Raw genomic sequence first — 57,671 nt, 5'->3', positions numbered from 1 at the left:
TCGGGAGTTCGTTTACTTTTTGCAACATAGGAGAGACCACTAGCTTGTGCCATTTCGATGATTGCAGTTTGTCCATCACCTGAGATGCCATAATAAGCTGATACTTTTTGATTAAGCGGACCGGTAACATTTATTTGGTATTTTCGACCGTTTGTAGCATCAACGAGTGAATCAGTTGTACCTTCGCCCCCATCGGCCATTGGTACCGCAATTATTTGTGCATTGGGAATAACTTTTTGAATACCATTTTTCATTGCAATGCAGACTTCTTTTGCTGTCATGCTTTCTTTAAATGAATCAGGTGCAAGAACGAATTTCATTTTAATTACCTCGCTTTTTAGTTCATTGTAAAATATTTTGCATTTTTTCACAAAATTATATTGACACCGCTTACAATGTTGGCTATTATAATAACTGTAAGTGAGCGGATTACTGATACGATCAGGTCTTAGCTATTACAAATAATGTTGCGTTGGTATATCATTATTTGTGATAGCTTTTTCTTTTTTGCTAAGGTGGTGAATTATTATGAAATTTCTTAAAACATTTAATAATAGTGCTGCCTTAATTGAAAATAACCAAGGTCAAGAAGAAATAGTCCTAGGCAAGGGCGTAGGATTTGGTCTAAAAAAAGGTGATCCTGTTGATGAAAGCAAAATTGAACGTCGCTTCGTTACTAAAGACGAAGTGGATCAAGTTAAGGGCTTTGACCCTAAAACAATTGAAGTAACTAATAAGGTACTTCAGCTGGTCGAACCTCTGCTTCAGATTAAGTTCAATGACTTTCAGTATCTTGCTTTAGCAGATCACATTGATTTTGCAGTTACGCGAATTAAAGATCATATTGATATAGCTCCCGCTAACAATAGTTGGGAAGTTCAAAATCTTTTTCCAAAAGAATTTGCGGCAGCTAAAAAAGTGGTCAATCTAATTAATCAGGAGATGCAGATTAAATTGCCGCAGAGTGAGTCGGTTTTGATGACCTATCACCTGGTTAATGCTAAGAGTGATGTTTCTCAAGTACAAGAAACAATTCAGATTACAAATTTGATTCGTGGGATAATCGATATTATTCAATTGCAATATTCAATGCAACTTGATACGAGCTCCTTTAACTATAGTAGGTTTGTTTCGCATTTGCGCATTTTGTTAGTTAGATTTTTACGAAATAAGCAAAAGGAGGAGGCTTCACTTGATCCTGCAATGCTAGGTTTTATGAAAATCAAATATAGCAAAGCGTATGAGACGGCGGAGCGGATTACCACTTACTTACATGCAAAAATGGGATGGGATTTAGATTCAGATGATGAATTTTATCTTGTTTTACATATTTGGCGCGTAACTAGTCGTCAAGATAATTAAATATCTAAGTTACTTAGGTATGTTACTAAGAAGATTAGGCATGAACCCGAGTTACTGAAAGACGTTGAACATTTATGTTCTTTAGTTTTTGAGTAGCTTGGGTTTTTATTTTAAGGAGGAAAGGCAAATGGCTAAGAACTATGATGAATTAGCCAAGACCATCATTCAAAATGTTGGTGGCAAAGATAATGTGACCAGTGTTGTTCACTGTGCAACTCGTTTGCGTTTTAAATTAAAGGATGAAAAAAAGGCTAACGATGATGTTTTAAAAGATACAGATGGTGTTGTAACTGTTGTTAAAGCTGGTGGTCAGTATCAAGTGGTCATTGGTAATGAAGTTGCTGATGTTTACGATGCTGTTGTCAAAGAAGGCGGATTTAACGGCGGTGGACAAGTTCCTGATGATGACGTTGAAGATAATTCTAGCTTTGTGGATAAAGCCGTTGCTTTGATTTCAGGCATTTTTACAGATATTCTAGCTCCACTTAGTGCTGGCGGTATTATTAAAGGTCTAGTAGTTTTAGCAGGTGCAATGGGATGGCTATCTACTAAATCAGGTACTTACCAAATTCTATATGCAATTGGTGATAGTATTTTCTACTTCTTACCAGTATTCTTAGGGGTAACTGCAGCACGTAGATTTCACATGAATCAATTTATCGGATTAGCAATTGGTGCAACCTTAACTTATCCAACTATGGTTCAATTAGCTGCAAGTAAGACTGTTCTAGGTACATTGTTTAAAGGAACGGCTTTTGCCTCAGAGATTCACACGACTTTCTTTGGCATTCCGGTTATCACGATGAATTATACTTCTACAGTTTTACCAGTATTATTTACCGTTTGGTTTGCTTCAATTATTGAGCACTGGGCTAAAAAGTGGATTCCATCAGTTGTGCAAATGTTCTTGGTTCCAGTTGTCACTATGATTATTGCTTTACCAGTTGCATTTATAGTAATTGGTCCTGTAATGACTTGGGTTGGGGACGCAATTGGTGCAGTGATGTCAGGTGTTTACAACTTTAGTCCAATTATTGCTGGTTTATTAATGGGTGCTCTTTGGCAAGTACTTGTTATTTTCGGTGTTCACTGGGGAATCGTTGCCGTAACTACTGCAGATTTAGCCGCATTAGGTTATGACCCAATTCTAGGTTTATCCTGCATGGTTTGTTATGCGCAAATTGGTGTTGTTTTAGCTATTATCCGTCAAACTAAGGACAAAAAACTTAAAGAAACTGCTACTGGTGCATTTTTCTCAGGACTGTTCGGTGTTACTGAACCAGCAATTTATGGTATTACATTACCAAGAAAAACGCCGTTTGTTTTAAGCTGTATTGCTGGTGCAGTCTCAGGTGCAATCATTGGTGCCTTTCATTCAGTATTGTACATTATGCCATCAATGGGATTCTTTGCAATTCCGGCCTACATTAATCCTAAGGGAGGATCAATGACAACAATTGTCGGCGTAATTATTGCCGGTATTGTAGCATTTATAGCTGGTTTTGCACTTCAAATGCTCTTTGGTAAAAAATCAGTTGATGCTGAATATAATAAAAAACAAGCACAAAAAGTTGCTGACGCCGCTAATGAAGCAGCTAATATTACTAAGAGTGCTCCTGTACAAGCAATTTTAAGTGAAGAAAAGGAAAATCCTTCAACCAAATTAGTTTCACCATTAGACGGTGAAGTAAAACCATTGTCAGAAATTAAAGATGAAGTATTCTCAAGCGGTGCAATGGGGGAAGGCGTTGCTATTGAACCAAGCGAAGGTGTGCTTCATGCCCCAGCTGATGGTAAGATTGCTTTAGTTTTCCCAACAGGACACGCTGTCGGACTTAACACTACAGATGGCGCAGAAGTGTTAATGCACATTGGAATGGATACCGTTAATCTGCAAGGTAAGGGCTTCAAGACTTTAGTAGAAAAAGGTCAAGAGGTTAAAGCAGGTGATCCATTGGTTAAATTTAATATTAAAGAAATTAAGGCTGCTGGCTATGAAGTGACTACTCCAGTTGTTGTTACGAATTCTAAGAAATATGAATCTGTACAGCAAGTAGCTCAAGGTGAAGTTAAAGTTGGTCAAGAAATTTTGTCTTTGCAAGGCAGTAACGCAGAAGTTAAAACAACTGGTCAAGTTCAAACCAATTAGTCTATAATTAATGTAAATGCTTTCAAAAAAGGAGAATCATAATGTCATTTCCAAAGAACTTTTTATGGGGCGGAGCAACTGCCGCTAACCAAATCGAAGGTGCATATGATGAAGATGGTAAAGGCCTATCAGTAACAGATATTACTACTGCAGGTAGCTTAGATGCACCTAGAATGTTGACTTACAAGTTAAATGGTAAGTTAGAAAAAACACCAGGAGTTCCAGGTGCGGGACTTCCTGAAGGGGCAGTTGGTGCAATTGATCCTAATGAATATTATCCTAACCATGTAGCGATTGATTTTTATCACCATTACAAAGATGATATTAAGATGTTTGCGGACATGGGTTTCAAAACCTTCCGTTTATCAATTGCTTGGACTCGGATCTTCCCTAAGGGTGATGAGGAAAAGCCAAATCAAGCTGGACTTGACTTTTATCGCAGAGTATTTGAAGAATGTAAAAAATATGATATTGAACCTTTAGTTACTATTTCTCACTATGAAGATCCACTTTACCTCAGTGAAAAATATCATGACTGGCAAGATCGTAAAATGATCGATATGTATGTGAAATATGCTAAGACTTTGTTTGAAGAATACAAGGGATTAGTTAAGTACTGGCTTACTTTTAACGAAATCAATTCAACCCTGTTGATGCTTAGTGCTTTTGGCAATAATGTGACTGATGATAAGGCATACCAACATGCATATCAGAAATTGCACTATCAATTCGTAGCTAGTGCTCGGGCAGTTAAGTTGGCTCATGAAATTGATCCTGATTATGTGGTAGGGAATATGATTTGTGGGATCGTTGATTACCCATTAACCCCAGATCCAAAGGATATTTTGGCTAACCGCCATATGTGGGAACAAAATATTTTCTACTGTGGGGATGCACAATGCAAGGGTAAATATCCAACATTTGCTAAGCGTCTTTGGAAAGAACACAATGTTCACTTAGACATTACTGAGCAAGATAAGAAGGATATGTTGGAAGGTAAAGTTGATATGTACACCTTTTCTTACTACATGAGCAACGTTATCACAACTCATGAAGTAAAAGATAAGGTTGGCGGTAACTTCGCCGCTGGTGCTAAGAATCCATACCTTAAGTATTCAGAATGGGGTTGGGCAACTGATCCAGATGGCTTGCAATACTACCTTGAAGTTATGTATGACCGTTACGAAATCCCAATGATGGTAGTTGAAAATGGTCTAGGTGCCGTTGATAAGATTAGTGATGATGGTAAGATTCATGACGATTACCGCATTGATTACCTTAGAATGCACATTAAGGCAATGAATCGTGCGATCGAAGATGGCGTTGATGTCCGTGCCTACACTACTTGGGGCTGTATTGATGAAGTATCAGCTGGTACCGGTCAAATGTCTAAGCGTTACGGTTTTATCTATGTTGATCGTGATGATGAAGGTAAAGGTACTTTAGATAGAATGCCAAAGGATTCTTACTACTGGTACAAGAAAGTTATTGCTTCAAATGGTGAAGATTTAGACTAAAGCTATACTAGTTAAAAAGATGATGAGACAGCAGATCTCATCATCTTTTTATTCTAAAATTAGAAGTTTTGTGTACAGGGCTGAGCAATATTTTGATAAAAATGTCAATATACCATATAAAATTTAAAAGCGTATAATTAATTCTATCTGTTTTATATAGGAGTTGACATTTTGAATAGAAAACACAGAAAGAGATTTTGGGTGACGATTGGAATTATCGTTGCTGTATTAGTTGCGTTCATTGGAGTAGGAGAAGCATATTTTTTCAATGTGGCCTTTGTGCCTGGTAAAAAAGCTGTTTTGAATAAATACTCGAGTAAAAATAAAAAAGATCCGTTAGCGGAGAAGAAGCGCTGGTATGAAGATGCTAAAAAACAGAGATGGTATATTAAGTCTAATACTGGTGATTATCGGCTAGATGCAAATTATATTCCGAAGAAAAATTCTGATAAGACGGTTGTTTTGTTGCACGGCTTTACCAATAACAAGGATACGATGGGACCATATGCAGCAATGTTCCATCAAATGGGTTATAACGTGTTGATGCCAGACGCGCGTGCACATGGGCAAAGTCAGGGAAAATATATTGGCTATGGTTGGCCTGAAAAGTATGATGTGCGTAAATGGGTGAGAAAGTTGATTGCTGAGGAAGGCAAAAAGCAGAAGATTGTCATCTTCGGTGTCAGCATGGGTGGAGCCACGACGATGATGGCAAGTGGTATTAAGATGCCGAGCCAGGTTAAGGCTTATATTGAAGATTGTGGCTATACTAGTGTTAAGGATGAATTTTTGCATGAAGCTAAGGATATTTATCATTTGCCCGGTCCAGTTGGTCCATTTTTTGTGAATGGATTGAGTGTTATTGCTAAAGCAAATCTAGGCTTTTATTTAGGGGATGCTTCGGCGGTTAATTCTGTCGAGAAAAACAATAAGCCAATGTTGTTTATTCATGGTGGGAAAGATCCGTTTGTGCCGACGAAAATGGTTTATGCAAACTACAAGGCAGCTAAAGGACCAAAACAGTTGTGGATTGCTAAAAAGGCAAAACATGCTCGTTCTTTTGAGACATACCCTAGAGAATATCAACGTCGTGTAAGTGAATTTTTGAAAAAATATGTATAAGAAAAAGGAAGGTGCGTGCCTTCCTTTTTGAATAGAATAATTTATTATTTCGTAGCATTAGCTGGCTTTCTTCGACCAACTAACCAAGTCAAAATCAAAGCAACAACTGCTTCAATAACAATCAATGCAATTCTCATCGGTAATTTTGTACTACCTAGCCAAATGTCTAAAATGATAGATCCAATAATCAAGATTCCCATCCAAATCCATTGAGCTTTATCAAAAGCAACACCGTATTCAACTTCACGACGTCTAATGCCTGGTAAGATAGCACCCAAACCAATTAAGACAACTACGGCAACGATGTTAATGATCAATTCATACCACCATAGGCCAGTTCCTTGCTTAACATCTTGTGGTGCAAAGCCAAGGATAGTTGCAGCAGCAGTGACTAATAGTAATAGTAAACCGACAAGCCAAGCTAACTTATCGTTTTTAATATAAACATATTGTGATGGAAACTTCTTGGAATTCTTTCTAATTCTCATAAATGAGTAGAAGATCCAGCAAGTAACACCTGGTGAAATGATTGAGTTAAGGTTTAATAACCAATTGAAAATATCATTCATATCAGGTAAGAAAATACCTAAGATCATAATGAATGATGAAAGAGCAACGGTTAGGATATAACCGTTAACTGGTAAGCCGTTCTTGTCTTTTTTGCGCAAGAATTTAGGCATGTACTTGTCGCCAGTATCTGAAATCAACATTCTGGTCATTGCGTCAAGTAAGACGGCAACCAAAGCACAGTTGAAGAACAATGATGTCCAAGCCCAGAAGTAAAGCAAGAAGTGGCCCATGCCGAATTGTTTACCTAACATATCGAAGAGGTAGTAAGCACCATTCATCTTCAAGTCATTAGGAATATGGTTGGCATCGAAGTAGATACCTAGGGCAAATGAACCTAAGATTGTTAAAAACGCGGTCATTAATGCTAAAGCAATCATGGCTTTAGGAAAATCAGTTTTAGGTTTTTTCATCTTGGTTACGTAAGGTGCAACCAATTCACAACCATTCATGGCGTAAATCAACATACCAACTGTTGACCAGTAGTGCAAGTTGAAGTTAGGAATGATCGAATGCAAACCGAAATTCTTAGTTGCCATGTGACCGCCTGATTTAATTAAACCAAAGAATGCCAAGACAACGAACAAGACAACCATGATGATCATCAAACCACCACCAATCGTGGAAAGAAATTCCATTGAGTTAGAAAAGTGGTGTTCGACAATGATAAAGACAATAAACACTACAAAGGTTAAAATTGCAAACAATGAAGTTGGGATCTTATCTTGGAAGTCTTTAGTTCCAGTTACAGCCCAACCCAAGTCAACGATAATTTCATTGGCAGAGTCAACTGCATAAGGAATGGAAGCAGCCCAATAAGTCCAAGCCGTGAAGTAACCTAAGAATTCACCGTCAGTACCACGTACCCATGAAGAAAGTCCGCCGCCTTCTTTATCAAAAGTAGAACCTAGTTGCCCTACCATTAGTGAATAAGGTGTGACATAAAGTAAACACATGATAATCCAAGAGGTGATAACAGGCATCCCTTGGTTTTGAAAGTTGTACATGATATCGTCTAAACCGATAACTGTACATAAAGCCATTAGGGTCAAAACAGGCCAAGTGATGGTCTTCATTTTATTTGTTGAAGTTAAATCGTCCAATTAATTCTCATCCTTCTCTTTAAAAACTTTTACTCTCTTAAAAGAATAAGAAGGCTGGCGATTTGTTTTTACACTTTTCGTTCATTTTTTCTCCTCATTGTGAAAGTATCTAAATAGATTCTAACTATTATATGTGTTGATGACTAGTGTTAAACGCTTTCTATTTTTTTGATAAAAATGCTTCACTTATTAAATGTAAGTGGTATAATAACTACTGACGAAAAGTAAGAGACTAATAAAGCAAATTGAAAGGAAGAAAAACGTATGACTGGACAAGTAATGGCAATTGGAATTATTATTTTGGCGTTGGGATTATTAACTAGAGATAAGAAGCCGGCACCTCAAAGAATAGAAAGACGTAGATAGAGGTTTAATATGGCAAAAACATCACAAATTATTCGTAATAAGCAAAAAGCAAAATATTCAACTAGAGAGTACACCCGTTGTGAACGCTGCGGGCGACCACATTCAGTTTATCGGAAGTTTGGTTTATGCAGAGAATGCATGAGAGAATTGGCTCATCAAGGTCAACTTCCAGGTGTTAAGAAGGCTAGTTGGTAAACTTCACAATGAATAGGAGAAATTGATTATGCAAGTACTTGTAGCAGGTGCAACAGGTCGTGTTGGTAAGGCTGTCATTAAAAGATTAGTTGATGAAGGATACGATGTAATTGCTGCAGCTAGACGTGAAAATGCTGTAGAAGTCGTCGATCCAGAACATGTGACTGTTCAACATTTAGATTTTCATGATTCATTGGCAAAGATTGAGGATGAAATTGGTCACCCAGATGCAGTGATTTTTGTAGCAGGTTCTCGTGGAAAGGACTTATTGCAAACTGACTTAAATGGCGCAGTTAAGCTGATGAAGGCTGCTGAAGCTAATGGCGTTAAGCGTTACGTTCAACTAAGCTCCGCCTTTGCGCTTGACCAAGACAAGTGGGCAGAAATTCCTTCTCTTGCAAGCATTATTGATTATGATATTGCTAAGTACTTTTCCGATGAATGGTTAATTCATAATACTAATTTGGATTATACGATCATTCAACCAGGTAACTTAATGGAGAAGCCAGCAACGGGTAAGACATCATTTACTCCAGAAGGTGGAGAAAATTCGATTGATGATGTTGCTCAGGTATTGGTTGATAGCCTAAAGTATGATAATACGATTCATCAAGTAATTATTATGCATGATGGGGACACACCAATTGATGAAGCATTAAGCAAAGTTAAATAATTTATAAAACGGGTCAAGTTTAACCCTTTTTTTTGTTAAAGTAAGAAGTAAAAAAGAGAGAAGAAATAGCAATGGATAAATTTCATTTTACTAAACGAGAAAAAATCTTTTTACTGCTTGCTTTATTGGTGCTAGTTGCATTGTTCATTTCTAGTTCAATGACTTATCAACAGCAGGAAATTCATGACAATAAAATTAACCGTTATTTTGGCTGGTTAGAGAATATCGTTGCTGGCTGGGATTTTACTTACGGTGGTCGTATTCACAATGTGCAAGTTGATGGTCGAGCAGGGCTGGCCCAATTTGTTTTACGTAAAATGGCTCACTTTGGTTCTTATTTTTTACTAGGTGGTTTTGGCTATTTAGGATTAAGAAGAATTTTCAAAATCAAATGGGTAGCACCAGTTTTAACTTGGTTTATGGCAATTGCATTTGCTGCGTTTGATGAATATCATCAATTTTTAACAGGTGATAGAACACCGAGCGTGCACGATGTAATGCTTGATGGAGCAGGGGCATTAACGGCAATTTTGCTGATAATGCTAGTATTGTTTATTAAACACAGATTTTTTGACCAGAAAAAACAAGTTTAAATGGTTGACACCATTGAATTTTAAAGTACTGTGAGTTAAGATAATAACGTTAATTAATATTAGAAAAAAGAAAGAAGGATCCTTATGTCAGGACATTCAAAATGGCACAATATTCAAGGCCGCAAGAATGCGCAAGACGCAAAGAGAGGTAAAATTTTCCAAAAGTTATCTCGTGAAATTTATATGGCTGCAAAGAGTGGTGGTCCTGATCCTGATGGGAATCCTACATTACGTATGGTAATTGATAAGGCACGTTCAAACAACATGCCTAAGGATAACATCAAGCGTGCCATCAAGAAGGCCGAAGGTGGTTCAGAAGAACACTACGACGAAATCACTTACGAAGGTTACGCTCCAGGTGGTGTTGCAGTCTTTGTTGAAGCTTTGACTGATAACAAGAATCGTACAGCTTCAGACGTTCGTGTTGCTTTCACTCGTAACGGTGGTTCACTTGGTGCTACTGGTTCAGTTGCTTACATGTTTGACCGTAAAGGCTACATTGTAATTGATCGTTCAACTACTGATGCTGATGAAGATCAAGTATTACTTGATGTTATGGATGCTGGTGGTGACGATCTTCAAACTAGTGATGATGCATACGAAATCTACACTGATCCAAAGCAATTTGCAGGTGTACGTGACGCCTTAATTAAGGATGGTTACAAACTAGCAGATGCTGAATTAACTATGATTCCACAAAACACCACTCCAGTTCCAGCAGATAAGAAGGAACAATTTGAACATTTAGTTGATGCTCTTGAAGATAGTGACGATGTTCAAAATGTTTATACTGCAGCGGCTGATGAAGATTAATTAGTTAATGATGAAATAGCTTAGCCAATGGCTAAGCTATTTTTTTGTGTGTACTTTTTTAATGATTTTTTAATCTTGAAATGCTGTTAGATCAACGTTTTTTAGAGTTGAGAAAATTTTTTGTGTTTTTTTCAATTTCTCACAAAAAAATCGACTTTTTTTGCGTAATAAATAATGTGAGGCAAAAAAGGAGGATTTTTATGAAGATCAAAGAAATTGTCAGTAAATTATTGATTGAGGCAATTAAAGTTAAAGCAAGTGATATTTTCTTTTTCCCGAAAAAAGAAAACTTGATGGTTAAATTTCGGACCGGTAAGGGTCTAATTGAATATGCAGGTTTTACTTTGGAGACGGGAAAGGAAATTATCAATTTTTTTAAGTACAGTGCTCAGATGGATATTGCAGAACATCGTCGCCCGCAGGTTGGCGCAATGACATATGAGAATGAAGGACATGAATATTTCTTGCGTTTATCTAGCTTAGGAGATTTTTCCGATCAAGAGTCACTGGTTATTCGAGTCATCTATGGGATTGACCATAGTCAATATTTTATTCCAGAGCAGCTGGGAACAATTGAAGAGCTGGCTAAGAGTCGCGGATTGATTATTACTAGTGGTCCAACTGGCTCGGGCAAGACAACGACAATGTATGAAATTGCTAAGAAAATGAGCCAAAACAAAGTAGTAATGACAATCGAGGATCCTGTTGAAATTCATGAGTCTTCTTTTTTGCAAGCACAAGTCAATAACGAAGCGGGAATTGATTACCAAAACCTGTTAAAGGCGGCATTACGGCATCGTCCAGATATTTTAATTATTGGAGAAATTCGTGATCAAGGAACAGCACGTTTAGCAGTTGATGCAGCTTTAAGTGGACACCTGGTTTTTGCGACAGTTCATGCTAAAAGTACTTTGCAGACTATTTCTCGACTAGAGGGATTAGGTATTAGGTGTGACGAACTGACAAATTGTCTAACTGCAGTGTCGTATCAGCGATTATTAGTCAGTCAAGGAAAATTAAAGTGCTTGATGGATATTGCGGCAGATTCTTTGCTAAAAAAAGAGCTAGGCAAATCGGTTCGTGGTGAATTCGTTAATTGGCAGGAAAATCTAGAGCGTTTGTGGAAAGGAGGAGAAATTAATCATGAAGTATATTGGCAATTCCAAAAAGGATAAGTTAAATGGCGAAGAACAATTGGCCTTTTTGGATTATTTAAAACATAGTTTAGATAATGGTTTTTCTTTGCTCAATTCAATTGAATTAATGCCGGCATTGTGGCCAAAAAGGCGTCAGTTGATGGAAAGAATGGCTAGTCGCATGAAAGAAGGAGCAAGTTTTAGTACTGAACTGCTTAAACTAGGCTTTTCTAAAACGACAGTAACTCAGGTTAATTTGGCTTTACAGCAAGGAAACCTAGTTGAATGTTTGCAGCATTTAGCAACGTTGAATCGACTAAAACAGGAGCAGATGAAAAAACTGCGGGCTGAATTATCTTATCCGTTGGTTTTAGCGATAATGATGGTGATTTTACTGGTCTTTATGCAATCGTTTATTTCGACACAATTCAGCGATAGCAGTGATCATTCAGGAGATATGGTCATGATTGGTCTGATCATTATTGTATTGCTGGGCTTATATTTTTTTGCTAAGATCGTTACTTTGCTCAATAAACAGGATTATTCATCAATGAAAAAACTGAGTAAATATCCGTTAATTGGGCAGGTAGTTATGCTGTATATTCATTATTTGTTGGTTTATGACATTGGACTGCTGCTAGCTAGTGGCTTTTCATTGCAGCGAATGTGCGAATATGCGGCAGATCAAGAGAAAGGTTCATTGCAGCAAGCACTGGGACAAAAGATAGGGCACGATTTAGCTGAAGGAAAAAATTTAGAAGAAATTATTAATGCAGAGGATTTTTTGCCTAATAGTTTATTAGTTTTATTGCAGACTGGCTCTGAGCGAAAGAGCTTGAGTAAGCGCTGTTTGTTATTAGGACGTAGCCTATTTTTGGATTTAACTGAAAAAATTGAGAAATTAGTCGTCAATGTTCAACCAGCTTGTTTTATTTTAATTGGCTTATGCATTATTGGAATGTATTTGAAGCTGTTATTACCAATGTATTCAATGATGCAAGGACTATAGAAAAAGTGACGTTAAAGATAAAAGTAAAAAAATAGAGTGAAGAAGAGGATTAAGTTAAAAATGAAAGAGAAGATGAAGAAGTATTTAGCAAACATTATGGCTAAGCGCCGCAAGCAAGAGGGTTTTACTTTGATTGAAATGGTTGTGGTAATTGCCATTATCGTGATTTTGATTTTGCTAATTGTGCCTAATTTGATTAATCAAAAGAAGAATGCTGAAACTAAAACTGCGGATGCATTTAGGACTACTGTGCAAACGCAAGTTGAGTTATATAAGGATAAATATGGTGAACCTAAAGATTTTGAAGATCTAAAAAAGGACGATTACTTAACTGGTGATCAAATTACTAAAGCTAAAAAGAATTTCACGTTAGACAGTGGCGAAGTTGTTGAAAAGAAATAAATTAGCCGGCTTTTCCCTACTAGAAGTAATAATTACACTTGGTGTTTGCTGTGGCATTTTGTTGATTGGTAGTTTGCAGTTAAAAAGATATCAAGAAAAACTGATTTTTGATAATACTGTTAAAAGAGTTACGACGGCACTTGATCAAACTTCGAGGTACAGTACGATCAAGGAGGTTACTATTGGCGTATCATATCTAGCTAGATCCAATCAAATTTTATTCTCTGGCGGAAAATATCACAAAAGTATTCCAGTTGATCAAAATATCAAAATTACTGGCTTGGATCATTTTAAATTCAACCTGACTGGTTATTCTAAACCAGGTACGGTGACTTTTAGTGGCTACGGAATGGAAAAAAGCCTGAAATATCAAATGCTGTGGGGGAGAGTAGCGGAATGATAAAAGTTAAAGGATTTCTAGTAATTGAGAGCTTTATAGCAATTATAATTGCTGTGATTGCTGTTAGTTGCTTTTATATAACTGTAGCTGAAAATCAGAAAAATGGTCGTGAGATGGAATTAAAAACAGATCGTGCTTATGCTTACCATATACTGACTAAAACTGACCTGGAGCAAGTAACAGTTCACGATCGAATTTATCAAAAGGCAGGACGTAATCATGTTTGGGATGCAACGACTAAACAAACTTTTGCGGTCAAAGAGTAAAGGTTTTATGTTAGCTGAAGCAATGTTTTCGCTTTTTATTACTATGATGGTGCTACTAATTTTACAAAATTTATTGTTGAGTGTTAAAAAAGCAAACTTGAATCAAAATCAGCATGTCAATGAAGTAGCCTATGCTTATGTACAGCTAGAAAATTTTATGCGGGCTGACAAAATTAAGGCAGTGTATCCAGTAACTAAATTAGCTATAAGTAATAGTGCTTCCTTTAAGTGCATCGATCAAAAAGGCGATGCAACTACTTACCGAATTGAATACTATAAAAAGAACGTACTTAAAGTATCTGGTGCAGGGAAAGGCTATATGCCGTTATTATTTAACGTTGAAAAGGCTGCTTTTAAAACCACTAAAGATAGCATCATTATTAGGGTAACAGAGAAAAATAAGGGTGCATCAGATTTAGTTTTTCAGCTTGATGAGGAACAGGAAAAGAAAAATGCTAAAACCAAAGAAAAAGACGCATAACGTAAAAGGCAGTGCCTTACTAAGTAGTGTATTAGTTTTAATGACCACGCTTTTGTTTATCAAAATGTATCAAGATATTTATCATGCTAGCATGGAGAACAATCTCCTAATTATCGAATGCTTAACGGATGATTGACTTTCCTTGCACCTCTTTATCCCTTTCTATAAAATAATTAAGGTATGGAGGGACCGCTATGGAAAATTTTGAAAAACTTTTTAATCAGTTTTTAGACTGTGTGCAAACTTTGCAAACTGCATTAAATGTTTCATTTACAGAAGCCTTAGTAGAGACTTTTGATAACTTAGAAAGTGGCAAGATTAAGGTTGAAAATGGTGCACCGGATGAAAAAACAGTGGCTGAATTAAGTCAAAAGTATCAAGCAATAGATTATGACGAAATTAGCCAAAAAGAAAAGGCTCAAGTCTTTACTTTTCTAACTTTAAAGGCAGTTAATGATGATGGCTTTGATGTTAACCAAATGCCTACTCCACCTGCAATTGCTACAGTAGTAGCAATGTTGATGCATAAATTATTAAAAGATCAAAAGATGGAAATCGTTGATCCTGCTGTGGGTACAGGGAATTTGTTGTTTTCAATTATTTCTCAACTTAAGGCACTCAATCATTCTAAGGATAATTATCAATTGGTAGGGATTGATAACGATGAAGATATGTTAAGTTTGACAGATGTGGCTGCGCATCTGAATAATATTGACATTGAGTTATATCATCAAGACGCTTTAATGCCTTGGATGTGTCCTAACGCTGATGCAATTGTAAGTGATTTACCTGTAGGCTATTATCCAGTTGATGAGAATGCCAAGAATTTTGAAAATCAGGCTAAGAAAGGTCATTCTTTTGCTCATTTGTTGTTAATCGAACAAATTATTAATAATTTAAAGCCTAATGGCTATGCCTTTTTGGTAGTTCCTAAGTCTATTTTGTCAGGCAAGATTGGCGCTGATTTTATGCCATGGTTAACTAAGAAAGTTTACTTGAAGGCAATTGTAGAATTGCCAGATGATATGTTTAAGAACAAGTTTAATCAAAAATCGGTTTTAGTTTTCCAAAATCACGGTGATGAGGCTAAAGCAAGCGAAGTTTTACTTACCAAACTCGGTTCCTTGAAAAAAGAAGAGGCTTTAATTCAATTTAATGTTAAACTTAACGAGTGGTATGCAAAGATTAACCATTAATTGATAAAGCACTTATTTTTTTGAAAGAAGAGGAATTAATTTTTATGAAAAAAGTTTTGGCAATTAACTCTGGTAGTTCATCTTTTAAGTACAAATTATTCTCATTACCAGATGAAAAGGTTCTTGCCAAAGGAATGGCTGATCGTGTAGGTCTTGAAAATTCATCATTTGAGATTAAGTTAGCTGATGGTACTAAGCACGTTGAAAAAACTGAAATCCCAGATCAAGAAGCTGCAGTTAGCTTATTGATCAAGTTTTTAAAAGGATACCATGTTGTTGAAGAACTAACTGAAATTGTCGGTGTAGGACATCGTGTTGTTAATGGTGGAGAGTACTTTAAGGATTCTACTATTATTACTAAGGAAAATCTGCCTAAGATCTACGAATTGTCAGATTATGCTCCGCTTCACAATCCTGCTGAGGCTCGCGGAATTGAAGCTTTTATGAATGTTTTACCAAATGTGCCAGAAGTTGCGGTTTATGATACTACTTATCACCGTAATCTTGATCCAGTACATTATTTGTATTCACTTCCTTATGAATATTATGAAAAATATGGTGTACGTAAATATGGTGCTCATGGTACTTCAATTCGCTATACAGCACCGCGTGCTGCTAAATTATTAGGTAAAGATTTAAAAGACTTAAAGTTAGTCATCTGTCACTTGGGATCAGGCGCATCAATTACTGCAGTTAAGGATGGCAAGTCTTACGATACCTCAATGGGCTTTAGTCCAATTGCCGGAATTACAATGGCTACTAGAACCGGTGATATCGATCCTTCACTCGTGCAACATCTAATGAAGGTAGAGCATAAGTCGATGGATGAAATGATTTATATCATGAATAATAAGTCTGGTTTGTTGGGCTTGTCAGGAATTTCACCAGATATGCGCGATGTGCGTGAAAGTGATAGCGAACGGGCTAAGTTAGCAAGAAAAATTTTCATTAATCGTATTATTCGCTACGTTGGTGCTTATATTGCCGAAATGGGCGGCGTTGATGCAATTATCTTTACTGCTGGTATTGGTGAACATGATACTGGTGTGAGAAAAGCGGTTCTTGACGCTTTCGCATATATGGGTGTTGTTGTAGATAATGAAGCTAATGAAAGTGTTAGTGAAGGACTAATCACAAAAACAGATTCCAAAGTTGCAGGAATGGTTATACCAACTAATGAAGAATTGATGATTGAACGTGATGTGGTACGTTTGACTAATATTGATTAAGCATTTTTATCGCATGTAATGTGTGTCTATGCTATAATGAATAAGTATCTCAAGGGGATGTTTTGGGATTCGACAGGCGTAGACCCGCATTGACTGCGGTTCGTAGGTTACGACTACGTAAAAACGTTACAGTTAAATATAACTGCAAATAACAAAAATTCTTACGCATTAGCTGCTTAATTTAAGCGCATGTGTTGCTCCTTGTCGGTTTACTCGTGGCTGACACCGAGTATCAACTTTAGCGAGTTACGTTTAACTACCTCACCTGAATAGTTAAAAAGAGTCTTAACAGGTTAGCTAGCCCATCTTAGCCCTGTTATATGGCGTTTTGAGCTAGTGAAGTTCAAGTAATATAACTATGATCGTAGAGGTCAGTGACGAGATGCGTTTGGACAGGGGTTCAATTCCCCTCATCTCCATAGATAACCGTTCTAGATGTTGTTCTAGAGCGGTTTTTTGTTTTGTTAAGATATCCGTTTGACCGAAGTTTAACCGAAATCTCGATTCGCATTATAAATTTATGTTATGCATTACCCATAAAAATAAGTATTAAACATTATAGGAAGGAAATCATATAATAAATACTAACTTAAAACTTACTTTAGATAATCAGCGAAAAGGTGAAGCATAATGATTGAATATAAGAATAAATATTTTGCAGGTGAAAGAATTCTTTATGGATTAACTGATGCAATCCTTGATGGTATTACATTTGGCAGTGGTGAATCTCCCTTAAAAGAAGCTAAAAATATCAGATTAAAGAATTCAATTTTTAAATGGAAATATCCACTTTGGTATGATGAAAATGTGAAAGTTGAAAATACCACGTTTGAAACTATGTCACGGTCTGGAATTTGGTATACCAAGAATATTTCAATTAAAAATAGTGCTTTACAGGCACCTAAATTATTCAGAAGGACAAGTCATATTATTTTAGATAATGTTCATTTTGCTAACGCAGAAGAAACAATGTGGACTTGTAATGATATTAAGATTACCAATTCTCAAATTAATGGTGATTATTTTGGTAAAGATAGCCAGAATATTTATCTTGATCACGTTTCCGTTGTGGGAAATTATGTTTTTGATGGTGCAGAAAACATTGAAGTTCATAATTCAACTTTTATCTCTAAAGATGCTTTTTGGAATTGCAATAATGTCACTATTTACGATTCAATTATTGATGGTGAATATTTAGCTTGGAATACTAACAACATTACGTTAATTAATTGTAAAATTGAAAGTGATCAGGGCTTGAACTACATTGATCACCTGGAGATTAAGAATGGTTCCTTGATTCATACAGATTTAGCTTTTGAATATGTTTCTAATTTAGATGTGGAGCTTAATACAAAGATTGATAGTATTAAAAACCCAATTTCTGGTAAAATTACGGTACCTGAGATTGGTACTTTGATTATCGATCCAGATAAGGTAGATCCATCTAAAACCGAGCTTGATTGTCCGAAAATAGGTACAAAAATTGTTCATTCTGATACGAACCAAACACCAAAGGATTAGTGAGATATATGCAATATGATTTTGAAAATGCACCAGATAGGTCAAAGACTGATTCAGTAAAGTGGGATGTGAAGTCTGGTGAATTACCAATGTGGATTGCCGATATGGACTTTAAGACGGCACCTGAAATTATCGAGGCAATGCAACAAAAATTGACATTAGGTGCATTTGGTTATGAGTTCCCACAAGCAGATTATTTTAATGCTGTCGCTGATTGGTATGAAACAGAACATAATCATCGGCCACAAACAAATTGGATGATTTTTACTACTGGAGTAGTCCCTGCTATTTCATCAATTGTACGCCGCATTTCACATATTGGTGATAATGTTTTAGTACAAGAGCCAGTTTATAATATTTTTTATAATTCCATTTTGAATAATGGGCGCCATGTTTTGTCGAGTGATTTAGCTTTCGATGGTAAAAGTTATTCAATTGACTGGGCTGACTTGGAACAAAAATTAGCTGAGCCGCTAACGACTTTGATGATTTTTTGTAACCCACATAATCCAGTAGGAAAAGTTTGGACTACTGAAGAAGTACAAAAAATTGCGGATCTTTGTCACCAATACCATGTAACATTGCTATCGGATGAGATCCATGGTGATTTGGTTAGACAAGGTCCAGATTACACGCCAGCCTTTTCTGTAACAGGTGAAGCACAAAATAGTGTGATTTCACTAGTGTCTCCAAGTAAAACCTTTAATGTTGCTGCTCTTCATGCTGCTACGGCGATTGTTCCTGATGAGAACTTACGGAATATGGTTAGTCGCGGTTTAAATAGTGATGAAGTAGCCGAGCCTAATTTATTGGCGATTCCAGCAACGATTGCGGCTTATGAGCAAGGCCATGATTGGCTTAATGCTTTGAAAAAACAGTTAAAGCAAAATTTTGCGTATGTGCAGAATTTTATTGAAAAAAACATTCCTGAAGTACAAATCATTTCGGGCAATGCGACATATTTGATGTGGATCGATGTGCAAAAGATCAGTACTGATTCACAGGAATTAGCAGAGTTCATTCGCCAAGAAACTGGGCTGATTATTTCAGCTGGTAGTGTTTATCGTGGAAATGGCCATGATTTTATTCGAATTAATCTAGCTTGTCCTTTGACGATGGTCAAGGATGGGATGCAAAGATTAGCTACAGGTATTCGTAAGTATAACAAGTAGCTTTACATGTAAAACAAATAGTATACATATATCTAAGAAAAGGGTTTCATTTATTCTACCTTAAAGTTTATACTTTAATTGAGGTGATTTAAATGGAACCATTATTTTTAACCCCATACTTTAGACCAAAAATTTGGGGTGGACGTAAATTAGATGATATTTTTCACTATGATATTCCAGAAGGAAAAGTTGGAGAAGCTTGGATTATTTCAGGTTACAAGGATGACGCGTCAACTGTAACAGATGGGCCACTTAAGGGAATGTCATTGCGGGATGTTTACTTGAAGCATCTGGAATTGTTTGGCAACCCTAAGGCCAAGGAATTTCCATTATTGGTAAAATTCTTAGATGCTAATGATAATTTATCAGTTCAAGTACACCCGGATGATGATTATGCTCGCAAAGTAGAAAATGATTCTGGTAAGACTGAGTCTTGGTATGTAATGCAAGCTGATCCAGGTGCTTATATTATTTATGGTCATCATGCGAAAAGCCGTGAAGAATTAGCTGATATGATCCACAAAGGCGAATGGGATAAGTTGCTCAGAAAAGTTCCGGTTAAAGCAGGCGATTTCTTCTATGTGCCAGCAGGTACAATTCATGCTTTAACTAAGGGATGCTTAGTAATTGAAACTCAACAGTCAAGTGATGTAACTTACCGCTTGTATGACTACGATCGTGTGGGCAAGGATGGTAAAAAGCGTGAGCTTCATACTCAAAAGTCAATTGATGTGACCACTGTTCCCCATGTTGATCCTAAGTTAGATGTTAAGACTAGCCAAGATCAAGATGCAGAAATTAAGACATTGGTTGAACCACCACTTTCACCACACTTTTATTTGTGGCAAATTGACCTTGATGGTACTTGGAAGACCGGCTTAAAGGATCATCCATACCTGTTAGTTTCCGTTATCAAAGGCGAAGGAAAATTAGAAGCTGATGGCAAGTCATATGATTTGAAGATGGGAACTAATTTAATTATTCCAAATGAGATGAAGAATTTCACTTTCACTGGTAAAATGAGAATAGTTATGTCTGCACCAGGTGAGGAATAACCGTTTAAATTTATCAGAATTAGGAGTGAGAAATCGTGATCTATGTCGCTTGTGGCTCAGTTATGATGGTGGTAGGAATAATTTGGTTGATTAACCCAGCCAAAAAGCCTAACCGAATTTATGGCTATTTATCTTATCTTGCGCAAGTTAACCAGGATAGTTTTAAGTTTGCTCAGAAGAGGGCAAGTTGGTATTGTATCCTGTTTGGGTTTATTCAAGCACTGTTAGGAGTAATCATTCACTATTTGAATTGGGATCGCTATTTTCTCATTTGGCTGTTAACATTTTATTTATTTATCTTATTGCCAATTGTTTATACCGAAAAAAGTTTGAAAACATTTTTGTCTAAACGACATGAATTGCCACATGACTATGTCGATCCTGATCAAGTGAAGCATAAGAGAACAAAAGGATTTAGGGATTGATAATGAGTTTGAGAATATTAATGGTTGAAGATGACACTTCCGTAGCTGAAATGATGGGAATGTTTTTCAAAAAAGAAGGTTGGCAACAAGACATTGCTGTCGATGGTGTCGAAGCCGTCGATATGTTTAAAAAGAACGCGGATAAGTATGATCTGATTACGTTAGATTTGAATTTGCCAAAAAAAGATGGGATTCAAGTAGCTAAAGAGGTACGGGCAATTTCGCCGACAGTGCCAATTATTATGCTTACTGCTCGTGGCAGTGAATCAGATCAAGTGTTGGGGCTAGGTATCGGAGCTGATGAGTATGTCACTAAACCATTTAGCCCAATTGCTTTGATTGCCCGCATTAAGGCTTTGCATCGCCGCGTGATGATGGAAGAAGAACCAGCTCATACTCAAGAAGATAATGAAGACTATGAGATTACGACCGATCATTTGAAGATTTCAAAAAATAGACGAGAAGTTTTATTTGATAATCAGCCGGTAATGGGTTTGACACCAAAAGAATTTGATTTGCTGTATACAATGGCACAAAAGCCTAGACAAGTCTTTTCTCGTGACCAATTACTAGAACTAGTTTGGGGCTATGAGTATTATGGTGAAGAAAGAACTGTTGATGCTCATATTAAAAAGCTTCGACAGAAATTAGAGAAGGTTGGTGCCAAGGTGATCCAAACTGTCTGGGGCGTCGGTTACAAGTTTGATGATTCGCAGGTCAAATAATGAAATTAATTTACCAAAATATGTTGAGTTTCTTACTCATTATTGTGACAACTATCTCGATTATTGGTTACTCAGAGATTGGTTATGCGCGTAATCAAGCTTATACGCAAAACTACCAGCGGATGGAAAGCTACGCTAACTCTTTGGGAAACTTGGCGGAAGCTGATAGCCAAAATGGAACTGCATTACTTAGCAATAACTTCTTGAATCAATTAGAATATGTTCTTCGTGGTGATGATGCTCATTTACGTATTTTTAATGATAAAAATGAGCAGATTTATCCCAAAATAAAGGCTAGAATTCAGCTTTCGCAAGAAGTTTTTACTACTTTAAAAAATGGGCAAGAGATTAGAATTCAAAATAATCATAATGAAAATTCACCGATTAGTTCAACTAAGGATGCCTACACGGGGGTTTTGGTTCCATGGATGAATGGCAAAAATCTTGTTGGCATTGTTTGGATAGGATCGAGAGTAAAGCATGTTGAGCGACCGATTTTAATGGCTAAACGCAATTTGTTGCGTGCATTGTTAATTACTGTAGCGGTTGGATTGTTGCTGAGCTTTATTATTTCTTATTATTCAACTAAACGAATTAAGCGATTATCACGTGCTACGCAAAAAGTTGCATCAGGTAACTTTAATGTGCAAATTGAGCATAAGGATAGCGATGAAATTGATCAATTGGCTGAGAATTTCAACAAAATGGTGCAGGCTTTGAAGCAGTCGAACGAAGAGGTTAAGGCCCAAGAAGAGCGACGAGACCAATTCATGGCTGATGCTGCTCATGAAATGCGGACGCCATTGACAACAATTAATGGCATTCTAGAGGGCTTGCAATACGATGCTATCCCAGAGGATTCTAAACCGAAGTCAATCGCGTTAATGCAGCGCGAAACTAAACGATTAATTCGGTTAGTCAATGAAAATTTGGACTATGAAAAGATTCGAAATAATCAAATTATGCTGGTTAAGACTAACTTTAATGCCACAATTATTCTGCATGATTTGAAGTCGCAATTAAAACAAAATGCAACTAAAGCCAACGATGAGCTGGTTGTAGAGGCACCTGATCAGTTGCCTATTTATGCAGATCGTGACCGTTTTACCCAGGTAATGGTTAACTTAGTTCAAAATGCGATTCAATTCACTCATGATGGCAAAATTATTATTTCGGGTAAACGGATAGAGCATGGAACACAATTATCGGTTAAGGATAATGGTATTGGCATGAGCAAGAATCAGACTAAGTATATTTTTGAACGCTTTTTCAAGGCTGATCCATCGCGTGCTCGAATGGGAACTGGCGAATCAGGCTTGGGACTTGCGATTGTTTCTTCTTTGATTAAGCAACATGGTGGCAAAGTAGAAGTATTTTCCACACCAGGTAAAGGTTCCACATTCACCGTGACCTTTTATGACAAGGGCTATGAACAGTTTGTAGCTAAAAACTAAAAAAAGAACGCACAGTTTTTCTTGAAAGGTCTGTGCGTTCTTTTTAGTTATTGGTATTTTCTGAACTGTTTTTGTTTTTCTTATTCTTATTCTCTTTAATATTTTTAACGCTGTCAGGAACTTGGGTAATTTCTTGTTTTCTATCCTTTAGTTCAGCGGCATCAGTACGGTAAAGATTAGTAGTTGTACTGCGATGTCTGCTATAAAGCGAGGTGGAATTGCCAGCTAATTCATTTCTGATAGCGATCATTTTTTGATAATTGACGGAATAATCAAATTGGGTTGGATCAGTTGGAACAAAGTCAGTTGGGGTGTAGAAGCGTAACAAATTGTGGTTGTTTAATAAATCAGAATAGTGTAATGATGCCTTGGCCTTTTGTGCTAGCTCAGAGATTTCTTTTTTCTCTTGAGGAGTAAAATTAATGATTTGTTTACCGCTAACTCGGTCATAAACGGTACCTTTGATTCCTTTAGCACCAACTATGATATATCTGGAGCTGACAATGGTCCCATTACGAAAGACGATCCAATTTTGTCTTTTAGGCGAAAGCATGTCGCTACCGAATTGGACATAGTTTTTATTGTTAATACCGAGCAAATGCATCAGTGTTGGCAAGACATCAATTTCACCAGCAATTTCATGGTTAATTTTTCCTTTCAAATTATTGGCATGAATCATGAATGGAACACGCTGCATTTGAACATTATTGTAAGTATTCCACGTGTCAGAGCTTTCACCAATAATTGGTGCTAAGGTTTCATTTTCAGAATTACTTAACCCATAGTGATCACCATAAATGACTACCATTGAGTTTTTGTAAAGACCAGAAGACTTTAAGTAGCGGAAAAATTCACGCAATGCCTCATCTAGGTAGTGGGCAGTTTCAAAGTAATTGTTGATAGTTTGGTCGGCAGTGTTTGTAGTCTTAAAGTTAGGGTCCTTGTCTTCTTTATCTAAGTTAAACGGAATGTGGTTGGTTACCGTAATGAACTTAGCATAGAAAGGCTGCTGCATCTGCTCTAAATATTTAACGCTTTCGGCAAAAAGCAGCTTATCTTTTAACCCATAGCCGCTTGCATCTTTACTTTGGGAGCTATAGTAATTTTTATCAAAGAAATAATTATAGCCCATATTTTTATAAACATCATTTCGATTCCAAAAACTACCGACGTTGCCGTGAAAGACAGCGGAAGTATAGCCATCTTGACGCAAAATTTGCGGTGCAGCTTGAAAGGTGTTTTCCGAACCTAAAGAAGTGAATAAAGATCCGTCGGGAATACCGTAAGTACTAGTTTCTAGCATGTTTTCCGCGTCACTGGTTCTACCTAGACCAACTTGGTGGTAGAAGTTGTTAAAACTGAGCGTATGTTTATTTTGATAAAGTGAATTTAGAAACGGCGTCACTTCTTTGCCATTAACCTTAAGATTAATTAAAAATTGCTGGAAACTTTCTAAGTGGATGATAATCACATTGCGGTTTTTCTCAATACCAAAATATGAGGAAGATGGAGCAGCATTTTGTTTTTTGGTGAAAGTTAAAATCTGGTTCAAGTCTGCAGCGTTGGCATTTTTAGTGACTTGAACATTTTGCGCACTCTTGAAGCAATCATAAGCGGTAAAGGTGTCAATACCAAGGTATTTAACGACATAGGAGCGATCAAAAGTGTTGCGCAATAAGCGCGGACGAGAAGTTTCTGCCAAAAAAATGTTAAGGGTTAGGATAAATGCGCCTACTGAGGTAATCGCAAAGGGAGTGGATAAACCATAAGATCTTTGATCAATTTTGATTTTATGAATGATCAGTAAAGTAACAATAACGATCAAATCAATCCAGATAATAATGTCTGTTGGATGCAGAAGAGCAACGGTACTTTTACCTAGACCCTGCGAAACTTTACCAACGTTAGACATCGTTTTAATTGTTAAAAAGTCCGAAAATTGACGATAGTAGATAATATTTGCAAAAAGCAATGCCGTATTGGCAAAATCTAAAATTAACATTGTGATGTAAGAGATCAGCGGTTTAGGAATATAAAAACCGAAGCTGATTAAAATGATGGCGGACCCTACGGGGCTGAGCCACATAATGAAATGTTGATACGGGTCGCTCAAGCCTAAATTGAAATCAAAATAAGCTGCAAAAATATATTTCAGCCAGAAACAAACAACTAAAAGGGTTAAAAAGCCCGTTCGTGTTTGAATAAAACTGATAATTTTCTTTTTTTCCATATAATGCTCCTTTAACATCTTTTAATTTTAATGGTTCACCTCTTTTAAAACAATAATTTGCTAAGAGTTATCTTTTTTTTAAGATTTTCCAGCCGTGAAAATAGGTATAATCTATAATGAATATTTTGGAAAGAGGCAAAGTATGCTATTTTTGGGCCCACTTTATAGTTTTTTAGCTAAACAGTATGCAACTAATATTAACCACTTTGCATTAGTTAAATTAACCTTATTAGCGCTGGATAAAACAATATTTTATTTTTTAATTTTTGCTGTATTGCGTTTAATTTGGCTTCTTTTGGTGCGCCGCAGAAGATCAATTAGGTCTGAAGCTAGCGTTTGGGTCTTTTCTTTTTACATAATCTTAGTTTTGATGCTGACAACTTTTAGAAATACCTACTTTCCGTGGCAGCTTGATTTTAATTTCTCTAGGCCATTGAGTGATATTAACTTGGTATTCATGAAGGAAACTTGGAAATTAGTCTATGCTCCCAGTCATTTGGATTTCTTTTATAATTCTTTTGGCAATGTCTTGTGCTTTGTGCCGTTTGGCATTTTTTTCCCCATTGTTTTTTCAAAAAGAGCAACGTTTTTAAGGACGGTACTGATGGGGATGCTGTTTTCAGTGGGAATTGAGACTCTGCAGTTTTTGCTGGTGACGGGGGTTAGCGATATTGATGATGTTTTCTTCAATACTTGTGGAGCAATTTTGGGTTATGTGATTTTTAAAATTGTCAAAAAAGCCTGAATGCGCTTATAATGTACTGGTATTTATAAATCAAGATTGTTAAAATAGGTTTGTGAAAAATATTTTATTTAGTTAGGAAGCAGATTTATGAGTTTAATTAAATTTGATAGTAGTAAATTAACTCCATTTGTTCACGAAAATGAATTAAGTGAAATGCAAGCTATGGTAAATGCTGCTAACACTGAACTCCGTGAAGGTACCGGTGCTGGTAACGATTTCCGTGGTTGGCTTGACTTGCCAGTAGATTATGACAAGGATGAATTCGCTCGTATTAAGAAGGCTGCCAAGAAGATTCAAAACGATTCAGATGTTTTAATTTGTATCGGTATTGGTGGTTCATACCTTGGTGCACAAGCTGCAATTGAATTCTTGAACAGTAACTTCTATGGTAAGGCTGACAGCGATATGCCAACTGTTGTCTTCTGTGGTAACTCACTTTCAGGCTCATACCTTTATGACTTGATTGAATGGTTAGGCGACAAGGACTTCAGTGTTAACGTAATTTCTAAGTCAGGTACTACTACTGAACCATCAGTAGCCTTCAGAATCTTCAAGGACAAGTTAATCAAGAAGTATGGTAAGGAAGAAGCTGCTAAGAGAATTTACGCAACTACTGACCGTCAAAAGGGTGCTTTAAAGACTGAAGCTGATGCAGAAGGTTACGAAGAATTTGTAGTTCCTGATGATGTTGGTGGTCGTTACAGTGTTCTTTCAGCTGTTGGTTTACTTCCAATCGCTGCTTCAGGTGCTGACATTGACGAATTGATGAAGGGTGCTGCAGACGCACGTGCTGACTACACTGATACTGATTTGTCAAAGGCAACTCCATACCAATACGCAGCACTTCGTAACATCCTTTACCGTAAGGGTTACACTACTGAAATTGTTGAAAACTATGAACCAAGTTTAAGAATGTTCGGTGAATGGTGCAAGCAATTAATGGGTGAATCAGAAGGTAAGGATCAAAAAGGTATTTACCCATCAAGCGCTAACTTCACTACTGACCTTCACTCACTTGGTCAATACATCCAAGAAGGTTTACGTAATTTATTTGAAACTGTTATCCGTGTTGAAAATCCACGTCATGATGTTAAGATCCCAGGCGATGAAAAGAACCTTGACCAACTTAACTTCTTGGAAGGTAAGAGCTTGAACTACGTAAACGATCGTGCTTATGAAGGTGTTGTTTTGGCTCACACTGATGGTGGTGTTCCAGTTATGACTGTTAACATTCCAGACCAAAGTGTACATACTTTAGGTTACATGATTTACTTCTTCGAATTAGCAATTGCTATTTCAGGTTACTTGAACGGTATTAACCCATTCAACCAACCAGGTGTTGAAGCTTACAAGCGTAACATGTTTGGTTTACTTAACAAGCCAGGTTACGAAAACTTACACGACGACTTAGCTAAGCGTCTTTAATATTAGATATACTCAGCATATTTGATAGTATGCGTATTAATATAATTAGCTGTGCTAATTAAAGAAAGAGTAGGAAACAAAGGTTTTTTGCTCTTTCTTTTTTTGTGGAAAGGATTTTTGTGTGAAAGAGAATACAAAAAATGTTTTAGCAGTATTATCAGCTGCGTTTATGTCATTTGTCGGAATTTTGACGGAAACTAGTTTAAACGTCACTTTTCCTACGATGATGAAGCAATTTGGTGTCGGTTTGGATATAATTCAATGGACGACAACAGGATATTTATTGGCGATTGCGATTATTATGATTTGTTCTTCATATTTGAATGAACGTTTTACTGCGCGGCAATTGTTTATTGTTGCTTGCGTTGGTTTTATGATTGGAAGCGTAATTAGTGCTGTAGCACCTAATTTTCCTATTTTACTGTTAGGTCGGCTGATTTCAGCTCTAGGTGCAGGATTAAGTACACCGTTGATGTTTAACTTAGTAACCGAAGTTATGCCTCGCAAAAAATGGGGCGTTTACATGGGAATCGCCGGCTTAGTAGTAGCTATGGCACCGACTTTAGGACCAGCATTTGGCGGTATCACTACTTTTTATCTTAACTGGCGCTGGATTTTTGGTTTTGTTACAATTTTTGCGATCATTGTTTTTGTTGCCGGGCTATTTGTAGTCGGTAAGTATCATGAACAAACTAAAAATAGTTTTGATTGGCTATCATTTATCGTTTTAGCTATAGCATTTATTACTTTGACATTAGGCGTAAATCAAATTAGTAATGGATTTGTTAATCCTTTAATGTGGATTTTATTAATTGTGACTGCAATTTTAATTTGGCTATTTGTTAGATTATCTAAAAAATCATCCAGGAAATTGTTAGATCTAGCCGTATTTAAGCAAAAAGCGTTTGTTTATGGTGCGTTAGCTTACTTTTTATTGCAATTTAATAATATTGGTATCAGTTTTGTATTGCCTAACTACATCCAAATTGTCGGAAAGCAAACATCTTTAGTTGGTGGTTTGATTTTGCTACCAGGTAGTATTATTGCAGGGCTACTCAATCCATATTTTGGTAGCCTATATGATAAAAAAGGAGCTAAATTGCCACTTTATTTAGGTGGCTTCTTAATGGCGATCAGCTGCTTGTTATTTGCTATTTTTGGCTTAAATTTGACTGTGATGATGATCATTATTATTTATGGCATCATGATGTTAGGACACAGAATGTCATTTTCTAACACGCTAGCTGAAGCTTTGAAGGTAGAAAAAGGAGCATTGCGCGCCGATGCAACCGCAGTTTGTCAGACTAGCCAGCAATTAGCCGGTTCTGTAGGAACAACTATCTTAGCAGCAATTATGTCGATTTGGCAGAAAAAGGGTGCAGCGTCCTATGCACTGGCGACAGCTCAAGGTAGTCAGGCAGCCTTTTATTTTACTTTATTAATGGCATTAATCATTTTAATTAGCTACTGGAAAATGTTTAAAGCAGAAAAATAATATTTGACTAGTACATTAGCGTTAAAATAAGTTATAATACTAGACGGATGATGAAATTTAGTGAGAGATAAAAAGACGACTGACACACAGCCGTCTTTTTTCTATAAATTATATTTTGGCGTTTTCGTTGATAAAACTACGGATAATTTTTTCGCGCATAGCTAAGAAAACAGTGTTGTGTCCAGTCGGATGAACTCGATTGGTCAATAAAATTAGACCAGAGCGTTTGATGCGATCAAGAATAATTAAAGTACCAGTAAAACCCGTGTGCAAAATGATCGGATAATTTTGCTTTGGATCAAACCGAAGGTCCCATCCCCAAGAGCGTGGTTTTATGCCTTGGGGATTTTTATTATCAAATAGCTGGCTGACAGTCTTTTGACTATAAGGTAAAACATCCTTTAGTCCTAAATAACCTTGGGCGAAGGTAACTAAGTCTTGAAGATTGGAAAATAAGCCAGCAGAACCGCAATCTATTCCAAGTTGTCTAGCTTTAGGATCATGTGGAATACCTTGCAAGACATGGCCATCAACTAGGGCAGTAGGCACGCAATCATCCTTTTGTGGTGAAAAAGTAGTATTTTCAAGCGGCATTTGATTGAGGACTTGCTCTGTGACTACTTCTTGGACAGGTTTACCAAAAATCTTTTTAATAACTAATCCAAGTAAGATAAAGTTTGTATCGGCATACCGCATCTTGTGTTCAAATTCGTCAGTTACTGGCAGATTGATAATTGCTTGTAGTAAGGCATCATGATCTAGTTTGTCGCGGTGGGGGATCCAGCCACGAATGCCACTAGTATGGGTTAGCAAGTGATAAAGGCGTACACGCGGGTCTTTAAATTCAGGAATAAATTGCTGCAAGGGCTCAGTAAAGTTAAGTTTGCCTTGGTCATAAAGCTTAAGCAAGACATTTTCTGTTGCTAAAACCTTAGTCAAACTAGCTAGGTCGTATTCTGCAAAAGGGCTCAGCTGAGTAACTTCTGGGTAGATACTAGCAAAACCAGTAGTTGATGTAAAAATTTGCTTATTTTTGATAAAAGTGTAATTGACGCCTGGAACAACGCGTTCAAAAACCATTGATTCAATTAAATGCTGTGTTTTATTAAAGTCGATCATGTTTCACCATCCATTAGCATTATTATAGTCAAAATTACTTGACAAGCATAGAAGAAAAAAGCATAATTATAAATGTTGATTCGCCCGTTGGTCAAATGGTTAAGACGCTACCCTCTCAAGGTGGAGTTATGAGTTCAATTCTCGTACGGGTGATTTACTGGGATATAGCCAAATTGGTAAGGCACAGGATTCTGGTTCCTGGATGTTTGGGTTCGAGCCCCAATATCCCAATAATTAGAAAGGCTGTAGCATTAGAGCTACAGCTTTTTTTGTACACAAAAAAGGATTCCCGCGGGAATCCTTTCTATTTACATACCAGCCTTAATGATTTTCTTTTCGGCCATCTTCTTTCTAAGTGCAAGCATTGCAGTATAAGTTGAAAGAATATAGACCTTCTTAGTTGGCAGTTTTTTAATTTCTTCAATTAGGCTATCATCATCTGGATTAGTACTCATTTGTCCTGGATCAAAGCCAGCAATTTCAAGTCTAAAGCCCATATCATGCCAGCGTTGACCACCGACGAGGATCTTTTTAATCTTTTCTTTGTCTAATCCTTCAAAATCAGCATCCCAAATCCAAGAAGTATCAATTCCATCAGCGTGGTTGGCATTAAGCAAGGCAACTAGTGAATAATCATCTTTTTCTGTATTAAGCATGTGCAAGACTTCATCCAAACCAACTGGGTTTTTAACTAGAATTAAATCGATATCCTTATCGCCATAGTGAATTAATTCTTGACGACCAAAGATCCGTTTATTTTCTGCAAAAGCTTGAGCAACTTCAGCTTCAGTTAATCCAAAGTGGCGTGCAACAGAATAGGCGGCTAAGGCATTATAAATGTTATAAGTACCACCAATATTAATGGAATATTGCTTGTTGCCCATTTGGAACGTTGAGCTATTAGGTGTTTGATCAATAATCTTGTTAACTGTAAAAGTTAAATCAGGACGGTGGTAGCCACAGTTAGGACAGAAGAAGTCACCTAAGTTGGCATAAATACGTTCATGATAATGTAAAATGTGGTCGCATTTTGGACAAAGAACACCATCGGTATTGACTGGAGCCTTGAAGTCGTTTTCAGGTTTGTCATCAGGAAGTTTAAAGCCATAAAAAATTTTCTTATTAGGCAATTCAACTGATGAAAAAATGCTTGCATCTCCGTTAGCGATAATTGTAGCGTCAGGTGCTAATTTAATACCATTAACGATCTTGTCATAAGTGGTATAGATTTCACCATAACGGTCCATCTGATCACGGAAAATGTTGGTTAATACAAAGACGCTAGGATGAAGTAATTTGGTCACCATTTTAACATTTGCTTCATCAACTTCTAGAACAGCGATTTTTCTTTTAACTCTCTTGTGCTTGTGAGCCAAAAAAGCGGTCACGATTCCTTGTTGCATGTTGGAACCAGATGGATTAGTTAACACATCACCATACTTTTTCTTTAAAGCTTCAACAATCAAAGCAGTAGTCATTGTCTTACCATTAGTTCCCGTGACAATAACAGTTTCATAGCCTTTGGCTAAAGAATTTAAAACTTCTGGATCAATTTTCATTGCTAATTTGCCTGGAAAACTGGTGCCGCCCTTAAGGGCATTATGCAAAAACCAATAGCTTGATTTACCGGCAACTTTAGCAATTCCTGATTTAAAACTCATGTACATCCCTCACTTTAAAACTATGTCTAAGTTTAGCATAGAGCGAGGATGAAAACGAGGTTTAATACCTACACAAATTTATTTTTTCCTCTATACTATTAAGGCGAAGACTTTTTGTTAAAAGGGAGGGCCAGCATGGCGCAATTATTTTTTCGTTATGGTGCAATGAGCAGTGGCAAAACAATTGAGATCTTGAAAGTAGCTCACAATTATGAAGCACAGGGGCGCAAGATTGCCCTAATGACCAGTGGCTTGGATAATCGTAGCGGTGTAGGAACCGTTGCTTCTAGAATTGGACTTCACCGAGAAGCAATTCCAATTACTGCTGATATGAATCTATTTGATTATATTAAAAAGATGAACAAAGCAGATGTTGCTGATGGTGATGGTAAACTAGCTTGTGTGTTAATTGATGAGGCACAATTTTTGAAGAGACATCATGTCTTAGAATGCGCTAAAATTGTAGATGTGTTCAATATTCCAGTAATGACCTTTGGCTTAAAAAACGATTTTCAAAATCATCTATTTGAAGGTAGTGAAAATTTATTGATTTTTGCTGATAAAATAGAAGAGATGAAGACCATTTGTCATTATTGTGGACACAAGGCAACAATGAATTTAAGAATTAACAATGGCAAGCCTGTTTATGAGGGTGAACAAGTACAAATTGGTGGCGATGAAAGTTATTATCCTGTTTGTCGCTATCATTACTTTCACCCAGGTGTTGAAAGATAGAGAGGATTTTTAGTTTATGGATAAAGTTATGGCTCAATTAGAGGGTCTAGTAGCTCACTATGAAGAACTTCAGGAAATGATGGCCGATCCTGAAGTTATTAATGATACTAAGCGCTACATGGAGATTTCTAAGGAAGAAGCCGATTTGCGTGAAGTAGTACAAAAATATAAGAAGTACAAAGAGGATAAAAAAGAGATTGAAGATAATAAAGAAATTATCTCCAGTGAAACTGATCCTGATTTAATTGAAATGGCTAAGGAAGAAAATTCTGAAATTGAGAAAGAAATTCCCGAGCTTGAAGATCAAATCAAGATTTTGATGTTGCCTAAGGATCCTAACGATGATAAAGATATTATCATGGAAATCCGTGGTGCTGCCGGTGGTGACGAAGCTTCTTTATTTGCTGGCGATTTGCTTAGAATGTATGAAAAATATGCTGAACGTCAAAACTGGAAGGTTTCAATGATTGATTCAGACCCTACTGAGGTTGGCGGCTATAAACGTGTGGCAATCATGATTACTGGTGACAAGGTTTATTCGAAATTAAAGTATGAAAATGGTGCACACCGTGTTCAACGGATTCCAGTAACTGAATCTCAAGGACGTGTTCATACTTCAACTGCCACTGTTGCTGTTATGCCTGAATATGAGCAAGTAGACATTGATATTGATCCTAAGGATATTCGTGTTGATGTTTACCGTTCAAGTGGTGCCGGTGGTCAGCACATTAACAAGACCTCTAGTGCCGTTAGAATGACTCACTTGCCAACCGGGATTGTAGTTGCAATGCAGGATCAACGTAGTCAACAACAGAACCGTGAAAAGGCAATGCAAATTTTGAAATCACGTGTTTATGACTATTATGAAAGTCAAAATCAAGCTCAGTACGATGCTAAGAGAAAGAATGCAGTTGGTACTGGTGATCGTTCCGAAAGAATTAGAACATATAACTATCCACAAAATCGTGTAACAGATCACCGCATCGGCTTAACCATTAACAAGCTTGATCGTGTGATGAACGGTGAACTTGATGAAATTATTGATGCATTAATTCTTTACAACCAAACTAAGCAATTAGAGGAGTTGGCTGATCAAAATGCCTAAAATGACTTTAAAGCAGATGCGTATTAAAGCGGGTGAGAGTGCTGAAAATGCGCGTCCTGAGGATGTTGATTATGTTCTAGCAGAGCGCTTAGGCTTGACACCAAGTGAATTTGAACTGAAGCAAGAAATGGACTTAACTGCTGACCAGATTAAGCAGGCCAATAAAGATATCGAAAAATTGGCTAAGGGCATATCTCCACAGTATATTTTGGGTTATGCTTGGTTTTTGGGCTATAAAATTATGGTGCAACGCGGTGTCTTGATTCCTCGTTTTGAAACTGAAGAATTGGTTGAATGGGCATTGCAGACACTTAAATCAGGTGATCAAGTCCTTGACTTGGGTACCGGTTCTGGCTGTATTACCGTGGCTTTAGCTAAAGAAGCACAGAAAAAAGGCATTACAGATTTAACTTTATATGCTAGTGATGTAACGGATACTGCCTTAAGAACAAGTGAGGAAAACTTTTTAACTTATGATCTTGATGTAACTACTCGTAAAGCCAACGTGCTGTTGGGCTTAGAAGAGTTTGATAAGATCATCTCTAATCCGCCGTATATTAAGACAAGCGAAAAGAATGCAATGGATGAAAATGTCTTGCAAAATGAACCTAAAGAAGCTCTTTTTGCTGGCAAAGATGGTCTAGACTTCTATAAGAAATTTGCTAAGCAAGTGCGTGAGCATTTGAATAGCCATGGAGAATTTTTCTTAGAATTTGGTTTTAGCGAAGAAGAACAACTGAAGGAATTGTTTGCTAAAGAATTGCCTGATTTTGAAATCGAATTTAGAAAAGATATGGCCGGCAAGCCACGCATGGTTCATGGAAGGTGGCAAAAATAAGAATGATGGAAACGAAGATTTTTAAAAAAGATCAAATCAATGATGCAGTTAAGTTGTTAGCTAAGGGTGAATTGGTTGCTTTTCCAACTGAGACAGTCTATGGTCTAGGTGCAATTGCAACCAAAGAAAAGTCTGTGAAGGGCGTTTATGCTGCTAAGGGACGTCCAAGTGATAACCCATTGATCGTTACTGTTTCTGACGAAGAAATGATGGCTAAGTATGCTAAAGAAGTTCCAGAAAGAGCTAAGAAATTAATTAAACATTTCTGGCCAGGTCCTTTGACATTGCTATTGTTTGTTAAACCAGGAACTCTGCCAGATGCAGTTACTGGGGGACTTGATACTGTAGCATTTCGTTGCCCTGATGATCAATTGACTCATGATTTAATTGCTAAATTGGGTTATCCAATTGTAGGACCATCGGCTAATACCTCAACTAAGCCTAGTCCTACTACTGCAGAGCACGTTTACCATGATTTAAAAGGTAAGATTGCCGGAATTATTGATGATGGCCCTACTCGTGTGGGATTAGAATCGACAATTATCGACTTATCGGTAGAAACACCAATCGTTCTTCGTCCTGGTGAAATTACTCCAGAAGAGTTAAGCGAAGTTTTAGGTGAAAAAGTTTTAATTAACACGGGCAAAGTGTCAGACAAAGATATACCTAAGGCACCAGGAATGAAATACCGTCATTATGCTCCAAGTGAGCCGGTAGTCGTGGTTGATGATCCTGCTGATTTTGCAAAAATTGATTTTAATGAAAAAACTGGTGTAGCAGCTTTAGCGCCAGTCTTAGCTAAAATTAATTTACCTCAAGCAAATAAATTTGATCTGGGCAACAATTTAGTTGATGCCGACCATAACTTATTTGGTGGCTTGCGCTATTTCGATGATCAAGATGATATTGAAACTATTTACGTGCAAGGATTTCATGAAGGTGAAGAAAGTTTAGCTTACATGAATCGATTGAATAAAGCTGCAGGTGGACATCATTTCAATAAATAAAAAATAAAACGCAAAGGGCTTTAAACCCTTTGCGTTTTTGATTAAAATATTTAATGATCATATTATTTTTTATAGGAGGCATATATGGGAAAGTTCGTAGTTTTGGATCACCCATTGATTCAACACAAGTTGACTATTATTCGTCGCAAGGATACGGGGTCAAATGAATTCCGTCGCATTGTTGGTGAAATTGGTGGGTTAATGACCTATGAAATCACTAGAGATTTGCCACTTGAAGATGTTGAAATTGAAACACCAATGGGTAAGACTGTCCAAAAGGAAATTGCTGGTAAGAAGTTGACAATTGTGCCAATTTTACGTGCCGGTATGGGGATGCTTAATGGTGTCCTTGAAATGGTTCCTTCAGCTAAGATTGCCGTTATCGGTATGTACCGTGACGAAAAGACTTTGAAGCCACATGAATATTTCTTCAAGGCTCCAAAGGATATTGCTGAACGTGAATGTTTAGTCGTTGATCCAATGCTTGCAACTGGTGGCTCAGCTAATGATGCCATTGCTGCATTGAAGAAGCGTGGTGTTAAGGAAATTAAGCTTGCTGTTTTGGTAGCTGCTCCAGAAGGTATTAAGGCAGTTCAAGAAGCAAATCCTGACGTTGACATTTATGCAGCTGCTGAAGATGACAAATTGATGGATAATGGTTATATTTTCCCAGGTTTGGGTGATGCTGGTGACAGACTATTTGGTACTAAGTAATCGTCCTTTTTAGAAAAATATTTTCTCTAATGCGCTTTCATTTTACACAAAGACCTTTTTTGGTGTTAAGATGATTTACGTGTTCGAGTTTTATTCAGCACGAGAAGGGAGGTCACGAAGTAATGGAGAAATCATTTGTTTTTAAATTCATGGGCTTGAATTTTGAACTTTCTGGTATTATCGGTTCAACGCTAATGGCTTTAGCAGTTTTATTTATCTGCATTTGGCTTTCAAGAAAAGTTGAAATGAAACCCAATAAGAGACAAAATGTGTTCGAGTATTTACTTGATTTCACTAACGGCATTGTTAAAGATAATGTTAGCGACAAGGATGCTCAAAATCACCTATCACTATATGCATTTGTTTTATTCCTGTTTATTTGGTTTATGAACCAATTAGGGATGTTCATGGAAGTCAAAGTTGATGATTGGATGTTTATTAAATCACCAACTGCTGATCCAGTAGCGACAATGTCGTTTGCAATGATGACCTTGCTTCTATCGTTCACATTCGGCGTACAACGATTTGGTGTTGGCGGATATTTGAAGAGCTATACGCAACCAGTTGGTTTTATGCTTCCAATTAATTTAATTGAAGAGTTTACCAACTTTTTAACCTTATCATTACGTCTATATGGGAATATTTATGCTGGTGAAGTTTTGCTAACTTTAATTGGTAATGATCTAGCACATGCTGGTGGACCATTTACGTTAGTTTTGGCAGCTCCATTAGCCATGATTTGGCAAGGTTTCTCTGTCTTCATTGGCTCTATCCAGGCATATGTTTTTGTAACTTTATCAATGGTTTACATTGGTAAGAAGGTTACTACAGAATAAATTTTTGGAGGTATAAATTTATGTCAGAAGCTTTTAAATATCTTGCTGCATCCATTGCAGCTGGTTTAGCAGCTTTGGCTGCATCATTGGGTAACGGTAAAGTTATTTCAAAGACTCTTGAAGGTATGGCTCGTCAACCTGAAAGTGCAGGTAACTTGAGAGCAACAATGTTTATTGGTGTTGGTTTGATCGAAGCCGTTCCTATTTTGGCTATCGTTGTTGCCTTCTTGATTTTGTTCCTTTAATAAAAAGAGATAATTTTCTGTTTAAAGGAATAGTATTAAAGAGAGAAGGGCAGTAAATGACTATTCAAACATTATTTGCAGCCTCACATATTTACTTAGGTAATGCTATCTGGTATTTGATCTGTTTTGCCATCTTGATGCTTCTTATTAAGCACTTTGCTTGGGGACCAGTATCAGATATGATGGAAAAGCGGCGGCAAAAAGTTATTGATGACTTGGATTCAGCTGCTAGTGAACGAAAGAAAGCTGAAACGCTTGCTAATGAGCGTGAAGCTGCCTTGAAGAACTCAAGACAAGAAGCAACACAAATTCTCTCTGACGCTAAGAGTAACGCGCAAAACACAAGTAAAGAAATCGTAGCAAATGCAAACGAAGATGCTGCAGCAATTCGCAAAAAGGCTAATGAAGATGCCGCTCAGGCAAAAGCAGACGCTTTGAATTCTGCACGCGATCAAGTTGCTGATATTTCTGTAGCAATCGCTGAAAAAGTAATTGCTAAGAATTTATCTGCTAAAGACCAAAAAGATTTAGTCGACCAATTTATTAAGGGGTTGGATGATTAATGGCTTTAAGTAGAGAAGAAATTGCAGCACGCTACGGTGCCGCACTATTTGGTTATGCGCAAGACAATGATGCATTAGACACTGTTTATAATGAAATGGTGGAATTAAAAAAGGCTGCTGAAGCCAATCCACAAATCATTAGTGTCTTGAGCGATCCTATTTTAAGTAATAAAGATAAAAAGGATTTTTTGACTGCAATTGAAAAAGATTTTTCAGATGAGGTTCAAAACTTTTTGAATTTGTTACTTAAATATGATCGTTTTGCTGATTTGATCGATATTATTGATCGCTTTGTCTTACTTTATGATAATGAAAAGAAGGTCGCATCTGGCGTTGCAACTACGGCTGTTAAGCTAGATGATGATCAACTCAAACGTTTAGGTGAAAGTTTTGCTAAGAAATATAACCTAAACGTGGTGCGTCTAGAGAATAAAGTTGATCCAAGTATTTTAGGCGGCGTGGTTCTTCAAGTAGAAGATCGCGTGATTGATGGATCAGTTAAGAATAAACTGAAGAAGATCCGTGCGCAGATAATTGATAAAAATTAAAAGAGGTGAAACCATTGAGCATTAAAGCGGAAGAAATTAGTTCCTTGATCAAGCAACAACTTGAACATTACGACGATAAGCTCGACATCAGCGAAGTTGGTGTTGTAACTTATGTTGGTGATGGTATCGCCCGTGCTCACGGACTTAACGATGTTTTGTCTGGTGAGTTATTGAAGTTTGATAACGGCTCATACGGTATTGCACAAAACCTTGAATCAAATGATGTAGGTATCATTATTTTGGGTCAATTTGACAATATTCGTGAAGGTGACCGTGTTCAAAGAACTGGACGAATCATGGAAGTTCCTGTTGGTGACGCCTTAATCGGTAGAGTAGTTAACCCATTGGGTCAACCAGTGGACGGTTTGGGTGAAATTAAGACTGACAAGAGTCGTCCAATTGAAGCCAAGGCTCCGGGGGTTATGGATCGACAATCAGTTGATCAACCACTTCAAACTGGTATTAAGGCTATCGATGCCTTAGTTCCAATCGGTCGTGGTCAGCGTGAATTGATTATCGGTGACCGTAAGACTGGTAAAACTAGTTTGGCCATCGACACTATCCTTAACCAAAAGGGGCAAGACGTAATTTGTATTTACGTTGCTGTTGGTCAAAAGGAATCAACCGTTAGAACTCAAGTAGAAACTTTAAAGCGTTTTGGCGCAATGGATTATACCATTGTTGTTGAAGCGGGCCCAAGTGAGCCAGCACCAATGCTTTATATTGCACCATATGCTGGTACTGCTATGGGTGAGGAATTTATGTACAATGGCAGGGATGTATTAATCGTATTTGACGACCTATCCAAACAAGCCGTCGCTTACCGTGAACTTTCCTTGCTTCTCCGTCGTCCGCCTGGTCGTGAAGCTTATCCAGGTGATGTCTTCTACTTACACTCACGTTTGCTTGAACGTAGTGCTAAGTTGAATGACAAACTTGGCGGCGGTTCATTAACAGCTTTGCCAATTATTCAAACTGAAGCTGGGGATATTTCTGCATATATTCCAACCAACGTAATTTCAATTACTGATGGACAGATTTTCTTGCAAAGCGATTTGTTCTTTGCTGGTACTCGTCCAGCCATCGATGCTGGTAACTCAGTTTCTCGTGTTGGTGGTAACGCCCAGATCAAGGCAATGAAGAAGGTTGCTGGTACTTTGCGTACTGACCTTGCAGCTTACCGTGAACTTGAAAGTTTCGCTCAATTTGGTAGTGATCTTGATCAAGCTACTCAAGCTAAGTTGAATAGAGGTCAAAGAACCGTTGAAGTATTGAAACAACCACTTCATGATCCAATTCCTGTTGAAAAGCAAGTTGTGATTCTTTATGCTTTGACTCACGGATATCTTGACGCTGTTCCAGTTGAAGATATTGCTCGTTTCCAAAACGAATTATTTGATAACTTTGACAGCAGTCATGCTGATTTGCTCAAGACAATTCGTGAAACTGGTCAATTGCCAGATGATAAGAAATTGTCAGCAGCAATTGAAGAATTCAGTGAGAGCTTTACACCAAGTGAGAAATAGGAGGTAGAATATGCCTGCATCTTTACTTGAGTTAAAGAAAAAAATTGCTTCAGTAAAACAAACTGGTAAGATTACAGAAGCTATGAGAATGGTCTCTGCTTCAAAGTTGAACCAAACTGAAAATCGTGATAAAGGTTATACCGTTTATAACGACCATATTCGTAGAACTATTTCTCGTTTAATTAGCTCAGAAGTAGTTGATAATCTACGTGAAAAAGACGTCTCAATTGATAAGAACAATGTTGCTCAAATTGATTATACTGATGTCTTTGGTTTGGGGATTACAGCAGATATGATTCAGCCACGTAAGAATATCAAGACAACAGGTTTCTTGGTAATTTCAGGTGACCGTGGTCTTGTAGGTTCTTATAACAGCAATGTCATTAAGAATATGATGAGTATCTTTGAGGACGAACGTGCTCAAGGACACGATATCAAAGTTCTTGCTGTAGGTTCGGTTGCGGCACAATTCTTTAAAAAGAACAATATTAACGTTGTTTATGAAAAGAATGGTGTTTCAGATGTACCAACTTTTGATGAAGCATTACCAATTGTTTCAACCGCAATTAAGATGTTTTTGAATGGTGTCTATGACCAGCTTTACGTATGTTATACTCACCACGTTAACTCATTATCATCTGCTTTTCGTGTTGAAAAAATGTTACCAATCGTCGATTTAGATATTGGTGTCAAAGAAGCTGAAGCACATAAAGAATTAGAATACGATATTGAACCAGATCCAAATCAAGTGTTAATGAAGTTGTTACCACAATATGCACGTTCTACTATTTACGGTGCTATTTTGGATGCTAAGACTGCCGAACATGCTAGTTCAATGACAGCCATGCAGAGTGCGACTGATAATGCTAATGATCTGGTATCAAACTTAACTACAAAATTAAATCGTGCTAGACAGGCACAAATTACTACTGAAATTACTGAAATTATCAGTGGTGCAAATGCCTTAGAGTAATAAAGAAAAGGAGGTAGATGTTTTGAGTGAAGGTGAAATCGTTCAAGTAATCGGCCCAGTTGTCGATGTTAAATTCCCAATTGATAAGAATTTACCTGATATTAACAATGCCTTGCGTGTAATTAAGTCAGAGGATGAAAGCATTGTCCTTGAAGTTACACTTGAGCTTGGTGATGGTGTCTTAAGAACGATCGCCATGGAATCTACCGATGGTCTTCGTCGTGGTATGAAAGTCGAAGATACTGGCGGTCCAATTTCCGTTCCAGTTGGTGAAGATACTTTAGGACGCGTGTTTAACGTTTTGGGTCAACCAATTGACGGTGGTCCAGAATTTTCAAAAGATCACCCTCGTGAAGGTATCCACAAGGAAGCACCTAAGTACGCAGACTTGACTACTAGTCGTGAAATTCTTGAAACTGGTATCAAGGTTATCGACTTGCTTGAGCCATATGTACGTGGTGGTAAAGTTGGTTTGTTCGGTGGTGCCGGTGTTGGTAAGACTACTATCATTCAGGAATTAATTCACAACATTGCTCAAGAACATGGTGGTATTTCCGTATTTACTGGTGTTGGTGAAAGAACTCGTGAAGGTAACGACCTTTACTTCGAAATGAAAGCTTCAGGCGTTTTAAGTAAAACGGCCATGGTATTTGGTCAGATGAACGAGCCGCCTGGTGCCAGAATGCGTGTTGCGTTAACTGGTTTGACACTTGCTGAATACTTTAGAGATGTTGAGGGTCAAGACGTGTTGCTCTTTATCGACAATATCTTCCGGTTTACTCAGGCTGGTTCAGAAGTTTCAGCTTTGCTTGGTCGTATGCCAAGTGCCGTTGGTTATCAGCCAACTTTAGCAACAGAAATGGGACAATTGCAGGAAAGAATTACTTCTACTAAGAAGGGTTCAATTACTTCAATTCAAGCCGTTTATGTTCCTGCCGATGACTATACTGACCCAGCTCCATCAACCACATTCGCACACTTGGATGCTACTACTAACTTGGAACGTAGCTTAGTAGAACAAGGTATTTATCCAGCTGTTGACCCACTTGAATCTTCATCAAGTGCCCTTGACCCTGAAGTTGTTGGTGAAGAACACTATGAAGTAGCTACTCGAGTACAACATGTTTTACAACGTTACCATGAATTACAGGATATTATTTCTGTTTTAGGTATGGATGAATTGTCTGATGAAGAAAAATTGATCGTTGCACGTGCACGTAAGGTCCAATTCTTCTTGTCACAAAACTTCTTTGTTGCAGAACAATTTACTGGTGTACCAGGTTCATATGTTCCAATTAAGGAAAGCATTAAGGGCTTTAAGCTTATTTTGGATGGTCATCTTGATGACTTACCAGAAGATGCCTTTCGTGGTGTCGGCCCAATTGAAGATGTTTTGAAGAAAGCACAAGAAATGGGTGTAACTCCAAGTGATCCAGAAGCTAAAGCTTTACTAGAAAAGTAGGGTGATGTCAAATGGCAGATCCAGAGAAGCTTTTTAAAGTAGATGTTGTAACTCCTAATGGAATGATTTATTCACATCGTGGAAGTATCGTTGATGTACGTGCCGTTGATGGTGAACGTTCAATCATGTATAACCACGTACCACTTTTAACTCCACTAGTTATTAGTGAGGTTAAGATTAAGCGAAGCCGTGAAATGGATTCAGTAGTTGATCATATTGCGATTTCCGGTGGCTATATTGAGTTTTCGAATAATGTTGCTACGATTATTGCAGATAGTGCTGAACGCGCAAGAAACATTGATGTTTCTCGTGCTGAGGCAGCGAAGCAACGCGCTGAGCAACGTTTGAAGGAAGCACGGGAAAAACATGACGAACAAACTATGGCACGTGCTGAAGTTGCTTTAAGACGAGCAATGAACAGAATTAGCGTGTACAATACTAAAGGTCACTAGAAGAAGAAAGAGACGAATGCACAAAATGCTGCATCCGTCTTTTTTTGTCAAAATTGAGGAAAATATATGTTTCAATTAGGCATTCATGCCATTATTAGTATCATTATATATTTGATTGCGATTGGCTTATCTTTTCAAGCAGTTAAAGCAATTCAACTAGATAAAATTATTCGTAAAGGCCATGTTTTTGAAACGCAATTATTATATTTATTTATTGCAATTGGCTTAGGCTTTTTAGTTGGCAATTTTGTCATTACTTTTATCGATACTTCAATGCAATTGAGTAATTTGTTTTAAAGATTGTGTTAAAACAAGGACAGTAAAGGAAAGTCATGATTATTTATGGTAAAATGGACGATGAATAATTATGGAGGGTTATCGTGGCACGAGATATAGGAATTGATTTGGGGACAGCAAACGTACTGATCAATGTCTCTGGTAAAGGTATCGTATTAAATGAACCTTCTGTTGTAGCTGTAAATACCGATACAAACAAGGTAGTTGCAGTTGGTTCAGAGGCATATGAGATGGTGGGAAGAACTCCAGGTAATATTCGAGTAATTCGCCCCTTGAAGAATGGGGTAATTGCTGATTTTGACATTACCGAAGCAATGCTGTCTTACTTTATTGAAAAATTAAATGTAAAAGGCTTTATGTCCAAGCCAAATATTTTGATTTGTGCTCCTACTGGAGTTACTTCAATTGAACAAAAAGCAATTATTCAGGCAGCTGAAAAGTCTGGTGGCGGCAAGGTTTATTTAGACTTTGAACCTAAAGTTGCGGCTGTTGGTGCAGGCTTGGATATTTTTAAACCGCAAGGTAATATGGTGATTGATATCGGTGGTGGTACCACTGACGTTGCAGTTTTATCAATGGGTGAAATTGTAACTTCTCAATCATTACGTTATGCTGGCGATCGGATGAACCAGGCTGTCATCAGTTACATTAAGAATAAGCATAATTTGTTAATCGGCTCTAGAACTGCTGAACAAATTAAGATTGAAATTGGTAGCGCCTTTGAACCAGACCAAGATGAACAAATTACTGTTCGTGGTCGTGACGTAGTTGATGGTTTGCCTAAGCAGACTACAGTTACTGCACCAGAGATTCAAAAGGCTTTAGAACCAGGCTTGATGTCAATCATTGCAGCAGCTAAAGAAGTATTGGAAACAACTCCACCAGAGCTTTCAGCAGATATTATTGATCGCGGAATCATGCTAACAGGTGGTGGAGCCCTATTAAAGAATATTGATAAGTTGATTTCTTATTATTTGCAAGTTCCAGTTTTAATTGCTGATCATCCATTGGAAGCAGTAGCTTTAGGAACTGGTACTTTGCTTAAAAATATTGAAAAGCATCAACGTCACTAAGTGAGGAAATTACTTGCGTAAGATTTTGATTTTTATTGTACGTATTTATCAGACAGTGATTTCACCGTTATTACCACCAAGTTGTCGTTATTATCCCACGTGTTCTAATTATATGATTGACGCGTTGAAAAAACATGGCCCAATTTTAGGGTTAATTATGGGAATTTGTCGTATACTAAGGTGTAACCCTTTTATTAGGGGCGGGGTAGATCCAGTTCCTGATAATTTTACTATTTTTCGAAATCCACATCCGGATCGATATGAAGACCCGATTATATCTTCTAAGTTTCATCCGGATAGCAAGTAGGAGGATTTATGTCTAAAAAGTTAGAAAATATTGATATTGAAGTTAATGAACTTAAAGGAAAGAATTTACCAACTTGGGAAGTTATTATTCCTAACAAGAAGTCCATTGGTTTAATTGAAAAGGTGGAAGGTCGTTATCGCGCTACTACTTCTAAGACTAGTAATATTTTATTTGCTAATAGTCTTGAAAGCAGTATTAACGATTTACTTTCATACTTCACCTTACATGAAAAATAAAATTTAAGTAGTGATTGTTTAATGGCAAAAGTTGAAAATGAAACGAGTCTATTCGATCGATTAGCCTGGAATATTATTATACCAGTGCTACTCTTGGCTTTAATTAGCTTGTATTGTATCTATGTTGCTGCATTAGGTGATCCTAGTCATATTGGTTCACCTGTTAGGGCAGTAGTTATGCAGGCATTATGGTACTTGATTTCAATTGCAATTATTGTGGTTGTGATGCAGTTTGATGCAGAACAGTTGTTTAAGATTGCGCCAATTTTCTTTGGAATCGGAATATTTTTGCTGATTGCGGTGCTATTCTTATATAACAGAAGCGTAGCTGCAGATACAGGTGCGAAAAGTTGGTTCAAACTAGGGCCCATTACTTTTCAGCCTTCAGAAATTATGAAGCCAGCTTTTATCTTGATGTTGGCTCGAGTGGTCAAAGAGCATAATGATAAATATGGTCACACGATTAAGACCGATTGGTTGTTATTAGGCAAAATTATTGCTTGGCTGGCACCGGTAGCAATTTTACTAAAGTTACAGAATGACTTTGGTACTATGTTAGTATTTATTGCCATCGTTGGTGGCGTGGTTTTAGTATCAGGGATTTCTTGGAAAATTATTGTACCGTTATATGGTATTGTGATTTTAGCAGCTATTGGGGTTATTGTATTAGTAACTACGTCGGCTGGGCAATCATTGTTGAGTCATTTCTTTCAAGCATATCAATTTGAACGAATTAAGTCTTGGCTCGACCCATCTGGTGATACTTCATCAGGAGCTTATCAGTTATGGCAAAGTATGAAGGCAATCGGTTCGGGTCAGCTATTTGGTAATGGCTTTGGCAAAGCTAGTGTTTATGTTCCAGTTCGTGGATCAGACATGGTTTTCTCGGTAATTGGTGAAAACTTTGGTTTTGTCGGCTGTGTAGCATTGATTTTGATTTATTTATACCTGATTATTCAAATGGTAAAAATCTCGTTCGATACCAGAAATGTATTTTATTCATACATTGCAACTGGTGTTATCATGATGATCTTGTTCCACGTATTTGAAAATATTGGGATGAATATTGATTTATTGCCATTGACAGGTATTCCATTGCCATTTGTTTCTCAGGGTGGTTCAGCTCTGATGGGAAACATGATTGGGATTGGATTAATCTTGTCGATGAAGTTCCATAATCGTGATTACATGTTCAGTACGGCTGGCGATTTTTAGAAATAACATTAAAAAAATACCTCCAAAAATTCAAATCTGAATTTTGGAGGTATTTTTTTATCGGTTATTAAAGCTAAATAATTAGCCTTGCAAAGCATCCTTAACTTCTTCAGTACGACATACCAAGACGTCACATTTAGAAGTTCTAGTTACATATTCAGTAACACTACCGATGAGCAGACGTTCAACGGCGTTCAAACCAGTAGCACCCACAACGATTAAATCAATATTGTGCTTCTTAGGGAAGTCATGTCCAATGATTGTCTTAGGTGAACCAAATTCAATAGAGTAGTGAACATCTTCAGCACCAGCCTTAGTAGCACGAGCTTGGTAATCCTTCATTCTCTTTTCAGCATCTTTAGAAACTTGTTCTACCATTGCTGAATCAAAACTTGAAACATTTTGGAAAGAACGAGTATCGATTACGTGTAAGATTTCTAGTGTTGCATGGTTACGCTTGGCGATGGCTACAGCCTTGCTGAAGGCCAAGTCAGCTTCTTTTGAACCATCAACTGCAACTTGAATATTCTTGTATTGTGAAAGCATATATAAGCACCTCTTCCTATATTCTATTTTACCAAAATTTTGCTTGTCATTAGTGAATTATTATTCTTTATTTTGAGTAATTGATAAACCAAAAGCCAAAATAGTTAATGAAGCTAAGAATAAGGTGATTAAGTTCAAATATTTATTACCCATGAATAGCAAAATAATTCCTAAAATACTTTCAGCTAAAAGGGCGACTGAAGTCCACTTAAGAATATTGCTCAAGCGTGGATCGCCACCAATGTCATAAATTAAAAAATGTCCGTTCCTTCTGTGCCACATGTACCATGAGGTTAACAGTAGGAGAAGGATAAAAATAATCATTACAATCTTTATTGCCATTTAACAGTCTCCACTATAGAAAAAGACGGTCAATTGAGACCGCCTTTTTTAATATTCTAAAGAAATCCGAGTTGTCTAAACATAGCATAATGACGCTTGTTGAACCCGCAATGTTCAAAATTTTAGCTGGCATCGCAGCGAATATGGATCCTGCAACAAGGCAGTATTCCGATTCGGTAGTTATTTGCCAACTCCCACGTCTTATAGTTTGATCGGTCAACTTTATACATTTAAGCTTGTCGATCAACTCAGATCACTTATTATAATACGCATATTACAGGTGCTTGTCAACCATATTGAATGCGCGAGATTAGTGATTATTGCGCAAGTTATCAGATTGCATTTGTTTTAATTTTTGATAGGTTGCCTTATATCTAGCTTCGATTTTAGAATTGCCTTTAGGTGCAAAGTAGCTGGCATGAAGTAGGTTATTAGGCAAGTATTGCTGTGCTACCCAATCATTTTGATAATCATGAGGATAAAGGTAGTTCACGCCATGTCCAAGCTTTTTGGCACCAGAGTAATGAGCATCTTTTAGGTTGGCGGGAATTGAGTCAACTTTTTTGGTTCGAATATCAGCTAGTGCAGCATCAATTGCTGAAATGGCACTATTGCTTTTGGCAGAAAGAGCTAACTCAATAACCGCATTAGCCAGTGGAATTCGTGCTTCAGGCAAGCCAACCATTTGTGCAGCTTGGATGGCTACTATAGCGTGTTCAGCTGCGGCTGGATCGGCTAGTCCAATATCTTCGTAGGCAATTACTGCTAGTCTTCGACAGATAGAGACTAAGTCACCAGATTCAATTAATCGGGCAAGATAGTGCAGCGCTGCATCTGTATCAGAGCCACGAATTGATTTTTGAAATGCTGAGACTAGATCGTAATGTCCATCACCAGAAGCATCAAAGTTTTGCACCTTCATTTGAATTGAATCAGCCATTTCTTTTTGAGTGATGATAATTTTTTGATCATCTTGGTGTTTATCTTGCAATTCTTGCTTAGTTGAAAGAACAGCTAATTCTAAACTATTCAAAGTAGACCGCAAATCACCGTTGCCTTTTTCAATCAAAAGAGCACGCGCATCATCTGTTAATTCAACATTATATTTGCCTAGACCTTTTTCTTTATCGTTCAATGCGCGATCGATTGCATGAGAAGCATCATCTGTAGAAAGAGGCTTTAATTCAAAAATTTGGCAACGTGAACGAATAGCAGGGGAGATCGAAATATAAGGGTTCTCAGTAGTTGCCCCAATTAAAATAATTTGTCCCGATTCTAGCAAAGGCAGTAAGAAGTCCTGCTTAGTTTTGTCCAAACGATGAATTTCGTCCAGCAATAAGACAACTGTCCCACTCATTTTGCCTTCTTCGGCTACTTGTTGCAATTGCTTTTTGCCGTCAGTAGCTGCATTGAGCTTTCTAAAGGCATATTTAGTTGAGCCTGCAATAGCACTAGCAATACTTGTCTTACCGATGCCAGGAGGGCCGTAAAGGATCATTGAAGACAGAAGTCTAGCTTCCACCATTCGGCGAATAATTTTGCCTGGACCAATCAGATGCCTTTGACCAACAACTTCGTCTAAATTAGTTGGTCGCATACGATATGCTAATGGTTTCATTTACTTATCTCCGTGAAAAAGTTTATGCCAAAAACTTTCTTTTGTTTTAGGTGCGGCTAATTCTTCTTTAGGAAACTCAGGTGGATAAACTTGCTTTAGCTCAATTCGTGGTCGATTGATAGCGTTCTTCGCTACAACTAGTACTGCCGTATCATGTGGTCCTGTTTTTGCGGTTTCATTGTTAACTAAAGTGAAGGGAATATCATAGTTGCTGCAACTGGCTTCAACGTCTCCCAAGAAGCCATCATCAGTGATATTGCCATTGATCAAAATAGTATAGCCCTTAAAGTCAGTGATATGTTTAAGAAATAGGGCAGTTAATTCAGGATTTTTAACTTCAGTATTGTCCATACGGATTAAGCAGCGCTCACGTAATGAACCTAAAAATCTGCGGCGTTCATCAGGCTTAGTTTGTGGAGTAATACCTTGAGCTGCTTGTTCAACACGTTTATTTAAATCTTCAGTCATCTAATCATCCTTTCTTTTTATGTACTTATTGTAGCAAAGAAAAAAGCCTTTCTCGATTGAGAAAGACTTTCGACAAAATAAAATGTAAAAATTAAAGTAACTTGTTGTACCATTCAACAACTAAGGCTTCATCAATTTCTGGTTCCATTTCGTCACGTTCTGGCAAACGTACAAGAGTACCTTCCATTTTGTTTTCATCAAATGAAACAAATGATGGACGAGCAGTAACTGCTTCTAAGGCATCCTTAACTTGTTGTAAGTTCTTTGACTTTTCCTTCAAGCCAATAGTTTGACCAACCTTGACTTCGTATGAAGGAATGTCAACACGTTTACCATCAACAGTAATGTGACCGTGGTTTACCAATTGTCTAGCTTGTTCTCTAGTAGTAGCTAAACCAAGACGGTAAACAAGACTGTCCAAACGACGTTCAAGCAAGATCATGAAGTTAACACCGTGTTGACCTTCACGAATCTTACCAGCGCGGGTGAACAAAGTTCTAAATTGACGTTCGTTTAAGCCGTACATCCAACGTAACTTTTGCTTTTCGTGCAATTGTTGACCGTATTCTGACAAACGACCGCGGTTGTTAGGACCGTGTTGACCTGGAGCGTAGTTACGACGAGAAATTTCCTTACCAGTACCTGAAAGGGAAATACCCAATCTTCTTGAACGTTTCCAACTTGGACCTGTATATCTTGACATAAAAAATCCTCCATAAAATTTAAACAATAATTTTTGGAGTAAAATATTAAGCATAAGTTCAACATTCGTGCATCTTGGATTTACATTTTCGCCCAATGCAGCGCGGGTTACTCGTTCACTAAAGCGTTTCAAGATGTTGACGTTCTTGTCACTTATTGCTGCAAATATTTTACACGAATAGTATTATATAGAGTTCAGAATAATAAATCAAGAAAATAGAACAGCTTTTTGCACCTATTAGGGTCAGGTTTTGTTATAATTATGATAGTTTTGGAGGATAAACTATGTCATCAATTCAAGCTATTATAATTATTGCCGTGGTGATCCTAATCATTGTCGTAGTTGCAGCAATGCTAATGATCAATCGTAAACAACTAAAAGAAATTGAAGCGATTGATGCAGCAGTGACTGAAATTGAGAAGATGCATCTAGAAGATGATATTACGCGACTGGATAAAATGGATTTGGCCGGCGAAAGTTTAACTACATTAAATACTTGGCGCAAGAGCTACACTGAAGCGGCTAAGAAAAAATTACCGCGAGTGCATAAGCTAGTTGAAGAAGCTGCTAATGAAAATGCAACTTATCGCTTGTTTAAAGCAAGAAAGAATATTAAACAAGCAAAGGAGATTATCAAGCCAACGCTCGAAGATGCTCGTAACACCAAGGCAGTTTTCACGGAACTACTTGAATCAAATAAGGAAAATCAAATTCAATATGATGCTTTGATTAAAGTTTATCGTGAATTAAGAAAAGATATCTTAGCCAATTCCTTTGAATATGGTGCTGCGATTGATCAGGTTGAAGATCAACTAGCATCAATGGAGAGTGACTTTGAAGAAGCAAAAAATCTTTCTTCACAAGGTGATCATGTTGAAGCTAAGCGAGTTTTGTCCAAGATTCGGATGTCTTTGGGTAACTTACAAAAACGCTTAAAACCGCTAAAAGAGGGTTATCATCAACTTGAAGTAGTGTTCCAAGATCAGCTTAAGGAATTGTCTGATGCTTATAAAAAAATGATTTCAGAAAAATATTACCTTACTAGCGTAGATGTTTTGGGCAGAATCAAGGAAATTCATGATGAAATTAATGGTGCGCGCAAATTGCTAGCTGAGACTAAGGTGAATGAATTAGCCAAGGAAAATAAAAAGATCTCTGGCGAAATTGACGATCTATATGATGTTTTAGCTAAGGAATACAAGGCAAGACCATTTGTTGAAAAAAATCAAAGTAAAATGCTGACTTTGATCTCACATCAGCAAACCGCGTCAAAGAAGCTGGTAGAAAAGTTGCGGCATATTGATGAGAGCTATGAATTGACTCATGGCGAATTGGAAAAGAGTAAAGACTTAGAAAAAGAAGTCAATGAAATGTACCATCAGTACACTATTGATACACAGAATATCGCAGATGGTAAGGGTGTTTACTCTGCTATTCAAGATTCATGGCTCCAGATGCTAGATCGCCTGCGTGAAATTGATGCAGAGCAGGCTAAGATGTCAACTGACGTTGATGGACTTTATGATTCTGAAAATGTAGCTAATGATTCAATCAAGCGCTTTAAGCAAGAAGTTTCATTAGTTTACCGTCGACTTGAAAGACGAAATTTGCCAGGTAATCCTGATAGCTTTGTGCAAATGTATACTTTAGTAGTCAACGAGATTGGCCATGTCAGCAACGAATTAAGTCAGGTCCGGATTAATATGGAAAAGATCTCAGCTGAATTAATTCAAATTTCTGATGATGTGGAGCGGCTTAAACGTGAAGCAGATGACATCATTAATTCCGCTAACCTAGTTGAATTGACGATGCAGTATTCAAATAAATATGCAGATAAGGATTCAATTGCGCAAGCACAAAAGACAGCAATGCAGCTATATAATGAATATAACTATAAGGAAGCCCTTGATACAATTGCTACAGCAATTGAAAAGGTAGAGCCAGGTAGTTATCAACGACTTGAAAATGCATATTATTCAGAAGAGAAGAGTAATTAATTGAAGCGATTCATTATTTAAGCTAAAATTGAAAAGTCTTGAAACGGTCAAGCGATTGGCCGTTTTTTAAATGAAGGGGTAATGATAGTGATTTATTTTGATAATAGTGCAACAACAAAGATAGATCCACAAGTATTGGATACTTACAATAAAGTAGCGACTAATATTTGGGGCAATCCTTCGAGTTTGCATAAGATAGGTGATCGTGCACACCAATTGCTTGAGGCGTCACGTAAACAAATTGCTGATTTGCTGGGGACTAAGCAGCATGAAATTTTCTTCACTTCTGGTGGAACAGAATCAAATAATGCCGCAATTAAGGGGACTGCAATTCAAAAGCGTGAATTTGGTAAGCATATTATCACTTCTAGCGTGGAACATGCATCTGTAGCCAATAGTTTTAACGCGTTAGAGAATTTGGGTTGGCGCGTTACCAGATTGCCAGTTGATAAGGAAGGCCGAGTTAACGTTAATGACTTAAGAAACGCGATTGATTCTGATACAACTTTGGTTTCAATCATGGGCGTTAATAACGAAATTGGCACCATTCAACCAATTGATGAAATTAGCGATTTGCTTGAAAATTATCCAACGATTCAGTTCCATGTTGATAACGTTCAGGCACTTGGCAAAAATATTTGGGATAAGGTTTTTACACCAAGAGTAGACCTCTCGAGCTTATCTGCACATAAGTTCCATGCACCACGTGGTATAGGTATTTTATATAAAAAAGAGGGCAAGATGCTCACACCTTTACATGATGGTGGTGGCCAAGAAAAGGGCCTGCGTTCAGGTACTGAAAACTTACCAGCAATTGCGGGAATGGCTAAGGCAATTCGTTTGCTTTTGCAAGATGAACCAGAAAAAGCACAGCGTGAAGCAGAAATTAAGGCTAAAATTGTTGATTATCTAAAAGATAAACCAGGGATTGATATTTTTTCACCAGTAAGCGATGGCTTTGCACCACATATTCTTTGCTTTGCTTTAGAGGGAATTCGGGGCGAAACTTTGGTTCATACGCTAGAAGATCAAGATATTTATACTTCAACTACTTCTGCTTGTGCATCAAAAACAGCAGATGAAGCCAGCACCTTGGTTTCTATGCGAATTGATGATAAGATTGCTACTAGTGCAATTCGTTTAAGTTTTGATGAGACGAATACGCTTCAAGAAGCGGATGAATTTATTAAGGTCTTTGACAAGATTTATAATCATTTTGCTAAAATTAATCATTTGGGAGAAAATTAATGGAATACACAGAAGTTATGGTTCGCTATGGCGAGCTTTCAACTAAGGGGAAGAACAGAAAGGACTTCATCAATCGCTTAGCAAGTAACGTTGAAAAAGTTCTTAAGGATTTCCCACAAATTGAATTTCATCCTCGTCATGATCGGATGCACATTGTCCTGAATGGCGCATCATTCAAGGATGTTGACCAACGTCTGAAGAAGGTATTTGGAATTCAAACTTACTCACCAGCAATTAAGATTCCTAAGACTCTTGAAGATATTGAAAAGACTTCTTTGGAATTGATGCAAGAGACTTTTAAGCCAGGGATGACCTTTAAGGTTAATACTAAGCGTAGTGACCACAAGTTTGAATACGACACTAATCAATTGAATAATCTGGTTGGTGACTACTTGTTTGATCATATGGATGGCTTGAAGGCTGAAATGAAGCATCCTGATTTGGTCTTGAGAATTGAAGTTCGTCAAGATGCCGTTTATATTTCTAATCAGTTGCTCCATGGTGTTGGCGGGATGCCCGTTGGTACTGCTGGTAAGGCTGTGATGATGCTTAGTGGTGGGATTGATTCTCCAGTTGCTTCATGGTTAGCATTGAAGCGCGGAGTAGATATTGAAATGGTTCACTTCTTTAGTCCGCCTTATACTACTGAAAAAGCATTGGCTAAGGCTAAGGAATTGACTGGTATTTTGGCAAACTATGCTGGTAAGATTAATTTTATTGCCGTACCGTTTGCTGAAATTCAAGAAACGATCAAGGAAAAACTGCCAGAAGGCTATTTGATGACTGTGCAACGTCGTTTTATGTTGCAGCTTGCTGACCGCATTCGTGCACAACGTGGCGGCTTGGCTATCTTTAATGGTGAGTCAGTTGGTCAAGTTGCTTCTCAAACTTTGCAATCAATGGTGGCTATCAATGATGTAACTACTACTCCGGTTATTCGCCCAGTTGCAACAATGGATAAAACGGAGATTATTGCCAAAGCTGAAGAGATTGGTACCTTTGATTTATCAATTCAACCTTTTGAAGATTGTTGTACAATTTTTGCTCCACCGCGTCCTAAGACTAAGCCAAAGTTGGAAAAAGCGCGTGAATATGAAGCTCGTCTTGACGTTGAGGGCTTGATTCAGAGAGCTTTAGATGGTATTGAAGTTACGTCGATTTATCCAAATGAAAAGTTTTTGGATGATAAGGCTCAGGAAGATAAAGATTTATTGTAAGAAAAAAGAATTGCATTTCTTAAGCTGTTTAGCTTAGGGGATGCAATTCTTTTATTTGTCCTAATAAAAATAGTCATTTACGAAGATTTCAAGATTTTTGTATCAACTATCTATATTTTAAATATGGAATAAATATTGTTAACAAGGGAGAAATTATTAGGATGAATAAAAAGATTAAAGTTACTAGTGTTGCTGCTTTAGCATTAGCTAGTTTAGTGTTGTCCAATGTAAATTTGAGTAATGAAGTTAGCTTTAAAGAAGTAATTGATTTTTAGATAACAAAGCAAAGAACATTAACCGAAAATGGCGAATGCTATTTTTGCCTGTTCACTGATAAATTTGTTAAAAATGATCAATTAGCTATGTAAACCAAGAATTTATTAAACAAAGGGGTTAATTATGTTAGTAGGCGAACGTTTAAAAGAGGTCCGTAAATCTTTGAAGTTAAATAAAACGCAGATGGTATCTGGTACTATTAGTCGATCTTTTTACTCTCGAGTTGAAAAAAATGAAAACATGATTAACGCCAGAGATTTGATGGAAATTATGTATTCCCATGAAGTGCCGATGGTTAAATTTTGCCAAGGATTAGGCAATACTCGGCCTCAAATTTATGCTTATCATGAGAGAATTTTATATGCTTATTTAAAAAAGGATGTAGATGCTCTGAATGATATTTATCATAAAGGTAATTTTGCAGATCTGAGAATTAAAAGTTTTATTATTCTGCTAATTTCTAAGCTTGAAGGGCAAACTGAAGAGGCAAAGAAGATAATACAGCAAGATCCGAGCTACAATTGTTTGCAGGGGAATAACTGGAATGAAGAAAGTCTCTGGTTTACTTTTTTTATCTTAGATCTTTATGATTTTAACCAAGTTCGAAATTTGATTGATATGTTTTTCAATAAGTATCATGCCAAAAATGTAGATGAATATACGATGCGTTTGGTGTCTAGAATTTTAGTTAAATATTTAGATCTTTGTTTTAAGCAAGGTAAAAGAAATAATGAGATGAATCAGGCAATCAAGTTTTTGAAACTTTTACCAAACAAGGTTGAATTTGGAATCTATAAGATTCTAGCAACTTATTACGAAGAATTATTAGATAATAATTTTGAGAATGCTCAGTTGATTGCTGATCTTCTGCAAGATGAAGATTTGGATTATGAGAATGTATCTGATAAATAATTGTGCAAATATGAAGAAAAGACTGTATTTTTTCAATAAAGAGATACAATAAGACAGAATTTAAAGTTATTTAGAAAGTGTAAAAACTGATGAAGAAGATTTTTAAATGTGGCTTAATCGTGGCAGGGATGCTCGCATTGGCTCCAATTAGCATGACAGCCGTCAACATACCAACGCCTGTTTATGCTGCACAAAAGATTTATGGCATGGGAAAAATGTATACAATCCCTAAAAGCTTGCGTGGGACTTGGTATTCTAAATCTAGAAAGGTTAGAATTACTGCTCATACTTATAATGGTAAAACTGTTTATCATCAAAATACGAAGGCTATTCCAGAAAGAATCTGGAATCCAAGTAATAAGGCACAGATGCGAGAACAGAATCGTTTGATACATGCAACTAGAAACAAACTAGCGGGTTACTATACTAATCGTGCTGGTGGTAAGTACTTCACTGTTGCTCCTTGGATTGGTTTTGAAGAGTGGGACATGTTTAAAGCTAAGACTATGAAGGTTAATGGCAAAACCATTAAGTATCTTGATTATTCTAATGGCTATACAGGTACTAAGTTCTTCAAGAGTAGAAGCTTAGCTAGGAAGTATTAGTTTAAAAACAGCTTATGTGATTTTAAGCTGCTTTTTTGATTGGAAATTGAAAAGTTTATTAATCTTTAGAAAAATAAGTTTAATCAGTATCTAAATTAAGAATAATTATTCTAGAATTTAAAAGTCTTTAAATAAATAATTCTTTAATTTCTATTTATCAACATCTAGTGTTCTACTATCAAAACAACGTCAGATATCTTGTAGTTGTAGCTAGAAACGTGCTATGATACCATAATTATGAGATATTTCATAAGGGGGCTGGAAATTATGGCAGAAAGTTTAAAGACTCAAGAACCTATTGCTGTTGCAAACTTCGTGATAAATTTGGCTAATGAGAACAAGCTATCTGTCACTAATTTGCAACTTCAGAAAATTTTGTTCTTTTTGCAAGGCTATACTTTAAGTAAATACCAAGTTGGAATAGTTAATGGTAGTTTTTCAAAATGGCAATATGGTCCTGTTCAAAAGAATGTATATCGCACTTTTAGAGATAATGGTGCTAGTCCAATTACAAATGAGTATTCAGATGCTTACTTTGATGAGTTAGGACAATTTAGAACTCAGACTCCTGAGATGAAAAGTATAGATAATAATGTGCGAGATGTACTTAAAAGTCTTGTACTTAAATTGCTTAGAATTCCCGTATGGAAGCTAGTTGATTTAACTCATAAGGATCCTAGTTGGTGTAATTATAAAGATGAAATAATGGAATATCAGGCATCTGATTATAGAAATGAAGAAATAGAATCATGTTTTGTTAATAATGAAGCAGAATTGAAATAACTTGAATTTTTATGAGTAATAAGAAAAAATTTATTAAAGATGTCATACAGCAATTTACTGTGAAAATAAATCAAGATGAGGCTAATGATCAGTTGATCCATAGCCTTATCTTTTTGGGTGAACATGAAAGTTACTGCAGATCATATCCAGAAATTAGTGATATTATTTATCATCTAGAAAAAGATAAGTTTCACATACTGAAAGAAAACTTTGCCTTATTAGATGAAATTACTGAAAACAAATTTGCTGCATTATTGAGTAATGAAAAGATAGCACCAGAAAATGGAAAAGGTGAAAAAATTGATAATCTTTTACGTTTTGAACGCCATATTAAATTAAGTTGTTATCAAAGAGATTATATTTTAAGTCAGACTTCTGATGCTGAACGTAGTGCAAGGGATGCTGAAAAGGTGGCTAAAAAGGCTAAAGGTAAAGTAGGCCACATTTATTCCGAGTTTGTGGGTATATTAGCGATTTTTACAGCTATGTCTTTTGCAATGATGGGTTCAGTTCAAGTTTTAGGAAATTTATTCCATGATGTTAAACTTTGGGGTAAAAGTTCGATAGGATATGCTCTAGTTATTGGTGGTATATATATTCTCATCATGTATTTAATAATAATGATTCTGCTAGTGGGTATGAAGAAGTTATATGGTGATGATGATAATGATTATAAATTTACACCTAAAATTGTTAGAGCAGTTATTGAAATAAGTATATTTATGATAGTTACTGGAATATTAAGTATCTGGATGCTCAAATAATACTAATACCTATTAAGAAAAGCCACTTCAGCTTATAGGTTGAAGCGACTTTTTATTGTCCTCGATTTCCACGATATCTATGTCTCACTTGTCTCTATCTCAATCTTAATTTTAAAAATTGAGGTTGTCAAATATATTGACTCACGATTTAGATGCTTAATTACAGCTGTAATCACAACTTAATCCACGATTAAAGGTGTAAGTAGGCAAAAGAGTGAGTCAATTTGGCTATGGCGTTTTCTTCTTAACTTTATTAAGAAGAAATAAGAAAATAGAATATTTGGCTAAAAAAGAACCGCAAAGAAAAAAAGGATAATGCATTAAACTGCATTATCCTTTTTCAAATTTCCCTATAAACTAGCTAATAACATTGTAAGTGTCAATATTTTTGCGGTAGGCTGTGAACCATTAGTCTAACCTTAATTTCTTAAATATTTATCTGATTTATTTTCCT

60 protein-coding genes, 2 tRNA genes and 1 other RNA gene (1 of these 63 running past the window's edge) are annotated in these 57,671 nt (G+C 36.9%); 53 read left to right on the top strand and 10 right to left on the bottom strand.

What is annotated here, in order from left to right:
- Positions 1-320, bottom strand: partial view of a glycerate kinase gene (locus CP366_RS00320; protein WP_089147781.1) — the start only. 826 nt of this gene lie to the left of the window's left edge; only the first 320 of its 1,146 coding nucleotides appear in the window; its start codon is at positions 318-320; its stop codon lies off the left edge, out of view.
- Between the two features lie 208 nt (positions 321-528).
- Here CP366_RS00320 and CP366_RS00315 point away from each other — a divergent pair, with 208 nt between their 5' ends.
- The 4 genes from CP366_RS00315 to CP366_RS00300 all read left to right on the top strand — a co-directional run bounded on the left by CP366_RS00315 (position 529) and on the right by CP366_RS00300 (position 6,150).
- Complete coding sequence (locus CP366_RS00315) at positions 529-1,362, top strand: PRD domain-containing protein (RefSeq protein WP_013086086.1); 834 nt, start codon at positions 529-531, stop codon at positions 1,360-1,362.
- Positions 1,363-1,489: 127 nt separating this feature from the next.
- Positions 1,490-3,511: a beta-glucoside-specific PTS transporter subunit IIABC gene (locus tag CP366_RS00310; RefSeq protein ID WP_089147782.1), complete on the top strand. Its 2,022-nt coding sequence runs from the start codon at positions 1,490-1,492 to the stop codon at positions 3,509-3,511.
- Between the two features lie 41 nt (positions 3,512-3,552).
- Positions 3,553-5,028 (top strand): glycoside hydrolase family 1 protein, encoded by a 1,476-nt coding sequence (locus CP366_RS00305; RefSeq protein ID WP_089147783.1) that lies wholly within the window; start codon positions 3,553-3,555, stop codon positions 5,026-5,028.
- A 171-nt stretch (positions 5,029-5,199) separates the two neighbouring features.
- Positions 5,200-6,150 carry an alpha/beta hydrolase gene (locus CP366_RS00300; protein ID WP_089142997.1) on the top strand — a complete coding sequence of 317 codons (951 nt, stop codon included), beginning with the start codon at positions 5,200-5,202 and terminating at the stop codon, positions 6,148-6,150.
- Positions 6,151-6,194: 44 nt separating this feature from the next.
- On the opposite strand, the gene CP366_RS00295 is transcribed toward CP366_RS00300, so the two are convergent.
- A complete protein-coding gene (locus CP366_RS00295) occupies positions 6,195-7,820 on the bottom strand; it encodes an APC family permease (protein WP_065990262.1) in 1,626 nt (541 codons plus the stop codon).
- A gap of 375 nt (positions 7,821-8,195) precedes the next feature.
- Between CP366_RS00295 and CP366_RS00290 the strand changes: the two genes are divergently transcribed.
- From CP366_RS00290 to CP366_RS00200, 19 genes are all read left to right on the top strand, one after another.
- On the top strand, positions 8,196-8,381 hold the full coding sequence (locus tag CP366_RS00290) for a type Z 30S ribosomal protein S14 (protein ID WP_005718732.1): 186 nt from the start codon (positions 8,196-8,198) through the stop codon (positions 8,379-8,381).
- Positions 8,382-8,409: 28 nt separating this feature from the next.
- Positions 8,410-9,054: an SDR family oxidoreductase gene (locus CP366_RS00285; RefSeq protein WP_023488033.1), complete on the top strand. Its 645-nt coding sequence runs from the start codon at positions 8,410-8,412 to the stop codon at positions 9,052-9,054.
- A gap of 71 nt (positions 9,055-9,125) precedes the next feature.
- Positions 9,126-9,647, top strand: a complete 522-nt coding sequence (locus CP366_RS00280) for a VanZ family protein (RefSeq protein WP_005722771.1) — start codon at positions 9,126-9,128, stop codon at positions 9,645-9,647.
- 84 nt (positions 9,648-9,731) lie between these two features.
- The gene (locus tag CP366_RS00275) at positions 9,732-10,460 is read left to right on the top strand and encodes a YebC/PmpR family DNA-binding transcriptional regulator (protein ID WP_005718738.1); all 729 of its coding nucleotides are present in this window, start codon (positions 9,732-9,734) and stop codon (positions 10,458-10,460) included.
- 200 nt (positions 10,461-10,660) lie between these two features.
- On the top strand, positions 10,661-11,635 hold the full coding sequence (comGA, locus tag CP366_RS00270) for a competence type IV pilus ATPase ComGA (protein ID WP_089147784.1): 975 nt from the start codon (positions 10,661-10,663) through the stop codon (positions 11,633-11,635).
- Positions 11,604-12,605 carry a type II secretion system F family protein gene (locus tag CP366_RS00265; protein ID WP_057726482.1) on the top strand — a complete coding sequence of 334 codons (1,002 nt, stop codon included), beginning with the start codon at positions 11,604-11,606 and terminating at the stop codon, positions 12,603-12,605. Before comGA ends, CP366_RS00265 begins: the two co-directional genes overlap by 32 nt.
- A gap of 60 nt (positions 12,606-12,665) precedes the next feature.
- Positions 12,666-13,007: a competence type IV pilus major pilin ComGC gene (gene comGC / locus CP366_RS00260; protein WP_005721477.1), complete on the top strand. Its 342-nt coding sequence runs from the start codon at positions 12,666-12,668 to the stop codon at positions 13,005-13,007.
- Positions 12,982-13,407, top strand: a complete 426-nt coding sequence (locus tag CP366_RS00255) for a hypothetical protein (RefSeq protein WP_005721476.1) — start codon at positions 12,982-12,984, stop codon at positions 13,405-13,407. The genes comGC and CP366_RS00255 overlap by 26 nt, the downstream gene beginning before the upstream one ends.
- Positions 13,404-13,673, top strand: a complete 270-nt coding sequence (locus tag CP366_RS00250) for a hypothetical protein (RefSeq protein ID WP_005728527.1) — start codon at positions 13,404-13,406, stop codon at positions 13,671-13,673. Before CP366_RS00255 ends, CP366_RS00250 begins: the two co-directional genes overlap by 4 nt.
- Entirely contained in the window at positions 13,627-14,154 is a 528-nt protein-coding gene (locus CP366_RS00245; protein WP_005727833.1) for a ComGF family competence protein, read from the top strand. Before CP366_RS00250 ends, CP366_RS00245 begins: the two co-directional genes overlap by 47 nt.
- A 194-nt stretch (positions 14,155-14,348) precedes the next feature.
- A complete protein-coding gene (locus CP366_RS00240) occupies positions 14,349-15,350 on the top strand; it encodes a class I SAM-dependent methyltransferase (RefSeq protein ID WP_005718747.1) in 1,002 nt (333 codons plus the stop codon).
- Positions 15,351-15,394: 44 nt separating this feature from the next.
- A complete protein-coding gene (locus tag CP366_RS00235) occupies positions 15,395-16,579 on the top strand; it encodes an acetate/propionate family kinase (protein ID WP_057726486.1) in 1,185 nt (394 codons plus the stop codon).
- A 53-nt stretch (positions 16,580-16,632) separates the two neighbouring features.
- Positions 16,633-17,001: a transfer-messenger RNA gene (gene ssrA, locus CP366_RS00230) on the top strand.
- 208 nt (positions 17,002-17,209) lie between these two features.
- A complete protein-coding gene (locus CP366_RS00225) occupies positions 17,210-18,100 on the top strand; it encodes a DUF3737 family protein (protein WP_089147785.1) in 891 nt (296 codons plus the stop codon).
- Between the two features lie 8 nt (positions 18,101-18,108).
- Positions 18,109-19,272 carry a MalY/PatB family protein gene (locus CP366_RS00220; RefSeq protein ID WP_089147786.1) on the top strand — a complete coding sequence of 388 codons (1,164 nt, stop codon included), beginning with the start codon at positions 18,109-18,111 and terminating at the stop codon, positions 19,270-19,272.
- Positions 19,273-19,364: 92 nt separating this feature from the next.
- Positions 19,365-20,327: a mannose-6-phosphate isomerase, class I gene (gene manA, locus CP366_RS00215; protein WP_089146314.1), complete on the top strand. Its 963-nt coding sequence runs from the start codon at positions 19,365-19,367 to the stop codon at positions 20,325-20,327.
- Between the two features lie 35 nt (positions 20,328-20,362).
- On the top strand, positions 20,363-20,752 hold the full coding sequence (locus tag CP366_RS00210; protein ID WP_089147787.1) for an SdpI family protein: 390 nt from the start codon (positions 20,363-20,365) through the stop codon (positions 20,750-20,752).
- Between the two features lie 2 nt (positions 20,753-20,754).
- Positions 20,755-21,477 (top strand): response regulator transcription factor, encoded by a 723-nt coding sequence (locus CP366_RS00205; protein ID WP_023488054.1) that lies wholly within the window; start codon positions 20,755-20,757, stop codon positions 21,475-21,477.
- Positions 21,477-22,931, top strand: coding sequence for a HAMP domain-containing sensor histidine kinase (locus CP366_RS00200; protein WP_089147788.1), 1,455 nt, complete (start codon positions 21,477-21,479; stop codon positions 22,929-22,931). Before CP366_RS00205 ends, CP366_RS00200 begins: the two co-directional genes overlap by 1 nt.
- A gap of 43 nt (positions 22,932-22,974) precedes the next feature.
- Here CP366_RS00200 and CP366_RS00195 read toward each other — a convergent pair whose 3' ends face one another.
- A complete protein-coding gene (locus tag CP366_RS00195; protein WP_180707124.1) occupies positions 22,975-25,179 on the bottom strand; it encodes an LTA synthase family protein in 2,205 nt (734 codons plus the stop codon).
- Between the two features lie 124 nt (positions 25,180-25,303).
- On the opposite strand from CP366_RS00195, the gene CP366_RS00190 reads away from it, so the two are divergent.
- From CP366_RS00190 to CP366_RS00180, 3 genes are all read left to right on the top strand, one after another.
- On the top strand, positions 25,304-25,906 hold the full coding sequence (locus CP366_RS00190) for a VanZ family protein (RefSeq protein ID WP_005721383.1): 603 nt from the start codon (positions 25,304-25,306) through the stop codon (positions 25,904-25,906).
- Between the two features lie 87 nt (positions 25,907-25,993).
- On the top strand, positions 25,994-27,331 hold the full coding sequence (locus CP366_RS00185) for a glucose-6-phosphate isomerase (RefSeq protein WP_089147790.1): 1,338 nt from the start codon (positions 25,994-25,996) through the stop codon (positions 27,329-27,331).
- A 121-nt stretch (positions 27,332-27,452) separates the two neighbouring features.
- On the top strand, positions 27,453-28,826 hold the full coding sequence (locus tag CP366_RS00180) for a DHA2 family efflux MFS transporter permease subunit (RefSeq protein WP_089147791.1): 1,374 nt from the start codon (positions 27,453-27,455) through the stop codon (positions 28,824-28,826).
- A gap of 108 nt (positions 28,827-28,934) precedes the next feature.
- On the opposite strand, the gene CP366_RS00175 is transcribed toward CP366_RS00180, so the two are convergent.
- Positions 28,935-29,945 (bottom strand): serine hydrolase, encoded by a 1,011-nt coding sequence (locus tag CP366_RS00175; RefSeq protein ID WP_057726800.1) that lies wholly within the window; start codon positions 29,943-29,945, stop codon positions 28,935-28,937.
- Positions 29,946-30,026: 81 nt separating this feature from the next.
- Here CP366_RS00175 and CP366_RS00170 point away from each other — a divergent pair.
- Together CP366_RS00170 and CP366_RS00165 are read left to right on the top strand one after the other, a co-directional pair.
- Positions 30,027-30,098: transfer RNA gene (locus tag CP366_RS00170), tRNA-Glu, on the top strand.
- Between the two features lie 5 nt (positions 30,099-30,103).
- Positions 30,104-30,176: transfer RNA gene (locus tag CP366_RS00165), tRNA-Gln, on the top strand.
- Positions 30,177-30,253: 77 nt separating this feature from the next.
- Here CP366_RS00165 and CP366_RS00160 read toward each other — a convergent pair.
- Positions 30,254-31,606: a Mur ligase family protein gene (locus tag CP366_RS00160; protein ID WP_005718761.1), complete on the bottom strand. Its 1,353-nt coding sequence runs from the start codon at positions 31,604-31,606 to the stop codon at positions 30,254-30,256.
- A gap of 135 nt (positions 31,607-31,741) precedes the next feature.
- On the opposite strand from CP366_RS00160, the gene CP366_RS00155 reads away from it, so the two are divergent.
- The 18 genes from CP366_RS00155 (at position 31,742) to CP366_RS00070 (ending at position 45,738) form a co-directional block, all read left to right on the top strand.
- Positions 31,742-32,341 carry a thymidine kinase gene (locus tag CP366_RS00155; RefSeq protein WP_005718762.1) on the top strand — a complete coding sequence of 200 codons (600 nt, stop codon included), beginning with the start codon at positions 31,742-31,744 and terminating at the stop codon, positions 32,339-32,341.
- 16 nt (positions 32,342-32,357) lie between these two features.
- The gene (gene prfA / locus CP366_RS00150) at positions 32,358-33,446 is read left to right on the top strand and encodes a peptide chain release factor 1 (RefSeq protein ID WP_089143151.1); all 1,089 of its coding nucleotides are present in this window, start codon (positions 32,358-32,360) and stop codon (positions 33,444-33,446) included.
- Positions 33,439-34,284 carry a peptide chain release factor N(5)-glutamine methyltransferase gene (gene prmC, locus CP366_RS00145; RefSeq protein ID WP_089147792.1) on the top strand — a complete coding sequence of 282 codons (846 nt, stop codon included), beginning with the start codon at positions 33,439-33,441 and terminating at the stop codon, positions 34,282-34,284. Before prfA ends, prmC begins: the two co-directional genes overlap by 8 nt.
- A gap of 5 nt (positions 34,285-34,289) precedes the next feature.
- A complete protein-coding gene (locus CP366_RS00140) occupies positions 34,290-35,291 on the top strand; it encodes an L-threonylcarbamoyladenylate synthase (RefSeq protein WP_005721381.1) in 1,002 nt (333 codons plus the stop codon).
- Positions 35,292-35,375: 84 nt separating this feature from the next.
- The gene (upp, locus tag CP366_RS00135; RefSeq protein ID WP_005718766.1) at positions 35,376-36,005 is read left to right on the top strand and encodes a uracil phosphoribosyltransferase; all 630 of its coding nucleotides are present in this window, start codon (positions 35,376-35,378) and stop codon (positions 36,003-36,005) included.
- A gap of 122 nt (positions 36,006-36,127) precedes the next feature.
- Positions 36,128-36,841: a F0F1 ATP synthase subunit A gene (gene atpB / locus CP366_RS00130; protein ID WP_005728516.1), complete on the top strand. Its 714-nt coding sequence runs from the start codon at positions 36,128-36,130 to the stop codon at positions 36,839-36,841.
- Between the two features lie 20 nt (positions 36,842-36,861).
- On the top strand, positions 36,862-37,086 hold the full coding sequence (gene atpE, locus CP366_RS00125) for a F0F1 ATP synthase subunit C (protein ID WP_005718768.1): 225 nt from the start codon (positions 36,862-36,864) through the stop codon (positions 37,084-37,086).
- A gap of 56 nt (positions 37,087-37,142) precedes the next feature.
- Positions 37,143-37,649: a F0F1 ATP synthase subunit B gene (atpF, locus tag CP366_RS00120; protein ID WP_005718771.1), complete on the top strand. Its 507-nt coding sequence runs from the start codon at positions 37,143-37,145 to the stop codon at positions 37,647-37,649.
- The gene (gene atpH / locus CP366_RS00115) at positions 37,649-38,197 is read left to right on the top strand and encodes an ATP synthase F1 subunit delta (RefSeq protein WP_089147793.1); all 549 of its coding nucleotides are present in this window, start codon (positions 37,649-37,651) and stop codon (positions 38,195-38,197) included. Before atpF ends, atpH begins: the two co-directional genes overlap by 1 nt.
- Before the next feature lie 14 nt (positions 38,198-38,211).
- Positions 38,212-39,723, top strand: coding sequence for a F0F1 ATP synthase subunit alpha (atpA, locus tag CP366_RS00110; protein ID WP_005721378.1), 1,512 nt, complete (start codon positions 38,212-38,214; stop codon positions 39,721-39,723).
- 10 nt (positions 39,724-39,733) lie between these two features.
- The gene (locus tag CP366_RS00105; RefSeq protein WP_005728513.1) at positions 39,734-40,696 is read left to right on the top strand and encodes a F0F1 ATP synthase subunit gamma; all 963 of its coding nucleotides are present in this window, start codon (positions 39,734-39,736) and stop codon (positions 40,694-40,696) included.
- Between the two features lie 22 nt (positions 40,697-40,718).
- Positions 40,719-42,158, top strand: coding sequence for a F0F1 ATP synthase subunit beta (gene atpD, locus CP366_RS00100; protein ID WP_005718775.1), 1,440 nt, complete (start codon positions 40,719-40,721; stop codon positions 42,156-42,158).
- Positions 42,159-42,169: 11 nt separating this feature from the next.
- A complete protein-coding gene (locus CP366_RS00095; RefSeq protein WP_005718776.1) occupies positions 42,170-42,610 on the top strand; it encodes a F0F1 ATP synthase subunit epsilon in 441 nt (146 codons plus the stop codon).
- A 66-nt stretch (positions 42,611-42,676) separates the two neighbouring features.
- Positions 42,677-42,907: a DUF1146 family protein gene (locus tag CP366_RS00090; RefSeq protein ID WP_089146308.1), complete on the top strand. Its 231-nt coding sequence runs from the start codon at positions 42,677-42,679 to the stop codon at positions 42,905-42,907.
- 83 nt (positions 42,908-42,990) lie between these two features.
- Complete coding sequence (locus CP366_RS00085) at positions 42,991-43,980, top strand: rod shape-determining protein (protein ID WP_013086112.1); 990 nt, start codon at positions 42,991-42,993, stop codon at positions 43,978-43,980.
- A 13-nt stretch (positions 43,981-43,993) separates the two neighbouring features.
- Positions 43,994-44,287, top strand: a complete 294-nt coding sequence (gene yidD, locus CP366_RS00080; protein WP_089143154.1) for a membrane protein insertion efficiency factor YidD — start codon at positions 43,994-43,996, stop codon at positions 44,285-44,287.
- A gap of 8 nt (positions 44,288-44,295) precedes the next feature.
- Positions 44,296-44,523: a DUF2969 domain-containing protein gene (locus CP366_RS00075; protein ID WP_013086114.1), complete on the top strand. Its 228-nt coding sequence runs from the start codon at positions 44,296-44,298 to the stop codon at positions 44,521-44,523.
- A 21-nt stretch (positions 44,524-44,544) separates the two neighbouring features.
- On the top strand, positions 44,545-45,738 hold the full coding sequence (locus tag CP366_RS00070) for an FtsW/RodA/SpoVE family cell cycle protein (protein WP_013086115.1): 1,194 nt from the start codon (positions 44,545-44,547) through the stop codon (positions 45,736-45,738).
- 81 nt (positions 45,739-45,819) lie between these two features.
- On the opposite strand, the gene CP366_RS00065 is transcribed toward CP366_RS00070, so the two are convergent.
- From CP366_RS00065 to rpsD, 5 genes are all read right to left on the bottom strand, one after another.
- Positions 45,820-46,284: a universal stress protein gene (locus tag CP366_RS00065; protein ID WP_005718784.1), complete on the bottom strand. Its 465-nt coding sequence runs from the start codon at positions 46,282-46,284 to the stop codon at positions 45,820-45,822.
- Between the two features lie 60 nt (positions 46,285-46,344).
- Positions 46,345-46,626 carry a hypothetical protein gene (locus CP366_RS00060; RefSeq protein WP_005718786.1) on the bottom strand — a complete coding sequence of 94 codons (282 nt, stop codon included), beginning with the start codon at positions 46,624-46,626 and terminating at the stop codon, positions 46,345-46,347.
- A 310-nt stretch (positions 46,627-46,936) separates the two neighbouring features.
- Positions 46,937-48,244 carry a replication-associated recombination protein A gene (locus tag CP366_RS00050; RefSeq protein WP_013086116.1) on the bottom strand — a complete coding sequence of 436 codons (1,308 nt, stop codon included), beginning with the start codon at positions 48,242-48,244 and terminating at the stop codon, positions 46,937-46,939.
- Positions 48,245-48,712, bottom strand: a complete 468-nt coding sequence (locus tag CP366_RS00045; RefSeq protein ID WP_089146306.1) for a YueI family protein — start codon at positions 48,710-48,712, stop codon at positions 48,245-48,247.
- A gap of 91 nt (positions 48,713-48,803) precedes the next feature.
- The gene (gene rpsD, locus CP366_RS00040) at positions 48,804-49,415 is read right to left on the bottom strand and encodes a 30S ribosomal protein S4 (protein ID WP_005721374.1); all 612 of its coding nucleotides are present in this window, start codon (positions 49,413-49,415) and stop codon (positions 48,804-48,806) included.
- Positions 49,416-49,699: 284 nt separating this feature from the next.
- Between rpsD and ezrA the strand changes: the two genes are divergently transcribed.
- The 7 genes from ezrA (at position 49,700) to CP366_RS00005 (ending at position 57,217) form a co-directional block, all read left to right on the top strand.
- Positions 49,700-51,412 carry a septation ring formation regulator EzrA gene (gene ezrA / locus CP366_RS00035; protein ID WP_089147794.1) on the top strand — a complete coding sequence of 571 codons (1,713 nt, stop codon included), beginning with the start codon at positions 49,700-49,702 and terminating at the stop codon, positions 51,410-51,412.
- Positions 51,413-51,499: 87 nt separating this feature from the next.
- Positions 51,500-52,660 carry a cysteine desulfurase family protein gene (locus CP366_RS00030; RefSeq protein WP_089147795.1) on the top strand — a complete coding sequence of 387 codons (1,161 nt, stop codon included), beginning with the start codon at positions 51,500-51,502 and terminating at the stop codon, positions 52,658-52,660.
- Positions 52,660-53,877, top strand: a complete 1,218-nt coding sequence (gene thiI, locus CP366_RS00025; protein ID WP_089147796.1) for a tRNA uracil 4-sulfurtransferase ThiI — start codon at positions 52,660-52,662, stop codon at positions 53,875-53,877. Before CP366_RS00030 ends, thiI begins: the two co-directional genes overlap by 1 nt.
- Before the next feature lie 399 nt (positions 53,878-54,276).
- Positions 54,277-55,065, top strand: coding sequence for a helix-turn-helix domain-containing protein (locus CP366_RS00020; RefSeq protein ID WP_089147797.1), 789 nt, complete (start codon positions 54,277-54,279; stop codon positions 55,063-55,065).
- A gap of 89 nt (positions 55,066-55,154) precedes the next feature.
- The gene (locus CP366_RS00015) at positions 55,155-55,670 is read left to right on the top strand and encodes a hypothetical protein (RefSeq protein ID WP_089147798.1); all 516 of its coding nucleotides are present in this window, start codon (positions 55,155-55,157) and stop codon (positions 55,668-55,670) included.
- A 267-nt stretch (positions 55,671-55,937) separates the two neighbouring features.
- On the top strand, positions 55,938-56,453 hold the full coding sequence (locus CP366_RS00010; RefSeq protein ID WP_148239134.1) for a Panacea domain-containing protein: 516 nt from the start codon (positions 55,938-55,940) through the stop codon (positions 56,451-56,453).
- An 11-nt stretch (positions 56,454-56,464) separates the two neighbouring features.
- Positions 56,465-57,217, top strand: a complete 753-nt coding sequence (locus CP366_RS00005; protein WP_023488089.1) for a hypothetical protein — start codon at positions 56,465-56,467, stop codon at positions 57,215-57,217.
- Positions 57,218-57,671: the final 454 nt, after the last annotated feature.

The organism is Lactobacillus sp. UMNPBX15 (assembly GCF_002553785.1).
Lineage (GTDB): Bacteria > Bacillota > Bacilli > Lactobacillales > Lactobacillaceae > Lactobacillus > Lactobacillus crispatus.
This window is presented reverse-complemented; position numbering and strand designations above follow the sequence as displayed.

Coding starts and splice junctions, on each gene's coding strand:
- CP366_RS00315 (WP_013086086.1), top strand. CDS start 529: ATGAAATTTCTTAAAACATTTAATAATAGTGCTGCCTTAATTGAAAAT.
- CP366_RS00310 (WP_089147782.1), top strand. CDS start 1,490: ATGGCTAAGAACTATGATGAATTAGCCAAGACCATCATTCAAAATGTT.
- CP366_RS00305 (WP_089147783.1), top strand. CDS start 3,553: ATGTCATTTCCAAAGAACTTTTTATGGGGCGGAGCAACTGCCGCTAAC.
- CP366_RS00290 (WP_005718732.1), top strand. CDS start 8,196: ATGGCAAAAACATCACAAATTATTCGTAATAAGCAAAAAGCAAAATAT.
- CP366_RS00285 (WP_023488033.1), top strand. CDS start 8,410: ATGCAAGTACTTGTAGCAGGTGCAACAGGTCGTGTTGGTAAGGCTGTC.
- CP366_RS00280 (WP_005722771.1), top strand. CDS start 9,126: ATGGATAAATTTCATTTTACTAAACGAGAAAAAATCTTTTTACTGCTT.
- CP366_RS00275 (WP_005718738.1), top strand. CDS start 9,732: ATGTCAGGACATTCAAAATGGCACAATATTCAAGGCCGCAAGAATGCG.
- comGA (WP_089147784.1), top strand. CDS start 10,661: ATGAAGATCAAAGAAATTGTCAGTAAATTATTGATTGAGGCAATTAAA.
- CP366_RS00265 (WP_057726482.1), top strand. CDS start 11,604: ATGAAGTATATTGGCAATTCCAAAAAGGATAAGTTAAATGGCGAAGAA.
- comGC (WP_005721477.1), top strand. CDS start 12,666: ATGAAAGAGAAGATGAAGAAGTATTTAGCAAACATTATGGCTAAGCGC.
- CP366_RS00250 (WP_005728527.1), top strand. CDS start 13,404: ATGATAAAAGTTAAAGGATTTCTAGTAATTGAGAGCTTTATAGCAATT.
- CP366_RS00245 (WP_005727833.1), top strand. CDS start 13,627: ATGTTTGGGATGCAACGACTAAACAAACTTTTGCGGTCAAAGAGTAAA.
- CP366_RS00240 (WP_005718747.1), top strand. CDS start 14,349: ATGGAAAATTTTGAAAAACTTTTTAATCAGTTTTTAGACTGTGTGCAA.
- CP366_RS00235 (WP_057726486.1), top strand. CDS start 15,395: ATGAAAAAAGTTTTGGCAATTAACTCTGGTAGTTCATCTTTTAAGTAC.
- CP366_RS00225 (WP_089147785.1), top strand. CDS start 17,210: ATGATTGAATATAAGAATAAATATTTTGCAGGTGAAAGAATTCTTTAT.
- CP366_RS00220 (WP_089147786.1), top strand. CDS start 18,109: ATGCAATATGATTTTGAAAATGCACCAGATAGGTCAAAGACTGATTCA.
- manA (WP_089146314.1), top strand. CDS start 19,365: ATGGAACCATTATTTTTAACCCCATACTTTAGACCAAAAATTTGGGGT.
- CP366_RS00205 (WP_023488054.1), top strand. CDS start 20,755: ATGAGTTTGAGAATATTAATGGTTGAAGATGACACTTCCGTAGCTGAA.
- CP366_RS00200 (WP_089147788.1), top strand. CDS start 21,477: ATGAAATTAATTTACCAAAATATGTTGAGTTTCTTACTCATTATTGTG.
- CP366_RS00195 (WP_180707124.1), bottom strand. CDS start 25,179: ATGTTAAAGGAGCATTATATGGAAAAAAAGAAAATTATCAGTTTTATT.
- CP366_RS00190 (WP_005721383.1), top strand. CDS start 25,304: ATGCTATTTTTGGGCCCACTTTATAGTTTTTTAGCTAAACAGTATGCA.
- CP366_RS00185 (WP_089147790.1), top strand. CDS start 25,994: ATGAGTTTAATTAAATTTGATAGTAGTAAATTAACTCCATTTGTTCAC.
- CP366_RS00175 (WP_057726800.1), bottom strand. CDS start 29,945: ATGATCGACTTTAATAAAACACAGCATTTAATTGAATCAATGGTTTTT.
- CP366_RS00160 (WP_005718761.1), bottom strand. CDS start 31,606: ATGAGTTTTAAATCAGGAATTGCTAAAGTTGCCGGTAAATCAAGCTAT.
- CP366_RS00155 (WP_005718762.1), top strand. CDS start 31,742: ATGGCGCAATTATTTTTTCGTTATGGTGCAATGAGCAGTGGCAAAACA.
- prfA (WP_089143151.1), top strand. CDS start 32,358: ATGGATAAAGTTATGGCTCAATTAGAGGGTCTAGTAGCTCACTATGAA.
- prmC (WP_089147792.1), top strand. CDS start 33,439: ATGCCTAAAATGACTTTAAAGCAGATGCGTATTAAAGCGGGTGAGAGT.
- CP366_RS00140 (WP_005721381.1), top strand. CDS start 34,290: ATGGAAACGAAGATTTTTAAAAAAGATCAAATCAATGATGCAGTTAAG.
- upp (WP_005718766.1), top strand. CDS start 35,376: ATGGGAAAGTTCGTAGTTTTGGATCACCCATTGATTCAACACAAGTTG.
- atpB (WP_005728516.1), top strand. CDS start 36,128: ATGGAGAAATCATTTGTTTTTAAATTCATGGGCTTGAATTTTGAACTT.
- atpE (WP_005718768.1), top strand. CDS start 36,862: ATGTCAGAAGCTTTTAAATATCTTGCTGCATCCATTGCAGCTGGTTTA.
- atpF (WP_005718771.1), top strand. CDS start 37,143: ATGACTATTCAAACATTATTTGCAGCCTCACATATTTACTTAGGTAAT.
- atpH (WP_089147793.1), top strand. CDS start 37,649: ATGGCTTTAAGTAGAGAAGAAATTGCAGCACGCTACGGTGCCGCACTA.
- CP366_RS00105 (WP_005728513.1), top strand. CDS start 39,734: ATGCCTGCATCTTTACTTGAGTTAAAGAAAAAAATTGCTTCAGTAAAA.
- CP366_RS00095 (WP_005718776.1), top strand. CDS start 42,170: ATGGCAGATCCAGAGAAGCTTTTTAAAGTAGATGTTGTAACTCCTAAT.
- CP366_RS00090 (WP_089146308.1), top strand. CDS start 42,677: ATGTTTCAATTAGGCATTCATGCCATTATTAGTATCATTATATATTTG.
- CP366_RS00075 (WP_013086114.1), top strand. CDS start 44,296: ATGTCTAAAAAGTTAGAAAATATTGATATTGAAGTTAATGAACTTAAA.
- CP366_RS00070 (WP_013086115.1), top strand. CDS start 44,545: ATGGCAAAAGTTGAAAATGAAACGAGTCTATTCGATCGATTAGCCTGG.
- CP366_RS00065 (WP_005718784.1), bottom strand. CDS start 46,284: ATGCTTTCACAATACAAGAATATTCAAGTTGCAGTTGATGGTTCAAAA.
- CP366_RS00060 (WP_005718786.1), bottom strand. CDS start 46,626: ATGGCAATAAAGATTGTAATGATTATTTTTATCCTTCTCCTACTGTTA.
- CP366_RS00050 (WP_013086116.1), bottom strand. CDS start 48,244: ATGAAACCATTAGCATATCGTATGCGACCAACTAATTTAGACGAAGTT.
- CP366_RS00045 (WP_089146306.1), bottom strand. CDS start 48,712: ATGACTGAAGATTTAAATAAACGTGTTGAACAAGCAGCTCAAGGTATT.
- rpsD (WP_005721374.1), bottom strand. CDS start 49,415: ATGTCAAGATATACAGGTCCAAGTTGGAAACGTTCAAGAAGATTGGGT.
- ezrA (WP_089147794.1), top strand. CDS start 49,700: ATGTCATCAATTCAAGCTATTATAATTATTGCCGTGGTGATCCTAATC.
- thiI (WP_089147796.1), top strand. CDS start 52,660: ATGGAATACACAGAAGTTATGGTTCGCTATGGCGAGCTTTCAACTAAG.
- CP366_RS00020 (WP_089147797.1), top strand. CDS start 54,277: ATGTTAGTAGGCGAACGTTTAAAAGAGGTCCGTAAATCTTTGAAGTTA.
- CP366_RS00015 (WP_089147798.1), top strand. CDS start 55,155: ATGAAGAAGATTTTTAAATGTGGCTTAATCGTGGCAGGGATGCTCGCA.
- CP366_RS00010 (WP_148239134.1), top strand. CDS start 55,938: ATGGCAGAAAGTTTAAAGACTCAAGAACCTATTGCTGTTGCAAACTTC.
- CP366_RS00005 (WP_023488089.1), top strand. CDS start 56,465: ATGAGTAATAAGAAAAAATTTATTAAAGATGTCATACAGCAATTTACT.